Source organism: Bacillus sp. Root131 (assembly GCF_001429475.1).
Lineage (GTDB): Bacteria > Bacillota > Bacilli > Bacillales > Bacillaceae_G > Bacillus_A > Bacillus_A thuringiensis_S.
In genome coordinates this window covers 115,343-173,013 of the sequence record NZ_LMJQ01000043.1, presented here as the reverse complement: position 1 = coordinate 173,013, position 57,671 = coordinate 115,343, and the positions used below count along the sequence as shown (strand labels likewise).

Here is a 57,671-nt window from a genome sequence, read left to right as displayed (position 1 = left end):
GAGCATAAATGGGAAATGAATAAAGAGATGATGGGGAAACCGAAAGCAGGAAATCATGGTGGACATCATTAATAATAGAAAAAGACAACTATATAGTTGTCTTTTTCTATTATTACTCAGGTGCAAATATAGAAAAGGTGTAAAATTTTTAGAAGAACGGTTACAATGGAATATAGTAACCTAAAGCAATCATTTATCCCGCATTAACGGGCAGTAAGATCCCCACCTCAAAATTTAGTGAAAGCAAAGAATTTAGGTGGAGATCAACTGCCCGTAAAAGCCCGATTGGTTCAACTAATAATTAGTGGTGGATGAACAAAACCCCCACTAATTAAAGTTTCACTTTATGTACTTTTTAGAAATGTATACAAATGCGGTAAAAACGTGCTAAACTAATTGCTTCATAATGTTAATGATGGGGCCATCAGGCGTATCATTCCAATAGGTTGAGAAACATAGTATAAGCTTAAGATAATCCGATTAAAGAAGGAATCTAAAGGGCTTATGGATAAATGTACTCAAGAAGAGTTATTGTATGTGATGGAGGAATGGTTAAGAAAACATTATCTTTCATAGGAGCTGTAGTTGTGAGAAAACAAAAAATTTTATTATGTATTTTATTAGGACTTTTAATGACGGTAGTGGCTTGCGATAAGCAAGAAGAACCAGAATCGAAACCGGTTCATGTGAAAAATGAAAAGAAAAAAGAGAAGCATAAAGAACAGGAAGAATCTAAAGAAGAGAAAAGTATAAATTTAATGGACAAACAGTTGTTACTTTCAGCTACTCTTGGAGACACAGAGACAGCTATGAAGTTGATTCAGGATGGAGCGAATATAAACGTAGAAGGTGACAACGGAGAAACGCCTGTCCTTGCAGCGACGTACCAAAATCATGTAGAGACAGTTAAAGCATTAATTGGTGCAGGTGCTAATATTGAAATTAAAGATGAGAAAAAAAGTAATCCACTTCTTTATGCAAGTAGAGAAGGATATACGGATATTGTAAAAGTATTAATTAATGCAGGAGTTAATACGAAAGAAACGACTAAGTCAGGTGGAACAGCACTTATTTCTGCATCTGAGCGTGGCCATGTAGAGGTTGTTAAAGAATTATTAGAGCATACAGATATTGATGTGAATTATAAAAATGAACGTGGTGGAACAGCGCTATTAGAAGCAATTGTATTAGGAAATGGTAGTGAAAACCATAAGAAAGTAATTCAATTGCTTATTGATCACGGTGCAGATGTAAATATGGCTAACAAGGAACATCTGACGCCACTGCAATACGCTGAAAAAAGAGGTTTTAAAGATATTGTAAATATGTTGAGGGTAGCTGGAGCGAATGAAGTAGTACAGCCACAACAACCAGTAGAGTAACAAACGAAAAATAATCCCATTTAGATAGACAGAATGAAGAAATCAGTTAGTATGATGGATTCAGTAATGTGTATTTGAATGGGATTTTTGTTTTGAACATGAAAAATAGATTATGAATGGATGGTATATGGGGTAAAAAAGGAGGATATAAATGACTCTCTCAGAACTTGATTTAATAGTAATTCAGGTAGAGGTTTTATTTGTTCATAATCAAGTAGGAAAAATGAAATATGTAAATGAACAAGGAAATCCGAAAGCACCACGTTTTTTTCTTGGCAGAACTCGTGAAGGGGGTATAACGGGATATCATTGTAATGTGGATGATGAAACGGTAAGTAAGATTGAGAAGTTAATTCGAGAACCTTCAAAGCATATAGAGATAGCAAAGATTATTAATGTATTAAATGAAGAAAGAACAGTGGAAAATGTTTGGATGGGCCCTGCTTTCATGTTTACTAGTAATTTACATAAGCCGACTAGAACAATACAAATAACGGAGAAGAATAGAGAGCTTTTACGAGAAAATTTTCCTAATCTAATAGAACAGATGGAATGGAGGAAACCTTATTTTGCAATTGTAAAAAATGAAAAGGTGGTTTCTGTTTGTTGCAGTGCCAGAAGTACCCCCGTAGCTGCTGAGGGAAGTGTGGAAACTTTAACCGAGTTTCAAGGGAATGGATATGGTACTGATGTTGTTACAGCTTGGGCCATAGCAATACAAGAGGAAAAGCGCATTCCACTTTATAGTACTTCCTGGGATAATTATGCCTCACAAGCAGTTGCGAGAAAACTAAAACTGATTGACTATGGAATGAATTTGCATATCACTTGAATTTTAAAGATAGTTGTTGCGTTCTGTTGGAGTTCATTCATATATCTAGATTATTATAAAAAGTAATGTGGTGAATATTAACACTCGATTAACACCTAATTAACAAACTATCAAAACTGGCTTAATAAATGAGTAATATAGTAAAGGTAACAAAATAACTAGGGTAGAGAACATTTGAGAACACCCGCTTACATATAATGTGCCGCTTTCTTAGGTGTGCTCTATTCCCTAGAGTTCAAATAAGGAGAAAGGCGTTCTATGTAAGTAGGTGTTTTTAGTTTGGATAAAAATAGAACAGTTAGGTGGAATGGATGTTTAAAGAACCTTATATTGCGATGATAAAGGATTGGAAAGGATACAAAGCATACAAACAATTGCCGAAAACAGTTTTTCTTATGACGGGTTCAATGCTGGAATTACCAGAGCGTGTATACGAATTGCAGAAACATGGACATGATGTATTTCTTCATTGTGATTTTATACAAGGCTTAAATACGAATACAGAGGAAGCGCTTTTGTATATTCAAGATGTTATCGGGGCACAAGGTATTATTTCAACAAAGGGTTCGACAATTCGAAATGCTAATAAAATTGGATTGAAAACAATTCAACGTATTTTTATTGTAGATACTTTATCCCTTACTAAATCAATTGAAAATTGTAAAACGACTAAACCAAATGCAGTAGAGATTATGCCGGGGATTATGCCGTCTATAATTAAACAGCTAGCAGAGGAAATAGAGTTTCCTATTATTGCAGGCGGGCTGATTCAAACGCGAGAAGATGCGGAAATTGCAATTCGTGCAGGAGCAAGTGCGATTTCAACAAGTCATTATGAAGTATGGATACAAGAAGAAAAAAGGAGTGCAACCTTGTGATTGAATTGAAAAATGTTTCAAAGGTATATAAAAATGCAAAAGAGACGGCGGTTAAAGGCGTATCGGTTCATATTAAGAAGGGCGAATTTTTTGTTTTAGTTGGACCTTCGGGATGCGGGAAAAGCACATTATTACGAATGATTGCTGGCTTAGAAGAGATTTCTTCGGGAGATTTAATTATTAATGAACGTGTTGCAAATGATATAGAGCCGAAAGACCGTAATCTATCAATGGTATTTCAAAATTATGCATTATATCCACACTTATCTGTAGAAGAAAATATTTTATTTGGACTTAAGGTAAGAAAAGTACAAAAAGAAGAGCGACAAAAGCGATTAATGGAAGCTATTGAAATGGTAGGACTGAAAGAGTATGTGAAAATGAAACCAGGCCAATTATCAGGCGGACAAAGACAGCGTGTTGCACTTGCCAGGGCAATTGTGAGTCAAGCACCAATCTGTTTAATGGATGAACCACTTTCGAATTTAGATGCAAAATTACGTGCGCAAATGAGAATTGAAATTAGAGAAATTCAGCAGCGATTAGGAATTACGATGATTTACGTTACCCACGATCAAATAGAAGCGATGACTATGGGAGATCGTATCATGGTTTTAAATAAAGGAAGTATACAGCAAGTTGGAACACCACTTGACATATATAACGAACCAGCAAACGAATTTGTTGCAAGCTTTATAGGTTCTCCTTCTATGAATATAAATGATGGAGAAGTAGATAAAGAAAAAGGTGTATTACATATAGGGCAATTGCAAATTCCATTATCTATTGGACAGTTAAAGCAATTACCAGAAGGAATAATTCGTATAGGCATGCGTCCTGAGCATATTGCACTGTCTGAGGAAGGACAAGAAGTGACGCTGCAATCTGTAGAAGTATTAGGGAATGAATCTATATTAAATTTTGCGGTAAATGGAACAACTTGGAGTGCGAAAGTCATCGGACAGTTACTCCTGAACAAAGGTGACAAAGTAAAATTATTATTCTCGCAAGAAAAGTTATGCTTCTTTAACGAAAACACGAATGAACGCTTAAAAGTGGTAGCTGAAGAAGAGTTGAAAGTGGTGGCGAAATAATGATCGAAGTAAGTAAGTTACCAGTTCAAACAAAGGTGTCAAAAAAGAAAAAATTATGGGAGAGAACGAAAGATTTAAGAATAGGATTATTGTTTTTGGCGCCATCTATTTTGCTATTTTCGATTTTTCTGTTCTATCCATTGTTTAGGACGATTTATTATAGTTTTTATTTAACCAATATACATGGAGAAGCTAATCTCTTCGTTGGCTTAGAAAATTATCAATATTTATTCTCTGATCCAGCCTTCTACAAAAGTATAAAATCAACTTTATTATTTGTTTTATATACAGTTCCTACGAGTATTATATTTGCTTTGTTTCTTGCATTGATTGCAAATGGAAAGGTAAGAGGTATTGGGTTATTCCGAGTTCTGTTTTCTTCGACGATGGGAATATCAGTAGCTGCTAGTGCAGTGATTTGGCTATTTTTATTTCATCCAAGTGTAGGATTATTTAATAATATATTAGCCTCTATGAACCTTCCTGCAATCGCATGGTTAACGAGTCCGGACTGGGCACTATTCTCTGTATCAGTTACAACAGTTTGGGTGAATACAGGTTTTGCATTTTTAGTTATATTAGGTGGTTTACAAAATATTGATACGTCTTTATATGAGAGTGCATCTATAGATGGTGCTAGTTATTTATATAAGCTTCGCCGTGTTACATTACCGATGCTATCGCCAACTTTATTCTTTATTGTAACAGTAACATTAATTAGTGCGTTCCAAAGCTTTGGACAAATTGATATTTTAACGCACGGTGGACCAAATGATGCAACGAATTTAATTGTGTACTCGATTTACAAAGAGGCGTTTGTGAATCATCAATTTGGAACAGCAAGTGCACAAGCGATGGTATTATTTGTTTTCATTTTCGTTGCTACATTACTTCAATTTAAGTTTGCTGAGAGAAAGGTGCATTATAAATGATTGTTAAACAGTGGAAACAAAATTTCCTATTATACATGCTACTCATTATTAGTGCAGTGATGGTGTTTTTTCCTGTACTGTATGCATTTTTAATAAGCTTTATGACACCAGACGATATTCAAATGAGAAGGTTATTTCCGACCCAGTTTACTTTTGATAATTTCATTAATATTTTTCAAAAAGTACCGCTTTTTACATACTTATATAACAGTTTAATTGTATCGACAGTCGTTATGATTGGACAACTTATCGTATCAAGTTTAGCAGCTTATGCTTTTGTTTTTCTTCAGTTTAAAGGGAGAAACTTAATTTTCTTCCTGTTTATTTCAACGATGCTTATTCCGTGGGAAGCAACGATGGTGCCTAACTTTTTAACGATTCAAAACTTTGGCTGGATCAATAGTTTCGCCGGGATGACAGTGCCGTTTTTTGCAACAGCTTTCGGTATTTTCTTGTTACGCCAACATTTTATGACACTCCCGAATGAACTGAAAGAAGCTGCTTTTATTGAAGGGATTGGAAATATAAGATTTTTATTCAGCGTTGTAATACCGTATTGTAAAACGAGTTTTATTACGCTTGGAGTATATAGCTTTTTAACAACATGGAATATGTATTTATGGCCACTTTTAGTGACCACTGATGAAAAAGTAAGAACAGTGCAAATCGGTGTAAAGCAGCTTCAGTCTCAAGAAGTTGCAACTGATTGGGGAAGTGTAATGGCCGGTGTTACGGTTATCGTTATTCCAACATTGATTTTACTATTTTTAGGACAAAAACAATTACAACAAGGATTAACAAAAGGTGCAATTAAATAACTAAGAGAAGGTGAGCTTAAAATGAGTTTAGTAAAAAAAGGTGCTGCCCTATTAATGGCAGCAACAATGGCATTATCTAGTGCCGCTTGTTCAAATAGTAAAACAGAGGGAAAACCTGAAGCGCAGGCAAAAGTAGCACCAGTTGAAAAAAATGGTGATAAAACTGTAATTCGCTTCTGGCATGCGATGGGTGGAAAAACACAAGGTGTACTAGATAGTCTTGTTGCAGACTATAATAAGTCACAAAGTAAATACGAGATAAAGGCAGAGTTCCAAGGGACATATGAAGAGTCTTTAACGAAGTTTAGAACGATGTCTGCAACGAAAGAAGCGCCAGCTCTTGTTCAATCGAGTGAAATTACAACGAAATATATGATTGATAGCAAAAAAATCACACCAATTGATAGCTGGATAAAAAAAGATAAGTACGATACGTCAAAATTAGAAAAAGCAATTACAAATTATTATTCAGTTGATGGAAAAATGTATTCTATGCCATTTAATTCATCTACACCAGTATTAATTTATAATAAAGATGCTTTCGCAAAGGCGGGCTTAGATCCAGAGAAAGCTCCAAAAACATATGTGGAATTACAAGAAGCAGCGAAAAAGTTAACGATTAAAGAAGGCGGAAATGTAAAACAATATGGATTCTCCATGCTTAACTATGGTTGGTTCTTTGAAGAGTTGTTAGCGACACAAGGTGCTTTATATGTAGATAATGAAAACGGCCGTAAAGATGCTGCAAAGAAGGCGGTATTTAACGGTAAAGAAGGACAGAAAGTATTTGGAATGTTAGATGATTTAAATAAAGCTGGCGCACTTGGAAAGTATGGAGCAAGTTGGGATGATATTCGTGCTGCGTTCCAGTCTGGACAAGTTGCTATGTATTTAGATTCTTCAGCAGGTGTTCGCGATTTAATTGATGCATCTAAGTTTAATGTAGGTGTTTCATATATTCCATATCCAGAGGATTCGAAACAAAATGGTGTTATCATTGGAGGCGCATCATTATGGATGACGAATATGGTTTCAGAAGAAACGCAACAAGGTGCTTGGGACTTTATGAAATATTTAACGAAGCCAGACGTACAAGCGAAATGGCATACGGCAACAGGCTATTTCTCAATTAATCCAGATGCATATAATGAGCCGTTAGTAAAAGAGCAATATGAAAAATATCCACAGTTGAAAGTAACAGTAGATCAACTGCAAGCGACGAAGCAATCTCCAGCAACACAAGGTGCTTTAATTAGTGTATTCCCAGAATCACGAGATGCAGTTGTAAAAGCATTAGAAGCAATGTATGACGGAAAGAATAGTAAAGAAGCGTTAGATGAAGCTGCCAAAGCAACAGATAGAGCAATTAGCATTTCATCTCGTACGAGTCAAAAATAAGAGAAAGCCGTATCCTTAAAAGGGATACGGCTTTCTTTATAGGGAGATAAGGGATCAAAGAAATGATGAAGTTTTATCTCTTTTATATGAGTAAAGGGTCTAGAGTGAATGTTGTCCTTTTCATTATTTATTCAACTCTATTGCGACTTGTTTACCATTTACGAAAACCTCTACTACCGCTACTACAACTTCCATTACTTTTTTCATCTCTCCTTGTTTTTTGTTTCATTTCTTACTCTCAGTATAAGGAGATACAGTAATTACAACTATCGAATTGGATGACAAGAGACTTACATTGTTGTAAGGATAATAGTTTAGTTTGTAATAAAGTGAAACTTTAATCAATGGGGCTTTTCTTCATCCACCACTGATTATTAGCCCTCACCAATCGGGCATTAACGGGCAGCCCTACCCCCACCTAACTTCTTTGCTTCCGCTGAATTTTGAGGTGGGGGTCTTACTGCCTGTTAATGCGGGATAAATTTAATCCAAGGTTAAGATTCGGAATTTTCCGTTGTTTTGAACTATAATTAGAAAGAGGGGGGATAATATGAAAAGAATTCTTGTTATTAGTGATATTCATGGAGAAATAGAAAAGTTCGAACAGTTGTTGAAAGAAGCTCAATATAATGCGAAAAAGGATCAATTAATCTTACTGGGAGATTATGTAGATCGTGGTCCAAATGCGCGTGCTGTAATTGAAAAGGTAAAAGAATTGAAAGAAGAGGGAGCACTCATTTTAAAAGGAAATCATGAAGATATGATGATTAAGGCGTTAACGACAAATGAGGAACGTTCATGGAACCATTGGGTAAAAAGAAATGGTGGAGATAAGACATTATATAGTTATGGATTTGTAGAAGAAGATATTGCGGTTAATGAGAAAGACTTCCAAAAACCGATTTTACAATCTTCTGTATTAGAGGAACATATAAAGTTTATTCAAGAATTAGATCATTACATTGAAACAGAAGAGTATATATTTGTACATGCTGGGGTTGAGCCGATGAAACGAGTTTCTGAATCTGAACCATATACGTTAATGTGGATCCGTAATGAATTTCATAATGGATATAGCGGTGAAAAGGTTGTTGTATTTGGGCATACGGAAACAAAAACGCTTCATAGTAGTGAGGATTGCGGAGTGTATTTTGGTAGTAATCGTATTATTGGAATTGATGGCGGGGCTGTGTATGGTGGTCAGCTAAATTGTTTGGAGTTGCCAAGTAAAAAGGTATATGTAATAAAAAATTGAAAGAGATAAGAGGAATCTTATTTCTTTCAATTTTTTATTAAGGTAAATTTAAGACAAAGTTTTTATAATAAAACTTCAAAATTTTAGAAGGAAATAGCTGAAAATGAAATTACGTAATATAACTACATTCTTTTGTTATGAAGAGAAGAAATGTAATAATAAATAGAATTGAACTATTTGATGGAAGGTGAGAGCATGCGCTTACTTGTAGTAGAAGATAATACTTCGTTATTAGAATCTATCGTACAAATTTTGCGTGATGAATTTGAAGTGGATACAGCATTGAATGGAGAAGATGGATTGTTTTTAGCGCTTCAAAATATATATGATGCAATTTTGTTGGATGTGATGATGCCAGGGATGGACGGATTTGAAGTGATTCAAAAAATACGTGATGAAAAGATTGAAACACCAGTCCTGTTTTTGACAGCGAGAGATTCTTTAGAAGATCGGGTGAAGGGATTGGACTTTGGTGGAGATGACTATATCGTTAAGCCATTTCAGGCCCCTGAATTAAAAGCGAGAATTCGCGCTTTACTACGCAGAAGTGGTAGTTTAACAACGCAGCAAACGATTCGCTATAAAGGGATTGAATTGTTCGGAAAAGATAAAGACGTTCAAGTAGATGGACAAGGTATTAAGTTGACATTGAAACAATATGAGCTACTAGAGTATCTCATTCAAAATAGCGGGAAGATTTTAATGCGTGAACAAATTTTTGATCGTGTTTGGGGATTTGATTCAGATACGACAGTAGCGATTGTAGAAGTGTATGTGCATCATTTACGTAAAAAATTAGAGCCATTCGGTTATCAGAAAGATATTCAAACCGTTCGAGGTATTGGATATATATTAAAAGAACAATGAGAAAAGGAAGTATGTTTCAAAAGACACGCATTCGTTTGACTATAGTGAATTCATTAGTATTTATCCTATTAATAGGTATATTAGGCAGTATTATTTATTCATACACATATAAGCGTATTTATAATGAAGTGGATCAATCTATAAAAATGATGGCTCAGTATAGAGAAAAATTAGATGTTAAAATACCACCAAGAAAACGCATAGAGAATATCCAGATTGGAGATCCGCGAGTAACTAGAATAACTTGGAATGGGAAAATAGTGAAAATAGAGGGCGATAACCGTAAATTCCGTTCTATTTTTGAAGAGAATTTGGAAAAGTTTTCTCCAAAAAAATTAGGGGAGTTACAAGATATTGAAGTACAAGGACGATATTTTAGAGCATTTTCGCTTCAAAAAGATGGAGAAATAGTTCAAATCGTGCGAGATATAACAGCGGAAGAAAGAATGTTAAATACTTTATTTTTAATCCTCGTTATAGGTTGTAGCATAGGAAGCCTCTGTGCGATAGGTATCGGCTTTTTCCTAGCTGGCAGAGCACTTGTACCTATTCAAAATTCATGGGAGAAACAGCAGCAATTCGTTTCTGATGCATCACATGAACTAAGGACACCGCTTGCAGTTATTCAATCAAAAACGGATGTGTTATTCCAATCACCATCCGCTACGATAGAAGAAAAAGCGATGGATATTTCTACAATTTCAAAAGAATGTAGGCGGTTATCGAAACTCGTTAGTAATTTATTATTGCTAGCACGTTCTGATTCTAATCAAATTGAGATGGATAAGAAAACATTTGAACTTGATAAATTGTTAGAAGAAATAGTAGCTCCATATAAAGAGATTGCTTCTTATCAGGAAAAAGAAATGATACTAAAAGTAGAACGTGGTGTATCTTTTATGGGGGATAGAGAGCGGATTCATCAAATGATGGTCATACTGTTAGATAATGCGATGAAGTATACAAACGAAGGTGGGCATATTCAAATAGATTGTACGCAAATGAGTAGTTCAATTCGTATACAGGTGAAGGATGACGGGATAGGAGTGAAAGAAGAAGATATTCCGAAATTATTTGATCGTTTTTATCAAGGGGATAAAGCAAGAAGTACGTCAGAAGGAGCTGGATTAGGTCTTTCAATCGCAAATTGGATTGTAGAAAAGCATTATGGAAAAATATCAGTAGAGAGCAGATGGGGAAATGGCACTTGTTTTGAAGTGATTTTCCCTAAAAATCAAAAAATATAAGTAAGAAGACGATCTTGTTTTTACAAGGTCGTCTTTTTTTTAAGGGAAAGTTAAGAAACTATTTATATTATGTATGGCATAAAGAACGTTCGTTACATGAAGAAGAGACTAGGTGTATGTGAGTGGATTTTATCAATCATAATGTTATCTCAAGCAGCGATGAGATGTATGTATAGTATTAAAAAAATTATGGGAATGCTGAAAAAGAAAGTGTAAGAGGGAGGAATTAATTTTGAAAAAGAAAATGATGACGGTATTCACTATTGGAGTAATGAGTTTAAGCATATTAGGGGGTGCCTCTCCTTCTGAAACACAAAAAGGAAAGACAGATTACACGCAGCGCAGTAAAGAACAATTGAACAATGGTAAGATACATGCAGTGCATACAGAAGAAAAAGCAGAGGAACTAGGTATTGAAACGGAAGGAAAAGAACAAATTACATTAGAAAAAGAAATTCATGAAACAGAAGTAGGAAGGGAAGCAGAGCAGTTAGGTATTTCGATTGAAGGAAAAGATGTTGGGACGCTGTCAGAAGAAATCTATGAAACAAAAGTAAAGCAAGAAGCGTTAAAGCTAGGTATATCTATAGAGAATACATCAATTGTAGATTTAATTACTCAAATTAATACGATCAAAATTAAAGATGAAGCAGATAAATTAGGCATTTCTACAGATGGAAAAGAAATTGAAGACATCGCGGAAGAAATCTACGGAACGAAAGTAAGAGAAGAAGCAGGAAAGTTAGACATTTCTCAAAAAGGAAAAGAAATTGAAGAGTTAGCACAACAAGTGTACGAACAAAAAGTACAGGAAGAAGCAAAAAAATATCATATTGATTTGTACGGTAAAGATATATATCAAATATTAAAAGAAATTAATGAACAAAAGGTGCTACAAATGGCAGATGAGCTTAATATGGATAAAATGAATATGAATATTCAAGAGTTAGCGGAAAAGATAAAAAAAGATCAGCCTGAAAAAGGAAAAGAACTAAATTTTGTACCGATGATTAGAACGGATGCTGACGCATTTTATTCTTATTTAACGAATTAATAAGGGCGTGAAAGTGATAAGAAAATTGAAGTGGTATATATGTACAGCTTTACTAGGTGCAGCAATATGGAGTGTATATACAAATGGAATTCCAAAGTATGTAGAGAAGTTTACATTCTCAAATATACAAAGAGGAAAAGAAACGGAGTTTAGTAATAACGATGAAAAAGTCATCTTATCAAATGTTCCATTAATTCAGCAGTTACCAGAATTGGATAGAGGCTGTGAAGTGACAAGTTTAGCAATGATGTTACAATACGCTGGTGTTTCAGTGGATAAGATGACATTAGCAAATGAAATAAAAAAAGTTGATTTTATAGACGATGGTGTGCGCGGGAATCCGAATGAAGGATTTGTAGGTAATATTTATACATTCTCTGAATCAGGATATGGTGTATATCATGGGCCACTTTTTCAGTTAGCAGAAAAATATTTACCTAATAAAGCTGTAGACTTAACTGGGAAGAATATAGAAGAGATTTATAAGAGTGTAAAAGCAGGGAAACCGGTAGTCATGATTACGAATGCAACATTTGCACCATTAGATGAAGATGAATTTACTACATGGGAAACAAATAGTGGAGATGTTTCTATTACGTATAATGAACATTGTATTGTACTTATTGGGTATGATCAGGAATCTGTATATATTCGAGATCCACTTGAGGATAGCTTAGATGTAAAAGTACCGAGAGAAAGCTTTGAACAGGCATGGGTGCAAATGGGGAGTCAGGCAATTAGTTATGTAAAGAGCTCCAAATAAATTAGGATGAAGAGTTTTAGTAAGATGACTATAAGGCGAAGGATAGAGATTGAAGATTATAAGAGAAATTTTTTAGAGTAGAAGCTGTTGAAAAATAAGAGAACTTTAGTATATATAATGCTAAAGTTCTCTTATTTTTATGATTAAAATCCTTATTAAGGAGTGAATATGGAAAAATGCATAATTGACGAAAAATTTACATGTTATCATTATATATTGTTTTATGTATGTTAATTGTATAAAATGACACAAGTATCCACATTACATAAAGGAGGCTTATTATGCAAAAAATATTTAACTGGGTTAAATGTATGAGTATCAAGAAAAAATTAATCATTTCATTTTTTATTATTTTAACTATACCAGGAATTATTATCGGTGGTGTTTCATATCAAACTGCCAAAACAAATTTTGAACATCAAATGACAGATAAAGCAAAGGAGAATATTTCAGTTTTAAATACTGTTATTTCTCAAAATATAGAAGAGAAATTTGTTGATGCGACGTATTTTGCAGACATCTTAACAGAGGATACATATCCAAATGGACAAGAAGAGATAGTGAGAACGAAGTTAGCACAATATATAAAGCTTCATCCAGAAGTAGAAGGTATTTATATTGGAACGCAGACGGGAAAGTTTATAAGAGAACCATTTATCCAAATGGCTGATGGGTATAATCCAACAGATAGATCTTGGTATAAAGAAGCACATGAAAATAAAGGGAAAGTAATTGTTACTGCACCATATCAATCAGCATCTACAAAAAATATGGTAGTGACCATTGCGAAAGAAGTAAAAGATGGTAAAGGTGTTATAGGAATTAACTTAAATTTAGATAACATCTTAAAAATTTCCAAAATGATTAACATTGGTGAAAAAGGTTATGCAGTTATTTTAGATCAAAATAAGCAAATTGTTAGTCATCCATCTAGAAAACCAGGTGCGAAAGTTACTGATCCTTGGGTTAAACCAATTTATGAAGATAAACAAGGAAATGTGTCTTATACAGAACAAGATGATAAAAAGAATTTAATCTTTGCAACAAATGAAAAAACCGGCTGGAAAGTAGTTGGAGTTATGTTCGATGAAGAAATTACCCAAGCTGCCAGTCCAGTGTTTTATAAGACTTTAATTGCTATCGCTATTGCATTTGGTAGTGTATTAATTTATTTCATTACAAGGTCTATTACAGGGCCATTACGAAAAATAGCTGAATCAGCATATAAAATTAGTAAGGGAGATTTAACAGAGAAAATTACAATCCATTCTAAGGATGACATAGGGAAATTAGGGACTTCATTTAATGAAATGTCTACGTCTTTACAAGATGTTATTACCCAAATTAGCTTTTCAGCAGAACATGTCGCGGCATCGGCTGAGGAGTTAACAGCGAGCGTACAGCAAGCAAATGATGCGACAGATCAAATTACAATTGCAATGGAACAAGTATCAGGTGGGGCTGAATCACAAAGTCAAGGTGTTGAAGAAGGTGCGGCTACATTACAACAAGTAAATACAGCAATTCAAGATGTAACCGGAAGCGCAGAGTCAATTTCTATTTCCTCATTACATGCGAGAGAAAGAGCTGAAGAGGGAGAAGATTTAGTTGAACAAACTGCAAAACAAATGCAGTCTATTTCTAGGTCGGTATCCGAGTCAGATGCTATTATTAAACTTCTTGATGAGAAATCAAAGCAAGTAGGAGCTATTTCTGAAGCAATTCAAAACATAGCTACTCAAACGAACTTATTAGCTTTAAATGCGGCTATTGAAGCAGCAAGAGCAGGTGAACAGGGTCGAGGATTTGCTATTGTAGCAGATGAGGTTAGAAAATTAGCAGAGCAATCAGGAGAGTCATCTGGAGAGATTGCAAATTTAATTGCAGAAATTAAGGCGGATATTGAACATACTGTTAAGGCAATGGATAATGTGAATGGAGAAGTTCAACAAGGCCTTGATGTTGTAACAAAAACGAAAGTAAGTTTTACGGAAATTTTAAGTTCTACTACACATATTGTTTCTCAAGTTAATCAAATGGTAGAAACAACGAAGAGAATTGCTGGAGATGCAAATGAAGTGACAAATGCTATTGATGAAATTGCAGCGGCTGCAGAAGAAAATACAGCTAGTATGCAAAGTGTTGCAGCTTCAACAGAAGAACAGGTTAATTCAATGGAGGAAATTAGTTCAGCTTCGCAAAACTTAGCTGGGATGGCCGAAGAACTACAAGCGATGACTAGTAAATTTAAAGTATAATAACAGCAGATAAGTAAGGTGAAAATAATATCACCTTACTTATTTTTCTATTCAGCAATTAGGGGAGTCATTAACGGGATGAAAAAAAGAAAAAGACTATGGAATTTGTGGAAAACGATTACATTGTTAGTTTGTACAGTTGTAATTTTTTCTTTACTTGTGACAGATATATTAATTAGTCATAATGTAGAACGGGCGACGGAGGATAGCCAAGCAGAGAAAGCAAAAACAATTGCACACATTGTGGCGAATGATTCAATTGTAATCAATGGCTTGGTTGGGAAAGCGGATACTCCTGCAATCCAAACGTATACAAATAGGATATTAAAAAACACAGGTGTTCAATTTATTGTAGTTATGGACATGGATGGAATAAGAAAATCTCATCCAGATCCTCAAAAAATAGGTCGTCATTTCATTGGTGGGGACGAAGGGCCTGCATTGAAAGGAAAAGAACATGTATCGTTAGCAGAAGGAACTTTAGGTATTTCCATGCGAGTGTTTGTACCAATATTTTCTGAAACAGGTGAACAACTTGGAGCAGTGGCCGTTGGTATTTCAGCAGATAATGTAAAAGAGAGAGTTAAGGAAAGTAGACATATCATTTATATTGGTGTCGGAGTTGGAGTATTAGTCGGAATTATAGGAGCAATATTGCTAGCTAGACATATCAAGAAAAGTTTATTCGGTCTTGAGCCGCACAGGATAGCAAAAATTCTTGAAGAAAGAAATACGATGCTACAATCTGTAAAGGAGGGGATCATTGCTGTAGATAAAGAGGCTAGAGTAACGTTAATTAATAATGAAGCAAAACGTCTATTTAAAAAAAGTGGACTTGAAGAAAATTTTATCGGTAAAGATGTTGAGTTGTATATGCCAAATTCACGTATAAAAGAAGTATTGCAAACGGGAGAAGTACAATTAAACGAAGAACAAAATATTTATGGAATTACGATTGTGACGAATCGAGTTCCTTTATATGTAAAAGGAGAAATAGTGGGTGCAATTGCAACATTTCGTGATAAAACAGAGATTAGAAAACTAGCAGAGGAACTAACTGGTATTAGACTATATGCAGAAGCATTACGGGCACAATCTCATGAGTTTATGAATAAGATGCATGTCGTATTAGGGCTTACACATATGAAACAGTATGAAGAATTACAGAAGTATATAAGCGGTATGGTATCAGAGCATCAATATGAAATTGGTGGAGTTATGAAAAGAATAAAAAGTCCAGTATTTGCTGGTTTTTTACTAGGTAAGCTCAGCTATGCTAGAGAGAAAAATATAAAATTAATTATAAGTGAAGATTCTTATATGCCGGAAATAGATGATGAAAGTATTACTCATGAACTTATTACGATTGTCGGAAATTTAATTGATAATGCATTAGAAGCAGTGACGAATTGTGAAAAGAAGCAAGTTGAAATTGAGATACAACATGGGGATATATTAACTATTACAGTACAAGATACGGGAAAAGGTATACAAGAAAAAGAAATAGAGGAATTATTTACGAAAGGTTATTCCACAAAGGGAGATAACCGGGGTTATGGTTTGTATCTTGTAAAAGAAAGTATACAGCGAATAAATGGGGAAATTCATATGCATTCATTAGTAGGAAAGGGAACAACGATAACAATTGAAATACCTAAAGGTAGGGATGAGAGGCAAATATGATTAAAGTTTTAATTGTAGAAGATGACCCGATGGTAGCAATGTTAAATACGCACTATTTAGAGCAAGTAGGAGGGTTTGAACTTGTTCAAGCAGTTAACTCAGTAAAGTCGGCGATAGAAGTATTAGAGACATCACGAGTGGATTTAGTATTACTTGATATTTTTATGCCTGAAGAGACTGGGTTTGAGCTTTTAATGTATATCCGGAACCAAGAAAAAGAAATCGATATAATGATGATTTCAGCTGTACATGATATGGGGAGTATTAAAAAAGCATTACAATATGGAGTTGTAGATTATTTAATTAAACCATTTACATTTGAACGATTTAAAGAGGCATTAACTATATATCGAGAAAAATTTACTTTCATGAAAGAACAACAAAAAATTAGTCAATCGGAATTAGATTCGTTAATTTTACAAAAAGAAAAAAGAGAGCCTACTGTCACTAAAGAGCTTCCGAAAGGGTTAACGAAGCAAACGTTGCAATTAATTTGGCAGAAGATCGAGTCGCTGAATGGAAGAGTGTTTACAACAGATGAAATGGCACAATTAGTTGGAATTTCAAGAGTTTCTATTCGAAAATATGTAATGTTTTTGACTGACATTGGGGTGTTAGAAAACGAAATGATGTACCAACATGTGGGAAGACCTGTAAGTAAATTAAGATGTGTTGATCAAAAGAAAATAGAGTTTTACGTATAAGCGACTTAGTATAAGTCGCTTATACTTTTTTTAATTACAAAATCAATTACAAAACTTACAAAAACTATTTTTACTATTGAAAGCGTTTTAATATTGTTATTAAGAAAACGAGGGGGTGCCATATGGGAATTCAAAAGAATGTGGAAGCGGTATCATTTTCTGAAGGAAATGAAGTACAAAGAGAATCTTTCGCTTCTAAAATTATGAATGTAAAAATCGGTGTTATACCTTTACCGTTATATGTAGTATTGGCTGCTATTATTTATGGGGCATCTGTATATAATAAATTGCCAGCAGATATGATTGGTGGATTTGCAGTTATTATGATCATGGGGATTTTCTTAGGCGATATTGGGATGAGAATTCCAATTTTAAAAAATATCGGCGGTCCAGCAATACTTTCGTTATTTATTCCATCATTACTTGTATTTTTTAACTGGATGAATCCAGCTTCAATGGAAGCTGCGACAATGTTAATGAAAAAATCGAACTTTTTATATCTATATATTTCTTGTTTAGTAGTCGGAAGTATTTTAGGAATGAACCGTAAAGTGTTAGTACAAGGTTTCGTTCGTATGTTTATTCCTTTAGTAGTAGGGACGTTAGCTTCTGTAGCAGTAGGATTATTGGTCGGTTCACTATTTGGATTTGAAATGAAGCAGACATTCTTCTTTATCATCGTACCAATTGTGAGTGGTGGTATCGGGGAAGGAATTTTACCATTGTCGCTAGCTTATAGTGATATTTTAAATGAATCATCAGCAACGTTTGTATCACAGCTTATTCCAGCAGCTATTATTGGAAATATGTTCGCAATTGTAAGTGCAGGGTATATGAAGCGTTTAGGTGAGAAGAAACCGGAGCTTAGTGGTAACGGTGTATTAGTGAAAACGGACAATCAAGCAGAATTATTAAAAGAACAAAATACAGAGAAGCCAATTGACTTCTCATTAATGGGAGCAGGTTTATTAATTGCGTGTACGTTCTTCATCTTCGGAGGATTTGCTTCTAAGTTCATCGGTATTCCTGGGGCAATCATTATGATTTTCTCAGCAGCACTTGTGAAATACTTTAAATTAATGCCAGCGAAAATGGAGCAAGGAGCATTCCATTTATATAAATTTATTTCAAAAAATTTAACTTGGCCTTTAATGGTTGGATTAGGATTGCTATATATTCCGTTAAAAGACGTAGCAGCAGTTCTTTCAGTAGGATATGTTGTTGTGTGTGCATCGGTTGTTCTTACAATGGTAGCATCAGGTTTTCTTGTAGGGAAAGTGATGAAAATGTATCCAGTTGAATCAGCGATTGTAACTGGATGTCATAGTGGTTTAGGTGGAACTGGAGATGTCGCTATTTTATCGGCTTCAAATCGTATGGAATTAATGCCGTTCGCGCAAATTTCTACTCGTTTAGGCGGAGCGGCAATGGTTGTAACAGCGACAATATTATTAAAGATGTTTTCATGATTAAACAAGCTAGCTATATTCATATAGCTAGCTTGTCAAATTAAGGGGAGATTATAAGTATGTTAGCAAATCAAATTAATGAAAGATCATTGTTATTGCATAAAGAGTTAGTAGGGAAAATTGAAATTACAAGTAAAGTGGAGGTAAATTCAGCGGATGATTTAAGCCTGACGTATACACCAGGTGTAGCGGAGTCTTGTAAAGCAATTGCGGCAGATGAAGAAACGGTGTATGACTATACAGCACGTGGTAATATGGTGGCGGTTGTCTCAGATGGAACAGCGGTACTTGGTTTAGGAAACATTGGACCAAAAGCGGCTATGCCTGTTATGGAAGGAAAAAGTATTTTGTTTAAGAAGTTTGCGAATGTAGATGCTTTCCCATTATGTTTAGGCACAACGGATGTAGATGAAATCGTTACCCTTGTAAAAAATTTAGAGCCTACATTTGCAGGGATTAATTTAGAAGATATTGCAGCACCACGTTGTTTTGAAATTGAAAAGCGATTAAAAGAAGAAACGAATATTCCTATATTCCATGATGATCAACATGGAACAGCTATTGTCGTTTTAGCAGCTGTTATTAATGCATTAAAAGTTGTTAGCAAACAAATGGATAATGTAAAAATCGTTATTAACGGTGCGGGTTCGGCAGGAATTGCAATTGGAAAATTATTATTAAAGGCTGGTGCAAAGTACATTACATTAGTTAGCTTAGAAGGTATTGTTTGTGAAGGTGAAACATGGATGAACGAAGCGCAAATTGAAGTTTCAAAAAAGACAAATCGTGAACATGTGCGTGGAACGTTAAAAGAAGCGATTCACCAAGCTGATATTTTTATTGGCGTATCTGCTCCTAACGTATTAACGAAAGAACTTGTACAGACGATGAATGAGAAAGCAATTGTGTTTGCAATGGCGAATCCAATTCCAGAAATCTTCCCTGAGGATGCATTAGAGGCTGGGGCAGCTGTAGTAGGAACTGGGCGCTCGGATTATGCGAATCAAGTAAATAATGTATTGGCGTTTCCCGGAATATTCCGCGGTGCGTTAGATGTGCGCGCGACTGATATTACAGAAGAGATGAAATTAGCGGCAGCATATGGGATCGCTAACATCATTACGGACGAAGAACGTAATGCGAATTATGTAATCCCGAATCCATTAGATAAAAGAGTTGTTCCAAGTGTTGCAGAAGCAGTAGCGAAAGCAGCTATTGATTCAGGCGTGGCGCAAATTACGAAAATAACAAGTTATTAATAGCTAAAAGCAGTGCCTAAAAAGGCACTGCTTTTTTGAGATAAGAAATCAAAATAATGAAGAAGTGTAGAATTATTTATGTTTCTTCACTATTTATTTAATTCCATTGCAACTTGTTTACCATTTACTAAAACCTCAGTTACTGCTACGATCACTTCTATCATTTTTTTCATCTCTCCTCGTTTCATTTCTTACTTTAAGTATAAGAGAAGAGAGATAATTCAACTATCGAAGTACATGACGTAGAAATTACATTGTTGTAAGAAAGTGGTTTATTTTTGTCACTTTACTCAGCGGTGATTACAAACTGATCATAATATTTTTCATTCACATATATATTTAATAACCATAATCCAGATGAAGGTAGTGACATAGCGAGAGGGAGTTCGCTTGTAGTAGAATCGATTGTATTTGAAGTAGTCCAAGTTTGTTTGGAAGTTTCTTTTTGAAAGAGTACTGGTGTTGGAGTTACAGATCCTTGTTTTAGCGCAATAATAGACAATTTTCCAGTTGGTATTTCAGAATCTAGAAAGTACCACATTATTTCATTTTGTTCATTTGCGATAATAGGACTATCAGCCATTGCGATTTTTTTTTCGATGCCTTTTAAAGGTATTTTTCCGTCTATGAATGAGGGTGCTTCTTCCCAATTTACATCTTTTAAAACACTAAGGTGAAAGAAGGAAGGTGCGTTCACTTGAGTGGATGATGTTGTGACAGCTTCTGTTTTAGGTACTTTTGAATCAGGTTGTGCTTGTGTGCATCCAGTGATGAGGAAGGAGAGAAGTAGCATAGTTCCGATTTTTTTCATGGTGCCACACTCCTAGTTTTTATTGTTAGTGTAATTGTATTTGCTAGAAGGCGGGACAATTCCTTTAAATTATAAAAAGAGGTCGTAAGTTTTGTACGACCTCTTTTGACATTTTTTATCCCGTAAAAGCCCGATTGGTGTAGGTTAATAATCTGTGGGGGGGATGAACAAACCCACACTGATTAAAGTTTCACCTTATATTTGTTCGGTTGTATAGGTTGGTTCGGTTTCTTTTTGAGGCATCGTCAAAAAAATAACGGACAGAACGATACATACGCCGCCTAATAATTGATATGTTCCAAAAGATTCATTTAGCCAAGTGATTGAAACGATGGCAGCTACAAGGGGTTCAATGCTAGATAAAATGCTTGTTTCTGTTGCGGCTAAATATTTCAGACTACCGATATAAAGAAGGAAAGAAAGAGTGCCGCTTATAATGATAAGAATAAGCATAGAAAAAGTTTTTGGTGTAAAGGTTTGTGAAAGCTGACTCCATCCAAACGAACTATTACAAATAAGCAGGGCGATGCCGCCGATTAACATCCCCCAGCCAATTACTATGGTTGTTCCGCATGCTTTAATAAGCGAAGCTGGATGGAGGGTATAAAATGCAAATCCGATTGCTGTTAATAGTCCAAAAATAATAGCTTCTTTAGATAAAACAACATTTTCAATTGAGCCATTTGTAATAATGAAGTATGTCCCTGTTAGCGCAGTTATAATTGCGAATAGTTGCATAGAAGCAGGGAATTTTCTTTGTTCAAATGCAACATACATGGTAATAAGAACAGGACCTAGAAATTGAAATAGCGTTGCTGTGACCGCGTTACTAATATGAACCGTTTCGATAAAGGCGTATTGTGCACCGAGCATGCCGAGAATAGAGAAAATAATAAGTTGTATAGAATATCTAGGGTGTTTCCAAATTTGAAATATGTTTTGTTTCTTTGTAAGTAAGAAAGACAAAATAAATATTCCTGCAAGCAACAAGCGAATTGTTAAAAAATCAATTGAGGATACATTAGTATGCTGAAATAGCCATTGAATCATTGGACCAGATAATCCCCATAATGTAGCCCCTGTAATAATCATAATAAGTCCGATACGTCTACCATTGTTCATTATCATGTTTCTCCTCTCCGGTATTTGATTTTTTATGTGTGACATGATAAAAGGAATTATATATAACTTCTGGTACTGTAAAAAGTATCAGATTTTAGTTTTATTAAGGGGTCAGATATTATGTTAGAATTAACGCCTAATTTAAATGTGAATAGTAAAAAGGCATTATATGTGCAATTGTATGAGTATATAAAAAAAGAAATTAAAGATGGATCGATTGTACCTTTTACGAAATTACCAGCTAAGCGAAAGTTAGCGATACATTTACAAGTAAGTAAAAATACAGTAGAGGCAGCGTACGAACAATTACTTGCAGAAGGTTATATTGAGTCGATATCGAGAAAAGGTTATTTTGTATGCAAGATTGAGCAAATGTTATTTTGTATGCAAGATTGAGCAAATGTTATTTTGTATGCAAGATTGAGCAAATGTTATTTTGTATGCAAGATTGAGCAAATGGTTCATGTAGAGGATTGCGGAGAGAGAATAGAAGAAGTACCGTTTCAGGAGAAGAGTTATAAATTTGACTTTACACAAACAGGAATTGATACAAATGCTTTTCCATTCAATATGTATCGGAAAATTGTAAATGAAGTATGGCAGCCGCATAATAACGAACTTCTCTTTCTAGGACACCCTCAAGGGGAAGCGAGCTTAAGAGAAGAGATTACGAATTATTTGTATGAATCTAGAGGTGTGCGTTGTTCAGCTAGTCAAATTGTATTAGGAGCGGGAACACAAATATTAGTGAAACTATTGTTTCAATTGTTAAAGGGAAGCAATTATGCAGTTGAAAACCCAGGGTATCATAGGAAGATGGTTGTTTTTGAACAGGGAGAAGCAAGAGTCCAAATGTTATCTTTAGATAGAGATGGAATTTGTATTGCAGATTTAGAAAATAGCAATGCGAATGTTGTATTTGTTACACCTTCCCATCAGTTTCCATATGGAATGATTATGCCTATTACGAGAAGGATGCAGCTCTTACAATGGGCAAAGAAAGAAGAGGGCAGGTATATGATTGAAGATGATTATGATAGTGAATTTCGCTATTCTGGAAAGCCTATACCGGCGCTACAAGGGTTAGATACAGAGGGGAAAGTTATTTATATGGGGACGCTATCTAAAGCATTATTGCCATCGCTACGGATGAGCTATATGGTGTTGCCGAAGAAATTAATTAAAAAGTATCAACAGCAATATTTATTTTATACACAAAGTGTTTCAAGAATGGACCAAGAAGTGATTAGAAGATTTTTAAATGAAGGCTATTGGGAAAAACATATTCATAAAATGCGTGTCGTCTACCGAAAGAAGAGAGATCGACTTGTTTTTGAAATAGAGAAGTATTTCTCTAATCGTGTTGAAGTGATAGGAGAAGATTCGGGATTACACATTTTATTAAAAGTGCATAACGGAATGCGGGAAGAAGAATTAATTCAAGAAGCTGCGAAACATAGTATCAAAATATATCCTGTGTCTACGTACTATAAAGACGGTACGGCGCCTGAGAGTGTAGTTTTACTTGGGTTTGCGATATTATCAGAGGAAGAAATTGCGAAAGCGATTCAATTATTACACACGGCATGGTTTACCAGAAAGTAAAAAACATCCTCCAAACATGAGGATGTTTTTTATTATTTATTTTCATCTAAGAATAAGACCATATGCTCTTCGTCCCAATATTGTCCGTTATATTTTAATGAACGTTCTTGTACACCGAATGTTTTAAAACCTAATGATTCATAAAGTTTTTTCGCTCCATCGTTGCCAACAACAACATCAAGCATAACTTGTTCTACTTCTAAAGATTTAGCAAGCTCAAGACATTCTTTAATAAGTGCTTTTCCTGCTCCAAGTCCACGTGCTTTTGGAGATACATATACAGAACCGATTTTAGCTTTATGTTCTTGTTTTACATATGGTTTCGTTTCCAGTGTTGCAACCCCGATTAATTTTCCATCTTTAAATGCACCTAGCGTATAGTTTTCATCTTGTGCTAATTTTTGTGCTTTATATTCAATCGCACACTCTTTATTAATAATATCTTCATAAGAAGAGCTGAATGCTTCAGGGTTTTGCTTTAATCCTTCTACGCGAAGTTCTAAGTAAATTTCTGCTTCGTCTTTTGTTAATACATGGATATCCAATTATATCACCCTCCAAATCTTTGCAAATGTACCTTTATTTTATATTGAAATAAGAATAATTTCAAAAGCTTAGCTTATATGAGCTGTTTTTATGAACAAAATAACACCAGTAGTGTTTACTACTACTGGTGTTTTCACACGCATATTATTCAAAAGGTAGCTCGATTATAAAGTTTGTTCCCGCTCCTAATTGGCTTGTTACTAGAATAGAACCGTTATGCAATTCTACAATTTCCTTTGCAACAGCTAGCCCGATACCTTTTCCGCCTGTAGCTCGTGTTCTAGATTTATCGACACGATAAAAGCGGTCAAAAATATGCGGGATATCTTCTTCAGGAATACCTTCACCTTCATCTTGTACACTTATTGTAAAAGAATCTGTTTCCATGAGTACACGTATCGTAATAGATGTGTTTTCTGGCGAATGTTGATAAGCGTTGTGTAATAAATTTAACATAACTTGTTCCATACGTCTTTCGTCTATACAAACTTCTAAATCATCTTTGCAATATACATGAAGTTGCATTTGCTTATTCGTTAATGTTGTTTTTGTTTTTTCAACCATTCGTTCTAAAAATGGCTGAAGAAGCACTTTTTGTTTTTTTATAACAAATTGGTGTTGTTCTAATTGTACAAGCATAAATAAATCTTGGACGAGATCGGTTACACTATCCGTTTCATCCTCAATGATTTGTAAGTATTCTTCTCGCTCCTCTTTTGTTAAAGAGTCTCTCTTTGCTACCTTTGCATAACCCTTCATATAGGTCAATGGAGTTAATAGTTCATGAGCGACACTAGCGAGAAATTCATTGCGCTCTTTTTTCATATACGTAAGTTCACTCGATAAATCTTCAATTGTTTTTGCTAAACTTCCGAGTTCATCATTCCGTTTAATACCTAATTGAATTGGTTTATTTAATTTTGACATTTTTTCTGTCGCTCTCTTCATTTTTACAAGTGGTTCTGTAATAACGCGTGAAAAAACAAAGACAGAAATTGTTGTTAAAATAATTGTTAAAACGCTAATGATAAGAAATTGGTTCATGAGTTTAAGTAACATATTTTCTAGGAAAGATGTTTTTAATAGCATATATAGCTTTCCTTGAAACTTTGTTGTGTTAAGTGGGCTTACTGTTGTGATGAACTTTGATTTTTTCCAGTTTCTTTCAACGACCAATCCGCCGTCTGGGACAGTTTCTGTTTTACAAGTAAGTTGTTTTTGCATATCTTTTGTTACGGGTTCTGAGGTGGAAATAATTTTGCCGTTATGGTCAGTAATAATGATAGCTATATCGGAGTTAGAAATTGATTCCGATTCAACTAAGTGTGCAGCCTCATTCGTAATATCGAACTCAGGATACACAGGACGTTTAGGATTTTTATTATGTTCAGCGTGTTTCATTTCTTTATAATATTCATCCCGTCTCTCGCGGCTTTTAATTTTTTTACTATAGCGATTACCTTTCTCTAAAAGAGCATCTGTTTCCTCTACAATACGCATTTTTGAAAGGCTTTTATAAAAAGATACGAAAGCAATTGTTTCAATACATAAAGCTAATATTAAAAAGTATGTCCCAATTTTAAGGGAAAGTTTACTCATTTTTTCACCATACCTTATTCATAATAAAGAGTCAGTGGTATACGATTTCCCACTGACCGAAGTAATTATTCACTTTTCCATTTATATCCGACTTTATAGACCGTTTCTAGGTAATCTTCAATTGGAAATCCTTTTTTGCGTAGTTTATCACGGATATTACGAATGTGTGAATCAATTGTTCTATATTCGATATCTGTTTCATAGCCCCAAATTTTTTCGATTAAATCATCTCGGCTATAAGCACGGTTTGTATTTTGCAAAAATAGTCCGAGTAACGAAAATTCGATAGGAGTTAATGAGATTTTTTCATCATAAACTGTGACAGTATGTTTCGTTTTATCCCACTCAATACCATTGAAACTAACAAAGCCATCTTTCTTTGTACGGCGTAATATAGCCTCGATTCGTGCGACTAATACATGCTCATCAAATGGTTTTGTAATATAATCATCTGCGCCCATCGTGAGGCCTTTCACCATATCGTAGTTTTGGTTGCGAGCTGTTAACATAATGATAGGAACGTTGGAAATTTGACGAATTTGATAGCAAGTATCCCATCCATCCATACTTGGCATCATAACATCTAATAAAATAATATCGAATTCTTTTTGTTCGATTAATTTTAGTGCTTCAAGGCCAGAGGTAGCTTTCATACAAAAATAGCCGCGAGGGCTTAAGAACAGATCTAATAATCGTAACATACGTTCTTCATCGTCTACTAATAAAATTTTTACCATAATCTTGTGCACCCCAAACTGTTCATTCTACTTGTATAGTTTACATGAAAATAGTCAACTACCCCCACTGAAATGAATCGTTTCAGTGGGGGCTTGAGTTTGAACGCTAGGTCTTTTTGTCCATCGCTAGACAGTTTGACGCTCTAGCATTCATGCCACCTTATGGTAACACCCCAAGTATGTTTTTGGTTGGTACTGGCAACGAATGATTGTTTTCCCACTTGCACCACCCTTTCGAAAAAGAGCAATTCTCCCTTGTGGAAGAAGCCACCACTCAGATGAATCTGGCGTGTGCTACAAGCCCCGACAAGTCGAGTACATATGGATGGTTGACGCACCCACTAAGCTATGCGCGAAGCAACAGCCTTACGTTTTTGCACTTCTAATAGAATCGGCGTTTTCACTTTAAGATTCTCTTTCAATACTACCACTTTTGATTTGTGCAATGTATTCAGCGCACCATTAATATCAGCGTGGATACATGTTCCTGCTTTACTTTGGTACAGACCACGAGTCATTCGTTTGCCACTAAAGTGATAGTGTGTCCTATCATCCTTAGTCCAAACTGGAACCGGATCTTTATCAAGAAAACTAGCTTTTGAAGTATAGCTTTCTTCTTGTTTGAAAAACCGGATGCCTTCTTTTATACATTTATTCTCAATTGCCGCAATCAGTTTATGAAACGGGATTTGAACAAATTGTTGATTATTCTTTTTTCCCATATCTGATTTTTGTTTCCAACCAGCGTTATAACCTACTACAACCGTATCTACACTACATTCTTTCACTTTTTTAAACAACAAGCCTACAGTTTGTGAAATGTAACCATTTATTTGCCTTTCCCGTTTATGCCAAAGTGCAGCCATTTTGTTCGTTACAACTCGTTTTGAAATTCCGTTTTCAACATTTTTCTGTTGCAGACTACGTATCATTTTATTGAAGTATTGGTTAATGGCTTTTAGTTTTTTACCATCAATTAAAAATGTATCACCTGTATTGGTTACGCAACTTACTAATCTGTCTACACCTAAATCGCAACTCAAAGCGTTATTCGTAGTCGTGGATGTTTTCTTCATTTGAGAAACGTGCATCTCATATGTGTAATGCACCTCAAAGAACCGACCTTTTTGCTTCGGTACAAGCTCAATGTAGGAGATTTTTTTATGTCTTAAGTTTTTCGGCATACGTATTTTAATGGAACCGAATTTTTTTCTGAATGCAACACTCATCGGAATCAGCCAATACCCGTTATCATCCACTTTTGGCACTTGATAGATTTCAATGATTCGTTTGTCAGTTGAATGAGAATAATTCGGAAAATTAGGACGCCCTGTGAATGCTTCAGGATTTTTCTTCCACGTTTCCAATGCCTTAAAAAAGCTCTTCACTTCTGCATATAAGGCTCTACGAATAGCCTGCACAGAGTTTGATTGCACGCCCCAGTAGTTCATATCGGCTTGCATGGCGGTATCTACTTCTTTTACAGTAGCCATTTTATTATGGTTCAAATAACTTTGTTTCATCGTGTACAATCCAACATTTCGCAATGCTTTTGAACTATGTGACATGCGTTGCAGTAAGCGGAATTCTTTTGCAGTCAGACTAGCTCGTCCGATATTTTGTTTCTGCGTGAATCGTTGCATGTTTTCTCTTTTCTTTTGTTTGCGTAATACTTTCACTGCTTTCTTTTTAACCATTGTTTTCACCACCTTTCTCAGAGAGTTCATTAAAATTATTTCTTCCCTAAGATAATATTTGAAATGAAACGGAACAAAATGTGAATATAGTCTTCATCGTAATTCCTTTTGGCTCAAGTAACCGAATGATTATCATTATTCAATTTCGTTGTTTTACGATCTATACCCTCCTTATCTAAGAGTAGATTGTATCGTAAGACAAAAAGAAACAAAAAAGTTCAGCCTTATTGACTGACGGCAATTCATCTCCACCTGAATTGTTGGGTTTCACCCGTAACACAAATCAGATGGAGTCTTCTTGCCGAAAAGGATAAAAACTCTTTTTATGTGATTGAATGGAGGGCTGATTTTTTCGCTCAGAGTAATTGACATAAAAAATGCACTAGTTTTGCACAACTATTTTTTATAATAGAAAACGTAGCGACACAAAATACCCTATGTTGCGACATAACGTCATGTCATTTTATTTATAAAATGACAATTCCATTCTATTGTGTATGTGAGATAGAGAGGGTTTTCGTATTCACCTCGCATCGGATAAGAAAAATTTCCTATCTCACACTTTTTTTAAAAGGAGATCATACACATGAATCCAAAAGAAGAAATTTCAAAAAAAGAAAAGCAAGATCGTAATACGGTTGTCATGTGTGTTGCCGTATCTATGGTTATTATTATAAGTTGCGTAAATAAAATTTTAGGGATTTTATAAAATAAAAAAGCTGATTGCTTCTTAAGAAGCAATCAGCTTTTTTCATTATTAGGGGAGTATTCCTATATGATAAACCAAGGTAAAATTGCTAAACCAGAAGTTACAATTGCTGTAGTAAATATTAAAAGAACAGCTCGTTTGTTTTGTTTTATGTCACATTCTCCTCTACATATCAATTGAATGCTATACGTTCATTTTGTGATTGGTGCTTTACTAATTAAAGTTTCACTTTATATTTTTAGTATAATGAATGGTAAGGATTGGTACGATCGATAAAGGTGACATGAAGATTACATTGTTGTAATGCAAAAAAACATCTTTCTTATTAAGAAAGATGTTTTTGGAAAACTACCCCGTAAAAGCCCGATTGGTTCAGCTAATACTCAGTGGGGGATGGAAAAATCCCCCACTGAGTAAAGTTTCACTTTATATTGAAGTATTAATCATTTAAGAACAGAACCATATGTTCCTCGTCCCAATATTGACCGTTATGTTTTAATGAACGTTCTTGTACGCCGTAAGTTTGGAAACCTAATGATTCATATAATTTTTTGGCACCAGCGTTACCAACTACAACATCGAGCATAAGTTGTTCTACATGTAATTTATCGGCGTTTTCAATAATGGCTTTAATGAGAGCTCGTCCTGCTCCGAGACCACGTGCTTTTGGAGAAACAAAAACGGAGCCAATTTTTGCTTTATGTTCTTGTTTAATAAATGGTTTTGTTTCTAAAGTAGCGATACCAATTAAATCATTATCTTTGAAGACACCTAGAGTATACTTATCCGGATTGCTTAATCGTTTAGCCATAGCAGCTACAGGATCCTCATGTTTCAAAACATCTTCATAAGAAGAGCTAAAAGCTTCCGGATTTTTCGTTAAACCTTCCATACAAACTTTTAAATATATTTCTGCGTCCTCTGTTGTTAATAAGCGAATTTCCATAGTTGTAACCTCCCTGGTGGATTTCAAATAAATCCATTACTTTTATAAGATTGAGTATATGTTTTGTTAGTATTCTCTTTTAATTTGTAAAAGAATGAAAAGATATATGCTACAATGTTTTGTTTTAATTATGTAATGAAATTATATATTAACTTTGTTAACTATTCAAGTGTTTAATATGTTACATTTTTATAACTAAAATAAATCCTCGATTGAGGATTTATTTTTTAAACATTGGATTGATAGCCATCAATTCGTTTTGGATGTGTGTAAATATTACAAGATTCATTTCTAATAAACCCTACGACTGTAATGCCTAAATCATGGGCAAGTTGCAATGCCAGTTTTGTTGGAGCGGATTTAGATAGAACAATTTCACATCCGATTTTTGAAACTTTGAGTAAAATTTCGGATGAAATACGTCCGCTAAATGCGATGATTTTTCCTTTAATGGATATATCGTTACGCAAACAATGACCATATATTTTATCTAATGCATTATGTCTTCCAATATCCATTCTTGATAGGAGGATATTGTTTCGATCACATAGCGCGGTATTGTGAACACCGCCAGTTTGGCGAAATGTAGTAGAAGATTGTTGCAAGGTATTCATTAAATGAAAGCATTCTTCAGGAGTAATTTTTACATGTATATCATGTAAGTCTTTTGCTTTTGCTGCGTCGTTTACGAAAATAAAACCTTGTCTACCTTTTCCGCAGCAAGAAGTGATGTATCGTTTATTATATAAAGTTTGATAGAGCGGATTCACTTTTGATGATTTTACATGGACAATTCCGTTATCTTTTTGAACCCATAGTTCTTCAACATCTTTATAGGAAGAAATAATCCCCTCAGAAATTAAAAAACCAATTACCATATCTTCAATATAATTTGGTGTGCATACGACTGTTACATATTCTTCACCATTCAATTTAATAGTAATAGGAGATTCTGTGACAATCTCATCAAGTTGTTTTGAAAATGTACCAGATTGATAACGTACAATTGTATAAGTCTCTTGCGTAGGCCCCATATTTAATTCCCCTTTTATATGTATTTCTCTCCCACATTTATCATAAAACAATGGAAAAAATAAAAACACCTATTAACAAGAAGATCACAGATTATTTTGGTTATTATTGTATATGTACGATATAATAGAACTGTAGAATAGTGATATTTTCAAGCTTTCGTAGTTATACCTTATAACATCTAGAATCGACTTCATAAGAAAGTATTTGGGTAGAGCGTTTCAAAAATATGTACAGTAATGCGATTTTGAAAACGGATTCATAATTGTGTTGTACAGTTGGTTGTAAGGAGAGGGGAAACTATGGCAGAACAGACAGTCCGTGTAACCGTCGATGGTAAAGAATTTTCTGCATCAGGTGAAAAGACGATACTACAATTATTTAACGAGAGTAATTTGGAACATCCTCAAATTTGTCATGTACCAGAAGTAGATCCAATTCAAACTTGTGATACGTGTATTGTAGAAGTAAATGGAAAGTTATTGCGTGCTTGTTCAACGAAATTAGAGAACGGTATGCATATCGAAAGACAGTCCCAGCGTGCAAAAGAGGCACAGACTGAGGCAATGGATCGAATATTAGAGAATCATCTATTGTATTGTACCGTTTGTGATAACAATAATGGTAACTGTAAAGTCCATAATACAGTACATATGATGGGAATTGAGGAACAGAAATATCCGTATGAGCCAAAAGTAAGTGCGTGTGAAGTGGATATGTCACATCCATTTTATCGATATGATCCAAATCAATGTATTGCTTGTGGGCAGTGTGTAGAAGTATGTCAAAACTTACAAGTGAATGAAACTATATCAATTGATTGGAGCTTAGACCGTCCACGTGTTATATGGGACAATGGTGTAAGTATAAATGACTCATCTTGTGTAAGTTGTGGGCAGTGTGTAACAGTATGTCCATGTAATGCGTTAATGGAAAAAACAATGCTGGGTGAAGCTGGATTCATGACAGGATTGAAACCGGATGTGTTAGATCCGATGATTGATTTTGTAAAGGATGTAGAGCCGGGATATAGTAGTATTTTAGCAGTTTCAGAAGTAGAGGCTGCGATGCGTAAGACGAAAGTGAATAAAACAAAAACAGTTTGTACATTTTGTGGTGTAGGTTGTTCATTTGAAGTATGGACGAAAGACCGCCACATTTTGAAAGTGCAGCCTGTTTCAGATGCGCCGGTTAACGGTATTTCCACATGTGTAAAAGGCAAATTTGGATGGGATTTTGTAAACAGTGAAGATCGTATTACAAAGCCATTAATTCGCCAAGGAGATATGTTTGTTGAAGCTTCATGGGAAGAGGCTCTGGAAGTTGTTGCATCCAATATGCAGCATATTAAATCAGAATATGGAAGTGATGCATTTGGGTTTATTTCTTCTTCGAAAGTAACGAATGAAGAAAATTATCTTATGCAAAAACTAGCCCGTCAAATATATGGAACGAATAATGTAGACAACTGTTCCCGTTATTGTCAATCTCCAGCAACAGACGGTTTATTTAAAACTGTCGGTATGGGCGGGGACGCTGGAACAGTGAAAGATATTGCGGAAGCAGGCCTTGTCATTATCGTTGGAGCAAATCCAACAGAAGGACATCCTGTACTTGCAACGCGTGTAAAACGTGCTCATAAATTACATGACCAAAAATTAATTGTGGCAGACCTTCGTAAACATGAAATGGCAGAGCGTGCGGATTTATTCATTCATCCGCGCCAAGGAACTGATTACGTATGGCTCGCTGGTATTACGAAATATATTATTGATCAAGATTGGCACGATAAAAAGTTCATAGCTGAAAATGTGAAGAATTTTGATGAATATAGCAAAATGGTAGAAAAGTATACGCTTGATTATACAGAAGAAATTACGGGGATTTCGAAAGAAAATCTGAAAGAAATGGCTCGTATGGTATATGAAGCAGATGGTACTTGTGTACTTTGGGGAATGGGTGTAACTCAAAATACTGGAGGAAGTACAACTTCAGCAGCAATTTCAAATCTATTGCTTGTTACGGGTAACTATCGTCGTCCTGGTGCAGGAGCATATCCATTACGCGGACATAATAACGTACAAGGCGCTTGTGATATGGCAACATTACCAAACTGGCTTCCAGGTTACCAAGCAGTTTCAGATGATGCGCTCCGTGCGAAATTTGAAAAAGCATACGGTACTACAATTCCGAAAGCACCAGGCTTAAATAATATTGCAATGTTACTGGCGGCAGATGAAGGGAAACTGCGTGGTATGTATGTTATGGGTGAAGAAATGGCTTTAGTAGATTCGAATGCCAACCATGTACAACATATTTTAGCGAATTTAGATTTCCTTGTTGTTCAAGATATGTTCTTATCGAAAACAGCTCGTTTTGCTGATGTTATTTTACCGGCAGCACCAAGCTTAGAAAAAGAGGGAACATTTACGAATACAGAGCGCCGTATTCAAAGATTATATGAAGTATTGAAGCCGCTTGGTGATTCAAAGCCAGACTGGTGGATTTTACAAAAAGTAGCTCGTGCACTTGGCGGGGACTGGAATTATGAAAGTCCAAGTGAAATCATGGATGAAATCGCATCGCTTGCACCTTTATATTCTCAGGCAACATACGATCGTTTAGAAGGATGGAATAGTTTATGTTGGGGTAGCCATGATGGCAGTGATACACCGCTATTATATGTGGACGGATTTAACTTCCCGGATAAACTAGCTCGTCTATCATTAGATGAATGGGTACCACCAGTTGTAGCACCAGATGAGTATGATTTACTTTTAAATAATGGTCGTATGTTAGAACATTTCCATGAAGGGAATATGACGAATAAATCGGCTGGTATTTTATCTAAAGTATCTGAAGTGTTCGTTGAAATCTCGCCTGAACTTGCCCTAGAGCGCAATGTGAAAGATGGTGGTCTTGTAGAATTAGCATCACCATTTGGGAAAATTAAAGTACAGGCACTTGTTACAGATCGTGTAACGGGGAAAGAGCTATATTTACCGATGCATGCAACGGTAAATGAAGAGGCAATCAATATTTTAACTGGAACGGCGACAGATCTTTATACATGTACACCAGCGTACAAACAAACGATGGTAAAGATGCGTGTACTACGTGAAAAAGGGAATCGTCCGTTACCATCTTCAAACCCGAGAGATAAAAAGCGTAATCCGCAAAACGGTGTTGAAATCGAGCAAAAATGGCAAAGAAAACAATACGTATCACTTGTGGACTAGGGGGCGGAGATAGTGGCGAAAGAAATTACTGTAATTAAAAAGAAAGTTGTAACAGAGGAAGAACAGAAACAGCAAGTAGCAGATGAACTTCTAAATGAGCTATCTAATAATCGTGAAGCAGTAGAAGAAACGATGCAGCTTTTAGCACAGTTGCAGAAGGCTGGTATATTAGATGCGGCAATTAGTTTACTTGCTGCGAAGGAAGATGTTTCAAAAATCGCTGTGGAGCAATTAAATCGTGAACCCGTTAAAAATGCGTTAAATAATATGATGGGGGCAGGAGAAGCGTTATCTTCAGTTGACCCAGAAATAACGAAGCAAATTACGTCAAGTTTAGTTACAGGATTGCAATTTGCAACAGATGAATTAAATTGTGGTAAAAAAACAAAAGTGATGGATTTCTTTAAAGTATTAAAAGATCCAGATATCAATAGAGCTATTACATTCGGTTTTAGCTTCTTGAAAGCATTTGGACAAGGGCTAGAGAAAAAATAGAATAAATGAAAAAGTGATGGGAAGTAGCCATCACTTTTTTCATTATATGTATAAGAGTGTTCATGTTAAGCGGAATATATTATTATTAAAAAGATGGATTAGAACTGGAAATATGGAATCCATCTCAAATACCGTTTTAGAATTTGGAGGAGTATATGCAACACCGTAAAAAACTATCTATACCAGGAGTAATGAGACATTCCTTTCAAACAGTTAAATTTGCTTTTTGGAATGTATTAACTTTTCAACTTGCTTATAAATTATTAGCAGCGATTGTGTTTGTTCCACTATTTGGAATCATTTTTAATAAATTATTGTATTTTGGTGGTTATGCAAATGCGACAAATGATGAATTATTAGCGTTTTTAAAGACGCCTTATGGCATCTTAGCAATCGTAATTTTGTCATTGTTAGCACTGTTTCTTATCTTTACAGAATTTGCGGTGCTTATTATTATTTCGTATTTCGCTCATAAAAGACAGAAGGTGAAATTACGTCCGATTTTATATAAAACGGTAACGTATTTACCTACTCTTTTCACATATTGCTTACCAGGATTTATTTTATATGCTGTCGTATTGTTGCCTCTTTTAAATATGGGATATGAAACGGCATTAATCCCGCAAATTCAAATTCCTAACTTCATTACAGGAGAACTGTTTAAGACAACGATGGGACAAGTTGGTTATTACACGTTCTTTGCTGTAGTCGCGTATATAAATCTTCGATGGATTTTCGTTCTACCTATTGTTGTTTTAGAGCAAAAATCATTTCGCGTGGCAGCACGTAAAAGTGCAACTTTAGTAAAGGAAAGCTTTTTTAAAGTACTGCTCTTTTTAGTAGGATTTTTTATTTCAATTGGAATTGTATATGTCGTATTTTTGGGAATATATTTATTGTGCCTATGGGGTATTTATGAATTTACAAATCCGAAAGGAACATTTGCATTATTAGCAGAATCAACGATTTCTGTATTTTTAACGAGTACATTGTATTTATTTAGTTTTATCGTGACGCCATTTTATATTATGGCGATTACGCGATTATACTTACAAAAGGTACCGGTTGAAGATGTTTTATTAGAAGAAGGATTAGATTATTCGAAAACGAAAGCAGATAAATGTTTCTTCCAAAAACATCGTTGGAAATTTATTGGCGTATATATTGTGGGGATTATTACTGCTGGAATGGTTGTTGCCTTCATTGTAACGTTTATTTCAAATTCGTATAAAGAACCAATTATTATGGCGCACCGCGGGTATATATCAAAAGGCGTAGAAAATACGAAAGAAGCTGTGCAAGGTGCTATTGATGCAAAAGCAGACTACGCTGAAATAGATGTATTACAAACGAAAGACGGTGAACTAGCGGTTATACATGATTTGAAGCTGAAGCGTCTTGCCAATGCCAATGTGCATGTGTCAGATTTAACGATGGCTGAGTTAAGGCAGCTTACCCTTAGTCAAGATGGACTTTCAGGACAAATAAGTACACTTGATGAAATCATTAAGCTAGCAAATGGCAAAATCAAACTTAATATAGAAGTGAAGCTTCATGGGGGCGAAAAAGATTTTGTAAACAAAGTCTTAAAAACGATTAAAGATAATGAATTTGAGAAGCAATGTGTAATTCAAACGTTACACTATCCACTTATTAAAGAGTTTAAACGTGCAAATCCAGATATAAAAGTAGGGTATATATTGTATGCAAGTAGAGCTAACTTAAAGAATGTGAAGGCTGACTTTTACGTAGCAGAAGAATATATGTTAAATAAGAAATTAGTAAAAGAAGCAAGGAAGTTAAACAAACCAATTTACGTATGGACAGTAAATGATATGGAAAATTTAAAGGCATATTATAAGTTAAACGTAGATGGTATCATAACCGATTATCCTGAAGATGCACGTGAAACAATTAAGATGTTAAAAGAGCAAGAAGCGGAAGAAAGTGATCTGTTTGATAAAATTACTGAAACGACAGATGATTTATTTTCTAAGTTATTTATAAGTTACCCAGCTGCTAGCTAAATGCTAGCAGCTGTTTTTTTGTGAAAAGAATATATCTCTAAAGTATTGAGTAAAGTAATAACTGTATATGTATACGTTATCGCTTAGGTTTCTTACATTGTTACATTATTGTCAAATAATAAATGATTGCTGTTTATTTTGAAATAGTATAATAAAAATAGAGTGAAAGATAATGGAATGACACAAAACCCCTAATAGAATCAATGTTTTATATATTTACACTATTCTAAATATAAAAACTTTAGGAAAATGGTATGTTAGCGTTTTCATAACTTTTAAGTTATGCTAGAATAAGGACATAAGTTATTAATTATTACAAAAAGAAAAAAGAATCTCTTTTTTCTGTTAATTATAAGGGGGCATTTCATTATGCGTATTGGGGTACCAGCAGAAATTAAAAACAACGAAAACCGTGTGGCAATGACACCAGCAGGTGTTGTACATTTAATTCGTAACAATCACGAAGTATTCATTCAAAAGGGTGCAGGTTTAGGATCTGGTTTCACAGACGCTCAGTATGTTGAAGCGGGAGCAAAAATTGTTGATACAGCTGAAGAAGCTTGGAACATGGAAATGGTTATGAAAGTTAAGGAACCAATTGAAAGCGAATACAAACACTTCAGTGAAGGCTTAATCTTGTTCACATACTTACACTTAGCTCCAGAGCCAGAATTAACAAAAGCTTTAATCGAGAAAAAAGTTGTTTCTATCGCATATGAAACAGTACAATTAGAAAACCGTTCATTACCATTACTTGCACCTATGAGTGAAGTAGCTGGTCGTATGGCTGCACAAATTGGTGCACAATTCCTTGAGAAAAACAAAGGCGGTAAAGGTATCTTACTTGCAGGTGTTCCAGGGGTTAAACGTGGTAAAGTAACAATCATCGGTGGTGGACAAGCTGGTACAAATGCTGCTAAAATTGCAGTTGGACTAGGTGCGGATGTAACAATCATCGACTTAAGCGCAGAACGTCTTCGTCAATTAGATGACATTTTCGGAAACCAAGTAAAAACTTTAATGTCTAATCCTTACAATATTGCAGAAGCTGTTAAAGAGTCTGATCTTGTAATCGGTGCAGTATTAATCCCAGGTGCAAAAGCTCCAAAACTTGTAACAGAAGAAATGATTAAATCAATGGAACCAGGTTCTGTTGTTGTAGATATCGCGATTGACCAAGGTGGTATTTTCGAAACAACTGACCGTATTACAACTCATGATAACCCAACTTACGAAAAACACGGCGTTGTTCATTATGCAGTTGCAAACATGCCAGGTGCGGTTCCACGTACATCAACTCTTGCATTAACAAACGTAACAGTACCATATGCAGTACAAATTGCTAACAAAGGCTACAAAGAAGCTTGCCTAGGTAACTCTGCATTACTAAAAGGTATTAACACATTAGATGGCTATGTAACATTCGAAGCAGTTGCAGAAGCTCACGGTGTAGAGTACAAAGGTGCTAAAGAATTATTAGAAGCAAAGACAGTATCTTGCTAATAGAAGCATTATACAAAACAAAATCGAACAATATATAAAACAACATGATAAGAGCTAAGAGTGAAGATCTCTTAGCTCTTCTTGGCAAAAGGGGGCATACATCGTGGCCAACCTATTTAAAAAGAAATCCGTTACGCAATTGTTAGGGGAAAGTAAAAGTAAAACTTTGACGAAAACGCTAGGGGCATTTGACCTAACAATGCTAGGGATTGGTGCGATAATTGGTACAGGAGTTCTAGTATTAACTGGATTAGTAGCAGCAAGAGATGCTGGTCCAGCAGTTATTTTTTCATTTATGATTGCAGCAATTGTTTGTGGATTTGCAGCATTATGTTATGCAGAAGTTGCATCTACACTTCCTGTTTCAGGTAGTGTGTACACATATTCGTATGCAACAATTGGTGAGTTTGTTGCTCATTTAATGGGATGGACATTGTTATCCGTATATGTCGTAACGACTGCCGCAGTAGCTGGCGGATGGACGGGTTATTTCAATAATTTAGTGAGTGGGCTGGGACTAGAAATTCCGAAAGCGTTGCTAACGATTCCAGCGCAAGGTGGTATGGTAAACTTACCAGCAGTTATTGTTACGTTAGTGATAACTTGGTTATTATCACGAGGTACGAAAGAAAGTAAGCGTGTGAATAACATAATGGTATTAATTAAAATTGGTATTGTTGTTTTATTCATTGCAGTTGGTGTATTCTACGTGAAACCAGAAAACTGGATACCATTTGCACCTTACGGTTTAAGTGGAGTGTTCGCAGGGGGAGCAGCAGTATTCTTTGCTTTCTTAGGATTTGATGCATTAGCAACTTCTGCTGAAGAAGTAAAAAATCCGCAACGTGATCTACCAATTGGTATTATTGCTTCGTTAGTTATTTGTACAATTATTTATGTTGTAGTTTGTCTCGTTATGACAGGTATGGTTTCTTATAAGGAATTAGATGTACCTGAAGCTATGGCGTATGTGTTAGAAGTTGTAGGACAAGATAAAGTGGCTGGTGTAATTGCAATTGGAGCTGTAATTGGTATTATGGCTGTAATTTTCGCTTACATTTATGCGACAACACGTGTATTCTTCGCAATGAGCCGTGATGGTTTATTACCAAAATCTTTTGCGAAAATTAACAAGAAGACTGAAGCGCCAACATTTTCAGTTTGGTTAACAGGAATTGGTAGTGCTTTAATTGCTGGATTTATCGATTTAAAAGAATTGTCGAATTTAGCGAATATTGGAGCGTTATTAACATTCGCCATGGTTGGTGTAACTGTTATCATTCTTCGTAAAACGCATCCGAAATTACAACGTGGATTTATGGTACCACTTGTACCGATCTTACCGATTATTTCAATTGCATGTTGTCTATTCTTAATGGTAAATTTACCGTTAACAACATGGATATACTTTGGTATTTGGTTAGCAATTGGAGTAGTTGTATACTTTGTTTATTCGAAAAAACATAGTCATTTAAAAGACGATAGCAGTTCGCAGGATAATTTAGATCAAGCTAATTAAAGGGATATAACACAGTAAGCCTTGTGCGTCTAGGGAGCGCGCAAGGCTTTTTCTTTTGTTGAAATAAAGGGAACATATATTACTTTGTTGAATTTTTATGTCGGAATATGAAAAAAAGGGGTGTGCGACTTGTGCATCCTTTTTTGTATGAGAATATAGAGGATGCGGAAAATATGTATATGCCTTATTAAAATGTTCATAAAAAAATTCAGATTTCATTGACACATATGAGCAGGTGCTCATATAATAAGAGTATAAAATATATGAATGATTGTTCATATGTTCAATTAAAGAGGTGAGCTATAATGGCTGGAAATAAAGTAGAAACACCACAAGAGACATGTTCTCAAACGATAATTCATGAAGAAGTTGTTGAGCAAGTAAAACAAACAATTCCAACTGATGAAAGTTTAAGTAAAGTAGCAGAACTATTTAAAGTATTAGGTGACCGTACACGTACGAGAATATTACATGCGCTATTTGAAGCTGAGATGTGCGTTTGTGATTTAGCTTATTTATTAGGAATGACACAATCATCTATTTCGCATCAGCTTCGTGTGTTAAAGCAAGCGAAACTTGTAAAGAATCGTAAAGAAGGAAAGGTTGTTTATTATTCGTTAGCTGATCAGCACGTAATTCATATCTTCGAGCAAGCGTTTGAGCACGTAAACGAAGAAGAATAAAAAGAACGCGAGGAGGGAGAACGATGGCTGAAGCATTAGTGAAAAAGAAATTGATGTTAGAAGGTTTAGATTGTGCGAACTGTGCAATGAAAATTGAAAAAGGTGTTGGGAATATAGAAGGAGTAAATTCTTGCTCTGTAAACTTCGCAACAAAGACAATGATCTTAGAAACAGCACAAAATAAAGAAAACGAAGTTGTTACAGAAGCAAAACAACTCGTTACAAAATTAGAACCGCATATTAAAGTGCAAGAAGAACAAAAAAATAAAATTGCTAAAGAAGTATTTATATTAGAAGGTTTAGATTGCGCGAACTGTGCAATGAAAATTGAAAATAAAGTTAAGGAAATGCCCGCTGTCTCAGAAGCAACTGTTGATTTCGTATCGAAGAAACTACGAGTAGAAGTTGCGAATAAAAGAGAACTAGAAGCGACTGTAGCAAATATAACAAATGTCGTTCAAAAGTTAGAGCCAGATGTGAAAGTTGTTCGTGAAGAGAAGAACGGTCATGACCACGGACATAGTCACGATCATGGTGAAGCAAATGTGAAAAAGATGGTAGGGAGATTAGTGGTTGGCGGAATTTTGACGGCAATTGCTGCATTAGCGGGCTTACCACAAATGGTAACAATTCCGTTATTCGTCCTTGCTTATTTATTAATAGGTGGAGATATCGTTTGGAGAGCGGTAAAAAACATAACTCGTGGCCAAGTATTTGATGAAAACTTCTTAATGGCAATTGCAACTGTAGGAGCTTTTGCAATTCAGCAATATTCAGAAGCTGTAGCAGTAATGCTATTTTATCAAGTAGGAGAACTATTCCAAAGCATTGCGGTAAACCGCTCTCGAAAATCAATTACTTCATTAATGGATATTCGTCCTGATTATGCGAATGTAAAGGTTGGAAATGAAACGAAACAAGTATCACCAGAAGATGTACAAATTGGCGATTATATTATCGTTAAGCCAGGTGAGAAAGTACCATTAGACGGAAAAGTAATTGAAGGAACATCAATGGTAGATACTTCAGCATTAACTGGTGAATCTGTACCACGTGAAGTTGAAGTTGGAAATGATGTATTAAGTGGCTTTGTGAACCAAAACGGCGTGTTGACAATTGAAGTTACAAAAGAATTTGGTGAATCAACTGTATCGAAAATTTTAGATTTAGTTCAAAATGCAAGCAGTAAAAAAGCACCAACAGAAAACTTTATTACGAAGTTTGCGCGTTACTACACTCCAGTTGTAGTTATTACAGCGGCGATCATGGCGTTTATTCCACCGCTTATTTTAGAAGGGGCTACATTCTCTGAGTGGATTTATAGAGCTTTAGTGTTCTTAGTAATCTCTTGTCCATGTGCGTTAGTTGTATCCATTCCTCTTGGATTCTTTGGAGGTATCGGTGGTGCATCTAAAAGTGGTGTGTTAGTAAAAGGTAGTAACTATTTAGAAGCTTTAAATGATGTAAAATATATTGTTTTTGACAAAACAGGAACATTAACAAAAGGTGTTTTCAAAGTTACAAAAATGGAACCGAGCGAAGGTACTACAAGCGAAGAGTTATTAGAGTATGCGGCATTTGCTGAAGTGTATTCTAACCATCCAATTGCCCAATCTATTCGAAAGGCATATGGAAAATCAATTGATGAAAAAATAATCGATGATTATAACGAAATTTCTGGTCACGGTACAGTCGTAAAAGTACAAGGAAAAGAAATTTTTGCAGGTAATGCAAAATTAATGAGAAAAGAAAATATTGAATTTAAACAACCAGAAACAGTAGGTACATTAGTTCACGTTGCTATAGATGGAAAATATGCAGGTTATATTGTTATTTCTGATGAGGTAAAAGAGGATTCGAAACAAGCGATTCAAAAGTTAAAAGAACTAGGTATTAAAAAGACAGTAATGTTAACTGGTGATGCAAAAACAGTTGGTGAAGCTGTCGGTAAAGAATTAGGCTTAGATGAAGTTCATGCGGAATTACTACCGCAACAAAAAGTAGAAGAGATTGAAAAAATTGATGCAGCGAAGCATGGAAAAGAAAAAATTGCCTTCGTTGGTGACGGTATTAACGATACACCAGTATTAGCCCGTGCAGACGTTGGTATTGCGATGGGTGGTTTAGGATCAGATGCAGCAATTGAAGCGGCAGACATCGTTATTATGACTGATGAGCCTTCAAAAATTGCGACAGCTGTAAAAATTGCAAAACGCACAAGAAGTATAGTGTGGCAAAATATCATCTTTGCTTTAGGTGTAAAAGGGATCGTTCTATTACTTGGTGCCTTTGGTATTGCAACAATGTGGGAAGCTGTTTTCTCAGATGTTGGTGTGACACTACTTGCAGTGTTAAATGCAATGCGTGTATTACGAGTGAAAGATTTATAAAAAAGAGGACGCAACCTGCGTCCTCTTTTTTATTGGTTATTTTGTTGAAATTGATTTAATAAAATAATATCAAATATTATTTTACTTTTAAATAATATGATATTAAAATTTACAAATAAAAAACATTCGTCGTATTATTTTAATATATTTTTTACAAATATCCATATAGTATTGAAAAAACAGAGAAGGAGAAACTTCTCTGTTTACTTTTGTATGTTTTTTTCAACTTGTTCTCGAACAGTTTGAATGTAATTCATTTTATGATCCCAACATTCTTGGCTTAAATCGACAGGATACTCTTCGGGATTTAAAGTTCGCATGTATTCTTCCCAAAATAGAGCGAGACTCTGTTCATTATATTGCTGAATATCTAATATACTTGGTAGTTCATATGTTCTTTCACCGTTAACGAAAATGTCTTTATGGAGTTCACGGGCTTCAAAGTTTGTTACGAATTTACTTATATATGTGTGAACTGGATGGAACATTTTTAAGCGCTCTTCTTTTCCAGGTTCTTCAGAATCTAACGCAATATAATCGCCTTCTGCATGATCGTTAACCCGATTGATAATACGATAAATTCGTTTCAGTCCTGGAGTGGTAATTTTTTCAGGATTAGATGAAATTTTAATCGTATCATTTAATTTTCCGTCAGTATCTTCAATCGCAACTAGTTTGTAAACAGCCCCTAATGCAGGTTGCTCAAAGGACGTAATTAATTTTGTCCCAACACCCCATACGTCAATTTTTGCCCCTTGAGATTTAAGGTGCATAATTGTGTATTCATCTAAATCGCTAGAAGCGATAATTTTTGTATTTGTAAACCCTGATTCATCTAGTAGTTTTCGTGCCTTTTTCGATAAATAAGCCATATCACCACTATCAAGACGTATACCATAGAAATCAATACGATCCCCAAATTCTTTTGCAACACGAATTGCATTTGGAACACCAGATTTCAATGTGTCATATGTATCAACGAGAAAGACGCACTTCTTATGAGTTTCAGCGTATTTCTTAAACGCGACGTATTCATCGCGATATGCTTGAACGAAAGAGTGAGCGTGTGTGCCAGCTACAGGGATCCCAAAGCGTTTCCCAGCACGAACATTGCTTGTAGAGGAGAAACCACCAATAAAGGCAGCACGCGTCCCCCAAAGGGCAGCGTCGAACTCGTGGGCACGTCTTGTGCCGAACTCTAAAAGCTCATCATTATTTGCAGCATGTTTCATACGGGCTGCTTTTGTTGCAATTAATGTTTGGTAATTCACAATATTTAAGAGAGCGGTTTCAATAATTTGTGCTTCACCCAGTGGTGCATCAACGCGTAATAAAGGCTCGTTATTAAATACAACTTCACCTTCTTGCATACTACGAATCGTCCCAGTGAATTTCATATTTTGTAAATAATGAAGGAATTCTTCTTCAAATTGTAATTCTGCTAAATAAGCGATATCGCTTTCAGTAAAGCTGAAATTTTCTATGTACTCTACAATTTTCTCAAGGCCAGCAAAAACAGCGTAGCCGTTCTCAAATGGAAGCTTTCGAAAGTATAAATCAAACACGGAACGGCGATTATGAATACCATCTTTCCAATATGTATAAGCCATGTTGATTTGATATAGGTCTGTATGTAAGGCATAACTATCGTCTTTATAATGAGTCATCGCGAGAACACCTCCATAATTTGGTTATAGTATACCAATTTTTCACCATTCGTAGCAAAGAAGAGATATTGAAGTGAAGTCAAGAGAGAAAAAAATGAAATTATGCATATTTTTTAGAAAATTTATATTTATCAATTTATATTTCTCCAAATTTTATGTATTATTAGAGTAATGGGGTAATGAGAATGGAGGAGGACAATGCAACAAACATTAGAAAAAATAGGCAAACAAGTCTTTTACAAACGGCTTCAGCAAAAAATGACACAAGAAGAATTATGTCAGGGCATTTGTTCTGTCTCATACTTAAGTAAGATTGAAAATGGAAAGATCGAAGCATCAGAAGAAATTCTACAATTGCTCTGCACAAGACTGGAAATTGCCGTGACGGATTTGAGAGATGTAGAAGAAGATGTGAAGGGGAAGCTGGATGAATGGTTGAATGCACTAGTTCATTTGGACAAGCAACAAGTAGAACGTATATATGAAGAGTTGCAAGGTGAAATGAAGCATGTGTTGGATTTTGAAATTATAAATTATTATAAACTGCTGTATACACGTTATTTAATTATGAAAAGGGATTTTCCTGCACTCGAAGAAGAATTAGATAAGTTGAAGAAGGTATATAAAAAATATTCTCCATTTCAGAAGTTATTATATATGTATAGTAGAGGGTTATTGTGCTGTTTACAGTATAGATGGAAGGATGGGCTAGATTACTTATTAAAAACAGAAGTAATGGCCAAGGAACAAGGGTATCATGAAACAGGCTTGTATTATAATATAGCGCTTGCATATACTCATTTAGATATTCATCATCTTGCGATTCATTTTGTAAATATGGCATTAGAAGGATTTCGTAGTGAATATAAGTTTAGAAACATAATTAATTGCCAAATCCTTATTGCGGTAAGTTATACAGAAAAAGGTCAGTATGAAGAAGCTTTAAAAATGTATGAAAGTATATTGAGAGAGGCCACATCTTTTGCTGATAAGGATGTACTATTAGCTATTACTTTAAGTAATATGGGAAGTATCTATTATAAAAAAGGAAAATATCAGCAAGCGAAAAAATATTATTTAGATAGTCTACAACTTCAAAAACAAATAGATTTAAACTATTTAGATACAATATATGAAATGGCATTAGTATGCATTAAATTAGAAGAGTTGGATGAGGCAAGGGCATTAATTGATAAGGGAATTGATGCAGCAAAACAAGAAGAGAGATTTAATGCAAAATTATACTTGCTTTTAATGCTTAGATATAAATATTTTGAAGAAGCAAAAGATTATAAATTATTTTTGGAAAATGAGGCTATCCCGTTGTATAAATCTGCAGGAAATAAAATAGAATTAAAGAAAGTATACGTTGAACTAGCAGAACATTTTTCAAATTTATCCAGATTTGAAGAAAGTAATCGATATTATAGGTTAGTTATTGATTTGATGAATGATAATAAGGAGGAATAAAAATGAAAAAGATGGTATTTGGAGTATTAGCATTTATAGTGACTCTTACAGTTGCTGGAGGAATACATCAGTATAGCAGTAAACCTGATATTGTTGGTCAACAAGCTAAAACTGTTGAACAAGTTAATTCATAATAATCCCCCTTTCCAACCGGAAAGGGGTTTTTCAATATTTGTTCCTCAAAATTCTACAAAACTTGAGAAAATAATTATTTGAATTTTTAGTATATTAATAGTGGAAACATAATGCTAATATGAAACTACTCTTTTTCAAAAAAATTTTTATTAGGGGGAAGGTTCATGAAAAAGAAAAGTTTAGCGTTAGTGTTAGCGACAGGAATGGCAGTTACAACGTTTGGAGGGACAGGCTCTGCATTTGCGGATTCTAAAAATGTACTCTCTACGAAGAAGTACAATGAGACAGTACAGTCACCTGAGTTTATTTCTGGTGATTTAACTGGAGCGACTGGTAAGAAAGCAGAATCTGTTGTGTTTGATTACTTAAACGCAGCAAAAGGTGATTACAAGCTAGGGGAAAAGAGTGCGCAAGATTCTTTCAAAGTGAAACAAGTGAAGAAAGATGCTGTAACTGATTCAACAGTAGTACGTATGCAACAAGTTTACGAAGGAGTACCTGTATGGGGTTCTACTCAAGTAGCTCACGTAAGTAAAGACGGTTCTTTAAAAGTATTGTCTGGAACAGTTGCACCTGATTTAGACAAGAAGGAAAAGTTGAAAAATAAAAATAAGATTGAAGGCGCAAAAGCGATTGAAATCGCGCAGCAAGACTTAGGGGTAACACCGAAATATGAGGTAGAACCAAAAGCGGACTTATATGTATATCAAAATGGTGAAGAAACAACATATGCATACGTTGTAAATCTAAACTTCTTAGATCCTAGTCCAGGAAACTACTACTATTTCATTGAAGCAGACAGCGGTAAAGTATTAAATAAATATAATAAATTGGATCATGTAGCAAATGAAGATAAGTCACCAGTTAAGCAAGAGGCTCCTAAACAGGATGCGAAAGCAGTAGTAAAACCTGTAACAGGAACAAATAAAGTAGGAACTGGTAAAGGTGTATTAGGAGATACGAAATCACTTAATACAACATTATCTGGTTCATCTTACTACTTACAAGATAATACGCGCGGAGCAACGATTTTCACATACGATGCGAAAAACCGCTCAACATTACCAGGAACATTATGGGCAGATGCAGATAATGTTTTCAATGCAGCGTATGATGCAGCGGCAGTAGATGCTCATTACTATGCAGGTAGAACATATGATTATTATAAAGCTACATTTAACAGAAACTCTATTAATGATGCAGGAGCACCATTAAAATCAACAGTTCATTACGGAAGTAAGTATAATAATGCATTCTGGAACGGTTCACAAATGGTATACGGGGATGGTGATGGTGTAACATTCACTTCATTATCTGGTGGAATTGACGTAATTGGTCACGAATTAACGCATGCTGTTACGGAAAATAGCTCGGACTTAATTTATCAAAATGAATCAGGGGCGTTAAATGAAGCGATTTCTGATATCTTTGGTACTTTAGTAGAATTCTATGATAACCGTAACCCAGATTGGGAGATTGGTGAAGATATTTACACGCCTGGTAAAGCAGGAGACGCGCTTCGCTCTATGAGTGATCCAGCGAAATATGGTGACCCAGACCACTATTCTAAGCGTTACACAGGTTCAAGTGATAACGGTGGCGTTCATACAAACAGTGGTATTATTAACAAACAAGCTTATTTATTAGCAAATGGTGGTACGCATTCTGGTGTAACTGTAACTGGTATTGGTAAAGATAAATTAGGTGCGATTTACTACCGTGCAAATACACAGTATTTCACGCAATCTACTACATTTAGTCAAGCTCGTGCTGGTGCAGTACAAGCTGCTGCGGATTTATATGGTGCTAGCTCTGCAGAAGTAAATGCAGTGAAGCAATCATTTAGTGCTGTTGGTGTAAATTAAGGATTTAAGGGACAGATATTAATAAAATACTTCAAAAATAAAGAAGGAGCATAGGCTCCTTCTTTATTTTTTTCTCCATTTTTTCCACAAATAAAACAATCCAATAGCGCCTGCGATTGTTACAATCCACTTCGCTTCATTTGTTCCGTTCATAACATGATATGCCGAATATACTTCAATCCATAAGGCCGGTATTTTACCTATTGTACTGGCAATACTGAAGGAGAGTAATGACATTTTCCCTAGAGCTGCAAATAAAGTCACGATACTTGATGGGATGAAAGGTATCAATCGAAACGATAGAACGAGTAGAAAGGCCTCTATACCTTCTACATAAAGAAGACGCTCTACCTTTGGGTACTTATTTACTTTATCGTGAGTGAACTTTTGAAGGCCTATGCGATAAATATAAAACGAGATAATAGCCCCTAAGGCCTCACCTGCGATCGAAATGATTGTGCCATTTGTTACACCGAAGAGCTGTATATTAATGGCGGTTAAAAAGATGCTAGGAATAACACCTAAAAGACTAATGATGATGTTAATTAAGATACTAAGTGGAATTGCGATTGAATAGTATTCTGTTAAGAAATTTTGAATCGTTTCAGCCATTGTTTAAAATCCTTTATCTTTTTTTTGCATTACACCATATTTCGTTTGTATAGGCAAGGGTAAATTTACATAATGTAGAAAAACGTTGATAAGAAGGGGTCTTTATACCTTATATGGGTATTAGGTATATAAAAATGGGGGTATTTTAAAAGAATTTAAAAAAAACTATAAAAACCTTTGTATAAAAGAGTTTTATAGTTATGTTATCAGTGTTTTCATCTGGGAAATAATCATAAAATATAGGGGGTATATATTATAAAAAGTCGAAAAATAGAGGGTTGATGAAATTGCGCGGGTAAATATGGAAAAATAGATGAAAAAAATGAAAACTGATAGATTTTTTCGTTGTGAAATTGACTTTTAGTGAAGTTGCGATAATAATCATGAAAGAGGTGATATGATGAAACGAATAAGTAGTCTTTTCTTGAGTGGTTTATTGGCACTAATGCTGATCTTAAGTGGATGTGCAGGAAAAGAACAAAAAACAGAGAAACAAACAGGGAATCAATCGACATCAGTAGAAAAAATTAGTGATAATATTTTAGATGAAATGGAAGGGCCACCTAAAAATGGTCATACGATTGAAAGACATGTAGGCAAATCAGAAGAAGATTTGAAGAATCGCTTGAAGACAGATAAAGTATCAGCAGCAAGTACATACTATGACAAGGAAACAGCAACGAAAGCTGTAAAAGATAGTTTGAAGCAGCATGATAAGGAAATTCAAGACTGGTTAAAAAATTCTAAAGAGGCTCGTCTCGTATTAAATACAACACATTCATTCCCGGTTGGAAAAACGGTAATAAAGAAAAATATGAGTGTAAAAGACAAGTTGGTAAAAACTGTTACTGTTTTAGCAAGAGATAAGTCAGGAGAATTAGGGTTTAAGATTATTACTTCTTATCCATCTGATAAATAAGAAGGGGGAGTACATTATGTATACGACATTACAATACTTTCTTAAATCGTACTGTACGTTAAGTATTCATGAGGATGAAATAGTAAGCGTGATGGAAGAGTTTATTGAACAAGAAGACGAAGAAATTGTTTTGAAATTACGTGATGAATTAATAAATATGAAGAAAAAGAACGCGTGGGAAGAGGCGTGTGTATTAGCTGCGAAGCAAGGCAATCGTATGTGGTCTTTAGAAGAAACGAAAGACCATCTTGAAACTTTTTTACTATTACTGCAAAAGAAAAAGGCGTGATATAATCACGCCTTTTTCTTTATGCTATTCGGTGGATATTAGCTATTCTTTTGGAGCGCTTTTATATACGCTTTTTGAAATTTGTCCATTTGATATTACTTCCCCGTTTTGTGTTACTTTTTTATACGTAACCGCTGTGATTTTATCACTAGTCCTACTAATTACTTGAGAAGAAACTTCAACATTTTTACCAGTATTTGTACCGAAAATGCGTGTAGTAATACTACCTCCATTTGAAAATGCTTGAATATAAATATGATTGCCCGTATTATTTTTAAATTTTAAATCTGGACCATAATCTGCTACTGCTGCATCTTGCCCAAGTGGTAAATAATTTACCGGCATAGAATGATTGCTTCGAGAAACAATGCCTAAATCTGCCCTTAAAGCTGCGCTGTATAATGTACTACTGACTTGGCAAACTCCTCCGCCTGCACTTTGTATTACTTTACCTTGTGAATATACTGCTGCAGATTTGTAACCATGTGCAGCATCAGTTACGCCAACGCGGCCGTTAAAACTAAACGTTTCATCAGGTGCGACAATAACCCCACTTAAAGTATTGGCTGACTTATTTACGTTAAATGATTGATTTCCGTTACGGCCGGCCATTGGAGTAGAATATTCAGCGATGACTTCTTTAATCCCCATTTTCTGTATGTCTTCTGTAGAGCGTTCTGGTTTTATGAATGTGACTGGCAATGTGACATCTGATTTACCGGTAGTAATAGCTTCGTTTGTTAAACCGTTTAGTTTCCCTTTATCAATTTTTTCTCCGTTTTGGCTTTGACTAACATTTACTGTTGAGCCTTCAATACTGAATTCTGCATTAATAGGATTTTTTAATGTTTCATTATATTTATCTTTTATAAAGGTTTCATAAGCTGTTGCATTTAATTGTGGTGTTAATTTATAGTCACGTTTTAATTCACCGTTTTCAGCTTGCTTACGCATTTTGTAACGATTCATTACGTTTCCTTCTTGTTCTTTAAAGATTTTGTCAATAATATCTTTCTCTTTATAATTTATCCCTAAATCTTTCCATGTGTAAGTTTGTTTATCGTTTTGGAATATGTAGGTAAGGGATTTTTGATCTAATTCAGTTACCTTTTGATTAATAATTGCTTGAATATCTTTCTTATTTTTTCCATCGAGAGAAATACCTTCAAATGTAGTATTCGGTAATGCACTAGTATCTAATTGATTATTTAATTTGGAGACATATTGATATCCCCCAACACCGCCTACACAAAGTAATATGCCCCCAGCAATTGCAGAACCGATCAGTATTTTACTTAGCTTCATTTATTTCCCCCCAGAAATTTATGTATAAATATATGTATTACATTTTTTGTATAAAAATGATGAAAATAACATTATGTACGTACTAGTATACTATTATTTTCACTGTGTGTGTAATGTTTTCGTAAAAAATGTTACACTGCTGTAATAATTGTCACTTCTTGTCACAATGTGTATGAAAAATATGTTGAAAAATATAATAAAAAGGCTGTCTAGAGAAATCTAGCAGCCTTTTTATTATAATTTTTTATGCTCATTTTTATTCGTAACACCGAGATGTTCTTGTAGTTTTGTCGAAATATTATTGACGCTTTTTTCATTTGGAACGTAATAATAAATACCGCCTATATATTTATCTGTACCTTCTACTTGCATTTTTTCCATCTTTAAATTTGAATCCATTGAATTTTTTGTAATTGTCATCATATCATCAAAAGTTAAATTGGTTTTTAAGTCTTTATCGACAGCGTCTAGTAGGCCTCCGATTTTATTAATGGAATTAAGAGATAGTGCCTTTTCAGCAATGGCCTCTAATACAAGCTGTTGGCGTTGACCACGCATATAATCACTATCGATATGACGAGTTCTAGCCAGTGCCAGTGCCTCTTCTCCATTTAAATGTTGACGTCCTTTTTTTAGATGAATTGCATCTGCTTCATCTTTACTATTTTGCTCTGTGAACTCAACTGGAACGTCTACAGTAATACCACCAAGGGAATCAACAATTTTAATAAATGATTTAAAGTTGAATTTTACATAGTAGTCAACTGGAACATCTAAAAAGTTCTCTACCGTATCAATTGTGCTGTCTACACCACCGAATACGTGCGCATGTGTGATTTTATCGTATTTATCACGTGATTTAATGTAGACGCGTGAGTCACGTGGAATGCTTACAAGTTTAACGGATTTATCGTTTTTATTAATTGTTGCAAGTAATAACGCATCTGTTCGAGTTGCTTTTCCATAACCTTTTTCCCTAATATCACTTTCATCAACACCCATAATTAGTACAGAAATGTTGTCGGTCATAGGTTTAACAGCTTTTTCACGTTTACTGGACTTATCTCCTCGACCTAGTTCAGCATAAGCATTATTTAAGACGGACTTTGCTTTACTGTATATATGGAAGGAGTAGCCTCCTGCTCCAAGTGCTACAATTAGTAATGGAATAAGAAGGCACCAAAGTAGGCGTTTTTTCTTTGAGCGTCCTTTTCTGGCTCGCGTATTGTTGTTCGGGTCGGATTTCATCATTTTTTCTCCTTTAAAACTATCGAAGTATATACATTTAGAAGTGTATTCAAACACATAAAAAATATTTTACGCTAAATAAAAGCGATTGTACATGTATAAAAAATAGATGTCTTGATTATTTATCCCGCATTAACGGGCAGTAAAACTCCCACCTCAAAGTCCAGCGAACGCAAGGAAGTTAGGTGGGAGTTAACTGCCCGTAAAAGCCCGATTGGTGAAGGCTAATACTCAGAGGGGGATAGCCCCTCTGAGTAAAGTTTCACTTTATAAGACATCTATTCGTTATTGTATACAAAAGATAGGGATAAGAAAATGATAAAATTTTACCTAATTACAACATAATGCTTACGATAATTGCGGATAAAATGCTAACGAGAGTAGCTCCATATAGTAATTTAAGGCCAAACCTCGCAACAACGTTTCCTTGTTCTTCGTTTAGTCCTTTTACCGCACCTGAAATAATACCAATGGAAGAAAAATTGGCAAAAGACACAAGGAAAACAGAAATAATCCCAACTGTACGGGGAGAAAGGCTATTAGAAATTTTACTAAGGTCCATCATTGCGACAAATTCATTCGTTACAAGCTTCGTTGCCATAATGCTGCCAGCTGCGACAATTTCAGAACTTGGTACACCGATAAGGAATGCGATAGGTGCAAATACATAGCCGATTAATTGTTGGAACGTAATACCGAATATAATGAGGAACAGGTCATTAATACAACTAATTAATGCGACAAATCCGATGAGCATAGCGCCGACAACAATGGCTACACGAAAACCATCAAGAATGTATTCTCCAAGCATTTCAAAAAAGCTTTGTTTTTCACCTTTGATTTCTAAAATATCTTCGTCATCTTTAACGTCGTAAGGGTTAATGATGAGTACGATAATAAAACCGCTAAATAAATTGAGAACGAGTGCAGTTACTACATATTTAGGTTCAATCATTGTCATATAGGCACCTACGATAGACATAGATACGGTTGACATAGCAGAGGCACAAAGTGTATAAAGACGGTGTTTTGGAATTTGAGCTAATTGCTTTTTCACTGTAATAAAAACTTCTGATTGACCGACAATGGCAGAGGCAATAGCATTGTAAGATTCTAATTTCCCAAGACCATTTATTTTACTAAGAAAGTACCCGATCCAATGAATAAAAAATGGTAGTATTTTGAAATGTTGTAATATACCAATTAAAACAGAAATAAAGACGATTGGTAATAATACAGTAAGGAAAAATGGCATTTCACCTTTATTTGCAATACCACCAAATACGAAATTTATTCCATCAGCAGCATACTCGAGTAGCTTTGTAAACAGACTGGAAATGACACGAATAAGTATGAGACCGATTTCTGTATTTAATAATAGGTAGGTTAAAATTAACTGTATAATAAGCATGATGAAAATTGGTTTAAACTTAATATGTTTCTTATTGTTGCTAGCAATATAAGCGAGTAAGAAAACAACAATTAGTCCGACGAAAAAAGTAATGAATTTCATGATAAGCCCCCTAAAAGAGATATTCTGCTATATATGTTTTTCATTTCAAGGGAGAATATGCATCTTTGGTAAAGAAAGGAATAGAGAGAGTATGAATATATGTAGAGTGCATCACGTTGCAATTATTTGTTCGAATTATGAGAGGTCAAAGAATTTTTATACTAGAATATTAGGGTTTAAAGAGATAAATGAAGTATATAGAAAGGAACGAGATTCTTATAAATTAGATTTATGTGTAGGAGAAGAGTATCAAATCGAATTATTTTCATTTCCAAATCCGCCTGAGCGCAAAAGTTTTCCAGAAGCAGCCGGTCTTAGACATTTAGCATTTGCTGTTACAAATATAGAAGAAGCTGTGAAGCATTTAAACCAATGTGGTGTTAAGACAGAACCAATCCGTATTGATGAAATAACGGGGAAGAAATTCGTCTTTTTCCAAGACCCTGATGGTTTACCTTTAGAATTGTATGAGGTTTGAAAATTGGTGGATTTTATATAGAGTTGCTTTCCAATAATTGAAGAAACTAAAGTGAAACTTCTTTTTAAAAGGAGGTGTAACTTTAGCTAAGAGAGCTAAAGAGCATATGTGGATATTTTAAAATTATTGATGGTAGTCATTCTTATTGGGTTAACAGCATTTTTTGTGGCTGTTGAATTTGCAATTATTAAGGTACGTAGCAGTCGTATTGATCAACTCGTTAGTGAAAAAAGACGAGGTGCACTGGCAGCTAAAAAGGTAACTTCAAATTTAGACGAGTATTTATCGGCCTGTCAGCTAGGTATTACAATTACTGCTTTAGGGCTCGGGTGGTTAGGGGAACCAACTATTAAACATTTACTCGAGCCGTTGTTTTTAAAATTACAATTCTCACCTGCAATTTCCAGTACAGTTTCATTTATTATTGCCTTTGCAGTAATTACATTTTTACATGTTGTCATTGGGGAACTTGCTCCAAAGACATTTGCTATACAAAAAGCAGAACAAGTTAGCTTATTGTTATCGAAACCACTTATTTATTTTTACCGAGTTATGTACCCGTTTATTTGGGCTTTAAATGGTTCAGCGAGGGTTGTAACTGGTTTATTCGGATTACATCCAGCTTCTGAACATGAAGTAGCTCATTCAGAAGAAGAATTAAGGTTAATCTTATCTGAGAGCTATGAGAGCGGAGAGATTAACCAAAGGGAATTTAAATATGTAAATAATATTTTTGAATTTGATAATAGAGTAGCAAAAGAAATTATGGTACCTCGTACGGAAGTTGTAGGCTTATATGAGGACGAACCATTTGAAACACATATTAAAGTCATCGCACAAGAAAAGTACACGAGATATCCTGTATTTGGTGAAGATAAAGATGAAATTATTGGGATGGTAAATGTAAAAGATTTATTTATTCGTTATATGGATGGTAATCGGGACGAGGAGTGCTCAATTATGCCATATACAAGGCCAGTTATTGAAGTGCTAGAAAATATTCCAATTCATGATTTACTGTTACAAATGCAAAGAAAACACATTCCATTAGCTGTATTATATGATGAATATGGTGGTACAGCAGGGATTGTTACACTAGAAGATATTTTAGAAGAAATTGTTGGAGAAATTCGAGATGAATACGATGAAGATGAGAATCCACCTATAGAGCATGTAAGTGAAGGATATAAAATCGTAGAGGGAAAAGTGCTTATTAGTGAAGTAAATGATTTGCTTGGCATACATTTAATTGCTGATGATGTAGATACAATTGGTGGCTGGATTATGGTACAAAAACAAATCGTTGCTGAAGGAGATGTTATTGAGAAACACGGTTTTTATTTTAAAGTCCTTGAAAAGGATATGCATCAAATTAAACGAGTGGAAATAAGGAAAGTAGAAGAATGATTTTCTATAAACTTTAATAAAAAGGATATACAGAAAAATAAATGTTTGCGCTTTCAAAAAAGGTGCTATATAGTGAAGGTGGATACTGAAAAATTCTTCTGAATGATACTCGTGTTTTTAGAGGGCGGATTTTTTGGATAAGGATTTAGAATGAAAAAGTATAGGTGATAAAAATGATAGCAACGAAGGATATACGTATAGAAAAAGATTTTTTAGGTAAAAAAGAAGTACCAAGTGCAGCTTATTATGGTGTACAAACATTACGTGCCGTAGAAAACTTCCCAATTACAGGATACCGCATTCATCCATCACTCATTACAGCAATGGCAATTGTGAAAAAAGCAGCGGCACTTGCGAATATAGATACTGGTTACTTAGCTAAAGACATTGGACATGAAATTGCAGAAGCAGCGCAAGAAATTGTTGATGGAAAGTTTCATGATCAATTTATCGTGGATCCTATTCAAGGCGGAGCCGGAACTTCTATTAATATGAATACAAATGAAGTAATTGCGAATAGAGCGTTAGAGCGTATGGGATATGAAAAAGGGGAATATGCGAAAATTAGCCCAAACACTCATGTGAACATGGCCCAATCAACGAACGATGCGTTTCCAACAGGGATTCATATTGCAACTCTTATGATGTTAGAAGAGCTTCTTATTACAATGGAAGAACTTCATTCTGCTTTTCGTAAAAAAGCAAAAGAGTTTGATCACGTTATTAAAATGGGACGCACACATTTACAAGATGCAGTTCCAATTCGCCTTGGACAAGAATTTGAAGCGTATAGCCGAGTGCTTGAGCGTGATATAAAAAGAATTAAACAGTCTCGTCAACATTTATATGAAGTGAATATGGGGGCGACAGCTGTTGGTACAGGATTAAATGCAAATCCTACGTATATTGAACAAGTGGTAAAACATTTAAGAACGTTTAGTGGATTCCCACTTGTTGGTGCAGAGCATTTAGTTGATGCAACGCAAAATACAGATGCATACACAGAAGTATCTGCAGCGCTTAAAGTATGTATGATGAACATGTCTAAAATTGCAAACGATCTTCGTATTATGGCGTCTGGTCCACGTGTTGGGTTAGCTGAAATTCAATTGCCAGCACGTCAGCCAGGTTCATCCATTATGCCAGGAAAAGTAAATCCAGTTATGGCAGAAGTAATTAACCAAGTCGCATTCCAAGTAATCGGAAACGATCATACAATTTGCTTAGCATCAGAAGCAGGACAATTAGAGTTAAACGTAATGGAGCCTGTGCTTGTATTTAATTTAATTCAATCTATAAGCATTATGAATAATGGATTCCGTGTATTCCGTGAATATTGTATTGAAGGAATTACAGCAAATGAAGAATTGCTGAAGCAATATGTTGAGAAAAGTGTTGGAATTATTACAGCAGTTAATCCTCATATTGGTTATGAAGCAGCATCTCGTATTGCACGTGAAGCAATTGAAACAGGAAAATCTGTTAGGGAGTTATGTTTAGAACATGGTGTACTGACAGAAGAGGAATTGGATATTATTTTAGATCCATTCGAAATGACTCATCCTGAAATTGCTGGAGCTTCTTTATTAAAAAATAAAAAAATATAATGTGAAAAACACCGATCCATTTGGATCGGTGTTTTATTTTTAAAAGATATTAAACACAGCGTTTAATTGAAGTAAGCTAATAACAGCTAAGAAGATTAAACTGTATTTCATTGCTGTTTTAAATAGAGCAGATTCTTTACCAACTAGTCCAACTGCGGCACAAGCAACTGCTACAGATTGTGGTGAAACCATTTTTGCCATTGTACCACCTACCACGTTTAAGGCAACGAGTGTAGAAGGAACGATGTTTAATTGGTCTGCTGTTACTGCTTGAAGTGGTGCGAATAAAGAACCACTTGAAACTACTGAACCTGTAATGAATACGCCAATCCATCCTAAGATTGGAGAAAGAATTGGGAATGCATTACCAGTAGATGAGAATGCAAGTCCAAGTGTAGATGACATACCAGAGTAGTTCTCTACGTAAGCTAAAGCGATAACGCTACAAATTGTATATACTGGAGCTTTTAATTCTTTCATTGTTTCAATCATTAATTCTTTAACCATTTTACCTTTTACGCGGTAAACGATAAGTGAAACGATAATTGCTAGTACAATCGCAGTAGTTGTAGAAGAAAATACATCAAATTTGAAAACAGCTGC

The 57,671-nt window shown here is 34.9% G+C and carries 48 protein-coding genes and 1 pseudogene (2 of these 49 running past the window's edge); 35 read left to right on the top strand and 14 right to left on the bottom strand.

Going from position 1 to position 57,671, the window contains the following annotated elements; all coding sequences use genetic code 11:
- From ASE54_RS31420 to ASE54_RS31335, 18 genes are all read left to right on the top strand, one after another.
- Positions 1-72, top strand: partial view of a nitrous oxide reductase accessory protein NosL gene (locus ASE54_RS31420; RefSeq protein ID WP_000865665.1) — the end only. It extends 432 nt beyond the left edge of the window; only the last 72 of its 504 coding nucleotides appear in the window; its start codon lies off the left edge, out of view; the stop codon is at positions 70-72.
- 440 nt (positions 73-512) lie between these two features.
- Complete coding sequence (locus tag ASE54_RS31415) at positions 513-1,382, top strand: ankyrin repeat domain-containing protein (RefSeq protein ID WP_000287334.1); 870 nt, start codon at positions 513-515, stop codon at positions 1,380-1,382.
- A gap of 151 nt (positions 1,383-1,533) precedes the next feature.
- Positions 1,534-2,214 carry a GNAT family N-acetyltransferase gene (locus ASE54_RS31410; protein WP_000175565.1) on the top strand — a complete coding sequence of 227 codons (681 nt, stop codon included), beginning with the start codon at positions 1,534-1,536 and terminating at the stop codon, positions 2,212-2,214.
- A 311-nt stretch (positions 2,215-2,525) separates the two neighbouring features.
- The gene (locus ASE54_RS31405; RefSeq protein ID WP_000472005.1) at positions 2,526-3,092 is read left to right on the top strand and encodes a glycerol-3-phosphate responsive antiterminator; all 567 of its coding nucleotides are present in this window, start codon (positions 2,526-2,528) and stop codon (positions 3,090-3,092) included.
- A complete protein-coding gene (gene ugpC, locus ASE54_RS31400; RefSeq protein WP_000571393.1) occupies positions 3,089-4,186 on the top strand; it encodes a sn-glycerol-3-phosphate ABC transporter ATP-binding protein UgpC in 1,098 nt (365 codons plus the stop codon). Before ASE54_RS31405 ends, ugpC begins: the two co-directional genes overlap by 4 nt.
- Positions 4,186-5,118, top strand: coding sequence for a sugar ABC transporter permease (locus ASE54_RS31395; protein ID WP_000573799.1), 933 nt, complete (start codon positions 4,186-4,188; stop codon positions 5,116-5,118). Before ugpC ends, ASE54_RS31395 begins: the two co-directional genes overlap by 1 nt.
- Positions 5,115-5,936 carry a carbohydrate ABC transporter permease gene (locus tag ASE54_RS31390; protein ID WP_000635946.1) on the top strand — a complete coding sequence of 274 codons (822 nt, stop codon included), beginning with the start codon at positions 5,115-5,117 and terminating at the stop codon, positions 5,934-5,936. The genes ASE54_RS31395 and ASE54_RS31390 overlap by 4 nt, the downstream gene beginning before the upstream one ends.
- 21 nt (positions 5,937-5,957) lie before the next feature.
- Positions 5,958-7,334, top strand: coding sequence for an ABC transporter substrate-binding protein (locus tag ASE54_RS31385; RefSeq protein ID WP_000060581.1), 1,377 nt, complete (start codon positions 5,958-5,960; stop codon positions 7,332-7,334).
- A 550-nt stretch (positions 7,335-7,884) separates the two neighbouring features.
- On the top strand, positions 7,885-8,589 hold the full coding sequence (locus ASE54_RS31380) for a metallophosphoesterase family protein (protein ID WP_000821985.1): 705 nt from the start codon (positions 7,885-7,887) through the stop codon (positions 8,587-8,589).
- Between the two features lie 195 nt (positions 8,590-8,784).
- A complete protein-coding gene (locus ASE54_RS31375; RefSeq protein ID WP_001238636.1) occupies positions 8,785-9,456 on the top strand; it encodes a response regulator transcription factor in 672 nt (223 codons plus the stop codon).
- On the top strand, positions 9,453-10,703 hold the full coding sequence (locus tag ASE54_RS31370) for a HAMP domain-containing sensor histidine kinase (protein WP_003255890.1): 1,251 nt from the start codon (positions 9,453-9,455) through the stop codon (positions 10,701-10,703). Before ASE54_RS31375 ends, ASE54_RS31370 begins: the two co-directional genes overlap by 4 nt.
- A 232-nt stretch (positions 10,704-10,935) precedes the next feature.
- The gene (locus tag ASE54_RS31365; protein ID WP_000728582.1) at positions 10,936-11,757 is read left to right on the top strand and encodes a hypothetical protein; all 822 of its coding nucleotides are present in this window, start codon (positions 10,936-10,938) and stop codon (positions 11,755-11,757) included.
- A gap of 7 nt (positions 11,758-11,764) precedes the next feature.
- Positions 11,765-12,520 (top strand): C39 family peptidase, encoded by a 756-nt coding sequence (locus ASE54_RS31360; protein ID WP_003255893.1) that lies wholly within the window; start codon positions 11,765-11,767, stop codon positions 12,518-12,520.
- A gap of 281 nt (positions 12,521-12,801) precedes the next feature.
- Positions 12,802-14,778, top strand: a complete 1,977-nt coding sequence (locus ASE54_RS31355) for a methyl-accepting chemotaxis protein (RefSeq protein ID WP_001169181.1) — start codon at positions 12,802-12,804, stop codon at positions 14,776-14,778.
- A 78-nt stretch (positions 14,779-14,856) separates the two neighbouring features.
- The gene (locus ASE54_RS31350) at positions 14,857-16,461 is read left to right on the top strand and encodes a sensor histidine kinase (RefSeq protein WP_000746398.1); all 1,605 of its coding nucleotides are present in this window, start codon (positions 14,857-14,859) and stop codon (positions 16,459-16,461) included.
- Entirely contained in the window at positions 16,458-17,165 is a 708-nt protein-coding gene (locus ASE54_RS31345; protein WP_000598691.1) for a response regulator, read from the top strand. Before ASE54_RS31350 ends, ASE54_RS31345 begins: the two co-directional genes overlap by 4 nt.
- A 122-nt stretch (positions 17,166-17,287) precedes the next feature.
- A complete protein-coding gene (locus ASE54_RS31340) occupies positions 17,288-18,634 on the top strand; it encodes a 2-hydroxycarboxylate transporter family protein (protein WP_000512725.1) in 1,347 nt (448 codons plus the stop codon).
- Positions 18,635-18,693: 59 nt separating this feature from the next.
- Positions 18,694-19,893 carry a malic enzyme-like NAD(P)-binding protein gene (locus ASE54_RS31335; protein WP_000880775.1) on the top strand — a complete coding sequence of 400 codons (1,200 nt, stop codon included), beginning with the start codon at positions 18,694-18,696 and terminating at the stop codon, positions 19,891-19,893.
- 286 nt (positions 19,894-20,179) lie between these two features.
- On the opposite strand, the gene ASE54_RS31330 is transcribed toward ASE54_RS31335, so the two are convergent.
- On the bottom strand, positions 20,180-20,704 hold the full coding sequence (locus ASE54_RS31330) for a DUF4871 domain-containing protein (RefSeq protein WP_000719685.1): 525 nt from the start codon (positions 20,702-20,704) through the stop codon (positions 20,180-20,182).
- A 195-nt stretch (positions 20,705-20,899) separates the two neighbouring features.
- The gene (locus ASE54_RS31325; RefSeq protein ID WP_001059061.1) at positions 20,900-21,826 is read right to left on the bottom strand and encodes a DMT family transporter; all 927 of its coding nucleotides are present in this window, start codon (positions 21,824-21,826) and stop codon (positions 20,900-20,902) included.
- 120 nt (positions 21,827-21,946) lie between these two features.
- On the opposite strand from ASE54_RS31325, the pseudogene ASE54_RS31315 reads away from it, so the two are divergent.
- Positions 21,947-23,431: pseudogene (locus tag ASE54_RS31315) on the top strand (PLP-dependent aminotransferase family protein).
- A 32-nt stretch (positions 23,432-23,463) separates the two neighbouring features.
- Here ASE54_RS31315 and ASE54_RS31310 read toward each other — a convergent pair.
- The 4 genes from ASE54_RS31310 to ASE54_RS31295 form a co-directional block, all read right to left on the bottom strand.
- The gene (locus ASE54_RS31310; RefSeq protein ID WP_000351212.1) at positions 23,464-23,976 is read right to left on the bottom strand and encodes a GNAT family N-acetyltransferase; all 513 of its coding nucleotides are present in this window, start codon (positions 23,974-23,976) and stop codon (positions 23,464-23,466) included.
- 145 nt (positions 23,977-24,121) lie between these two features.
- Positions 24,122-25,576, bottom strand: a complete 1,455-nt coding sequence (locus tag ASE54_RS31305) for a HAMP domain-containing sensor histidine kinase (RefSeq protein WP_000041024.1) — start codon at positions 25,574-25,576, stop codon at positions 24,122-24,124.
- Between the two features lie 65 nt (positions 25,577-25,641).
- Positions 25,642-26,313: a response regulator transcription factor gene (locus ASE54_RS31300; protein WP_000238957.1), complete on the bottom strand. Its 672-nt coding sequence runs from the start codon at positions 26,311-26,313 to the stop codon at positions 25,642-25,644.
- 341 nt (positions 26,314-26,654) lie between these two features.
- On the bottom strand, positions 26,655-28,010 hold the full coding sequence (locus tag ASE54_RS31295) for an RNA-guided endonuclease TnpB family protein (RefSeq protein WP_000239359.1): 1,356 nt from the start codon (positions 28,008-28,010) through the stop codon (positions 26,655-26,657).
- Positions 28,011-28,596: 586 nt separating this feature from the next.
- On the opposite strand from ASE54_RS31295, the gene ASE54_RS37470 reads away from it, so the two are divergent.
- Positions 28,597-28,719, top strand: coding sequence for a hypothetical protein (locus ASE54_RS37470; protein ID WP_001068392.1), 123 nt, complete (start codon positions 28,597-28,599; stop codon positions 28,717-28,719).
- Positions 28,720-29,158: 439 nt separating this feature from the next.
- On the opposite strand, the gene ASE54_RS31290 is transcribed toward ASE54_RS37470, so the two are convergent.
- Together ASE54_RS31290 and fdhD are read right to left on the bottom strand one after the other, a co-directional pair.
- Positions 29,159-29,665, bottom strand: coding sequence for a GNAT family N-acetyltransferase (locus ASE54_RS31290; RefSeq protein WP_000405874.1), 507 nt, complete (start codon positions 29,663-29,665; stop codon positions 29,159-29,161).
- Positions 29,666-29,892: 227 nt separating this feature from the next.
- Positions 29,893-30,699, bottom strand: a complete 807-nt coding sequence (gene fdhD, locus ASE54_RS31285) for a formate dehydrogenase accessory sulfurtransferase FdhD (protein WP_000529230.1) — start codon at positions 30,697-30,699, stop codon at positions 29,893-29,895.
- 300 nt (positions 30,700-30,999) lie between these two features.
- Between fdhD and fdhF the strand changes: the two genes are divergently transcribed.
- The 7 genes from fdhF (at position 31,000) to ASE54_RS31250 (ending at position 42,553) form a co-directional block, all read left to right on the top strand.
- The gene (gene fdhF / locus ASE54_RS31280; protein ID WP_000840671.1) at positions 31,000-33,936 is read left to right on the top strand and encodes a formate dehydrogenase subunit alpha; all 2,937 of its coding nucleotides are present in this window, start codon (positions 31,000-31,002) and stop codon (positions 33,934-33,936) included.
- Between the two features lie 12 nt (positions 33,937-33,948).
- Positions 33,949-34,431, top strand: coding sequence for a DUF1641 domain-containing protein (locus ASE54_RS31275; protein ID WP_001040538.1), 483 nt, complete (start codon positions 33,949-33,951; stop codon positions 34,429-34,431).
- A gap of 155 nt (positions 34,432-34,586) precedes the next feature.
- A complete protein-coding gene (locus ASE54_RS31270) occupies positions 34,587-36,458 on the top strand; it encodes a glycerophosphodiester phosphodiesterase (RefSeq protein WP_001164709.1) in 1,872 nt (623 codons plus the stop codon).
- A 369-nt stretch (positions 36,459-36,827) separates the two neighbouring features.
- Complete coding sequence (ald, locus tag ASE54_RS31265) at positions 36,828-37,961, top strand: alanine dehydrogenase (protein WP_001219743.1); 1,134 nt, start codon at positions 36,828-36,830, stop codon at positions 37,959-37,961.
- A gap of 103 nt (positions 37,962-38,064) precedes the next feature.
- Positions 38,065-39,480 carry an amino acid permease gene (locus ASE54_RS31260; RefSeq protein ID WP_001284899.1) on the top strand — a complete coding sequence of 472 codons (1,416 nt, stop codon included), beginning with the start codon at positions 38,065-38,067 and terminating at the stop codon, positions 39,478-39,480.
- Between the two features lie 305 nt (positions 39,481-39,785).
- On the top strand, positions 39,786-40,163 hold the full coding sequence (locus ASE54_RS31255; RefSeq protein WP_000918378.1) for a metalloregulator ArsR/SmtB family transcription factor: 378 nt from the start codon (positions 39,786-39,788) through the stop codon (positions 40,161-40,163).
- Between the two features lie 23 nt (positions 40,164-40,186).
- Entirely contained in the window at positions 40,187-42,553 is a 2,367-nt protein-coding gene (locus tag ASE54_RS31250; RefSeq protein WP_000796565.1) for a heavy metal translocating P-type ATPase, read from the top strand.
- Between the two features lie 203 nt (positions 42,554-42,756).
- Here ASE54_RS31250 and ASE54_RS31245 read toward each other — a convergent pair whose 3' ends face one another.
- A complete protein-coding gene (locus tag ASE54_RS31245) occupies positions 42,757-44,220 on the bottom strand; it encodes a nicotinate phosphoribosyltransferase (protein ID WP_000150180.1) in 1,464 nt (487 codons plus the stop codon).
- A gap of 198 nt (positions 44,221-44,418) precedes the next feature.
- Between ASE54_RS31245 and ASE54_RS31240 the strand changes: the two genes are divergently transcribed.
- The 3 genes from ASE54_RS31240 (at position 44,419) to ASE54_RS31235 (ending at position 47,690) form a co-directional block, all read left to right on the top strand.
- On the top strand, positions 44,419-45,690 hold the full coding sequence (locus tag ASE54_RS31240; protein WP_001187958.1) for a tetratricopeptide repeat protein: 1,272 nt from the start codon (positions 44,419-44,421) through the stop codon (positions 45,688-45,690).
- Positions 45,691-45,692: 2 nt separating this feature from the next.
- Positions 45,693-45,824, top strand: coding sequence for a quorum-signaling peptide NprX (gene nprX, locus ASE54_RS35470; RefSeq protein WP_000738912.1), 132 nt, complete (start codon positions 45,693-45,695; stop codon positions 45,822-45,824).
- 165 nt (positions 45,825-45,989) lie between these two features.
- Positions 45,990-47,690: a M4 family metallopeptidase gene (locus ASE54_RS31235; protein WP_000730377.1), complete on the top strand. Its 1,701-nt coding sequence runs from the start codon at positions 45,990-45,992 to the stop codon at positions 47,688-47,690.
- A gap of 63 nt (positions 47,691-47,753) precedes the next feature.
- On the opposite strand, the gene ASE54_RS31230 is transcribed toward ASE54_RS31235, so the two are convergent.
- Positions 47,754-48,302, bottom strand: a complete 549-nt coding sequence (locus tag ASE54_RS31230; RefSeq protein ID WP_000852230.1) for a VTT domain-containing protein — start codon at positions 48,300-48,302, stop codon at positions 47,754-47,756.
- 400 nt (positions 48,303-48,702) lie between these two features.
- Here ASE54_RS31230 and ASE54_RS31225 point away from each other — a divergent pair, with 400 nt between their 5' ends.
- A complete protein-coding gene (locus ASE54_RS31225) occupies positions 48,703-49,221 on the top strand; it encodes an RNase A-like domain-containing lipoprotein (protein WP_000822706.1) in 519 nt (172 codons plus the stop codon).
- Between the two features lie 16 nt (positions 49,222-49,237).
- A complete protein-coding gene (locus ASE54_RS31220) occupies positions 49,238-49,510 on the top strand; it encodes a hypothetical protein (protein WP_000288803.1) in 273 nt (90 codons plus the stop codon).
- A 42-nt stretch (positions 49,511-49,552) separates the two neighbouring features.
- Here ASE54_RS31220 and ASE54_RS31215 read toward each other — a convergent pair whose 3' ends face one another.
- The 3 genes from ASE54_RS31215 to ASE54_RS31205 form a co-directional block, all read right to left on the bottom strand.
- A complete protein-coding gene (locus ASE54_RS31215) occupies positions 49,553-50,815 on the bottom strand; it encodes a VanW family protein (protein ID WP_000777343.1) in 1,263 nt (420 codons plus the stop codon).
- 234 nt (positions 50,816-51,049) lie between these two features.
- The gene (locus tag ASE54_RS31210) at positions 51,050-52,066 is read right to left on the bottom strand and encodes an LCP family protein (protein ID WP_014895178.1); all 1,017 of its coding nucleotides are present in this window, start codon (positions 52,064-52,066) and stop codon (positions 51,050-51,052) included.
- Positions 52,067-52,397: 331 nt separating this feature from the next.
- A complete protein-coding gene (locus tag ASE54_RS31205; RefSeq protein ID WP_000668872.1) occupies positions 52,398-53,576 on the bottom strand; it encodes a nucleoside transporter C-terminal domain-containing protein in 1,179 nt (392 codons plus the stop codon).
- Between the two features lie 91 nt (positions 53,577-53,667).
- Between ASE54_RS31205 and ASE54_RS31200 the strand changes: the two genes are divergently transcribed.
- The 3 genes from ASE54_RS31200 to aspA all read left to right on the top strand — a co-directional run bounded on the left by ASE54_RS31200 (position 53,668) and on the right by aspA (position 57,068).
- Positions 53,668-54,054, top strand: a complete 387-nt coding sequence (locus ASE54_RS31200; protein ID WP_001017673.1) for a VOC family protein — start codon at positions 53,668-53,670, stop codon at positions 54,052-54,054.
- 108 nt (positions 54,055-54,162) lie between these two features.
- Positions 54,163-55,461, top strand: coding sequence for a hemolysin family protein (locus ASE54_RS31195; protein WP_000353320.1), 1,299 nt, complete (start codon positions 54,163-54,165; stop codon positions 55,459-55,461).
- Positions 55,462-55,634: 173 nt separating this feature from the next.
- Entirely contained in the window at positions 55,635-57,068 is a 1,434-nt protein-coding gene (gene aspA, locus ASE54_RS31190) for an aspartate ammonia-lyase (protein WP_000562171.1), read from the top strand.
- A 39-nt stretch (positions 57,069-57,107) separates the two neighbouring features.
- Here the strand turns inward: aspA and ASE54_RS31185 are convergent, their stop codons facing one another.
- Positions 57,108-57,671, bottom strand: the 3' end of a protein-coding gene (locus ASE54_RS31185; RefSeq protein ID WP_000109120.1) for a lactate permease LctP family transporter. Its footprint extends 1,056 nt past the window's final position; the window shows 564 of its 1,620 coding nt (coding positions 1,057-1,620); its start codon lies off the right edge, out of view; it ends in the stop codon at positions 57,108-57,110.

Bases quoted from the DNA above. Each gene is read 5' to 3' on its own strand.
- ASE54_RS31415 (WP_000287334.1), top strand. From the start codon at position 513: ATGTACTCAAGAAGAGTTATTGTATGTGATGGAGGAATGGTTAAGAAA.
- ASE54_RS31410 (WP_000175565.1), top strand. From the start codon at position 1,534: ATGACTCTCTCAGAACTTGATTTAATAGTAATTCAGGTAGAGGTTTTA.
- ASE54_RS31405 (WP_000472005.1), top strand. From the start codon at position 2,526: ATGTTTAAAGAACCTTATATTGCGATGATAAAGGATTGGAAAGGATAC.
- ASE54_RS31395 (WP_000573799.1), top strand. From the start codon at position 4,186: ATGATCGAAGTAAGTAAGTTACCAGTTCAAACAAAGGTGTCAAAAAAG.
- ASE54_RS31390 (WP_000635946.1), top strand. From the start codon at position 5,115: ATGATTGTTAAACAGTGGAAACAAAATTTCCTATTATACATGCTACTC.
- ASE54_RS31385 (WP_000060581.1), top strand. From the start codon at position 5,958: ATGAGTTTAGTAAAAAAAGGTGCTGCCCTATTAATGGCAGCAACAATG.
- ASE54_RS31380 (WP_000821985.1), top strand. From the start codon at position 7,885: ATGAAAAGAATTCTTGTTATTAGTGATATTCATGGAGAAATAGAAAAG.
- ASE54_RS31375 (WP_001238636.1), top strand. From the start codon at position 8,785: ATGCGCTTACTTGTAGTAGAAGATAATACTTCGTTATTAGAATCTATC.
- ASE54_RS31370 (WP_003255890.1), top strand. From the start codon at position 9,453: ATGAGAAAAGGAAGTATGTTTCAAAAGACACGCATTCGTTTGACTATA.
- ASE54_RS31355 (WP_001169181.1), top strand. From the start codon at position 12,802: ATGCAAAAAATATTTAACTGGGTTAAATGTATGAGTATCAAGAAAAAA.
- ASE54_RS31350 (WP_000746398.1), top strand. From the start codon at position 14,857: ATGAAAAAAAGAAAAAGACTATGGAATTTGTGGAAAACGATTACATTG.
- ASE54_RS31345 (WP_000598691.1), top strand. From the start codon at position 16,458: ATGATTAAAGTTTTAATTGTAGAAGATGACCCGATGGTAGCAATGTTA.
- ASE54_RS31340 (WP_000512725.1), top strand. From the start codon at position 17,288: ATGGGAATTCAAAAGAATGTGGAAGCGGTATCATTTTCTGAAGGAAAT.
- ASE54_RS31335 (WP_000880775.1), top strand. From the start codon at position 18,694: ATGTTAGCAAATCAAATTAATGAAAGATCATTGTTATTGCATAAAGAG.
- ASE54_RS31330 (WP_000719685.1), bottom strand. From the start codon at position 20,704: ATGAAAAAAATCGGAACTATGCTACTTCTCTCCTTCCTCATCACTGGA.
- ASE54_RS31325 (WP_001059061.1), bottom strand. From the start codon at position 21,826: ATGAACAATGGTAGACGTATCGGACTTATTATGATTATTACAGGGGCT.
- ASE54_RS31305 (WP_000041024.1), bottom strand. From the start codon at position 25,576: ATGAGTAAACTTTCCCTTAAAATTGGGACATACTTTTTAATATTAGCT.
- ASE54_RS31300 (WP_000238957.1), bottom strand. From the start codon at position 26,313: ATGGTAAAAATTTTATTAGTAGACGATGAAGAACGTATGTTACGATTA.
- ASE54_RS31295 (WP_000239359.1), bottom strand. From the start codon at position 28,010: ATGGTTAAAAAGAAAGCAGTGAAAGTATTACGCAAACAAAAGAAAAGA.
- ASE54_RS37470 (WP_001068392.1), top strand. From the start codon at position 28,597: ATGAATCCAAAAGAAGAAATTTCAAAAAAAGAAAAGCAAGATCGTAAT.
- ASE54_RS31290 (WP_000405874.1), bottom strand. From the start codon at position 29,665: ATGGAAATTCGCTTATTAACAACAGAGGACGCAGAAATATATTTAAAA.
- fdhD (WP_000529230.1), bottom strand. From the start codon at position 30,699: ATGGGGCCTACGCAAGAGACTTATACAATTGTACGTTATCAATCTGGT.
- fdhF (WP_000840671.1), top strand. From the start codon at position 31,000: ATGGCAGAACAGACAGTCCGTGTAACCGTCGATGGTAAAGAATTTTCT.
- ASE54_RS31270 (WP_001164709.1), top strand. From the start codon at position 34,587: ATGCAACACCGTAAAAAACTATCTATACCAGGAGTAATGAGACATTCC.
- ald (WP_001219743.1), top strand. From the start codon at position 36,828: ATGCGTATTGGGGTACCAGCAGAAATTAAAAACAACGAAAACCGTGTG.
- ASE54_RS31255 (WP_000918378.1), top strand. From the start codon at position 39,786: ATGGCTGGAAATAAAGTAGAAACACCACAAGAGACATGTTCTCAAACG.
- ASE54_RS31250 (WP_000796565.1), top strand. From the start codon at position 40,187: ATGGCTGAAGCATTAGTGAAAAAGAAATTGATGTTAGAAGGTTTAGAT.
- ASE54_RS31245 (WP_000150180.1), bottom strand. From the start codon at position 44,220: ATGACTCATTATAAAGACGATAGTTATGCCTTACATACAGACCTATAT.
- ASE54_RS31240 (WP_001187958.1), top strand. From the start codon at position 44,419: ATGCAACAAACATTAGAAAAAATAGGCAAACAAGTCTTTTACAAACGG.
- nprX (WP_000738912.1), top strand. From the start codon at position 45,693: ATGAAAAAGATGGTATTTGGAGTATTAGCATTTATAGTGACTCTTACA.
- ASE54_RS31235 (WP_000730377.1), top strand. From the start codon at position 45,990: ATGAAAAAGAAAAGTTTAGCGTTAGTGTTAGCGACAGGAATGGCAGTT.
- ASE54_RS31230 (WP_000852230.1), bottom strand. From the start codon at position 48,302: ATGGCTGAAACGATTCAAAATTTCTTAACAGAATACTATTCAATCGCA.
- ASE54_RS31225 (WP_000822706.1), top strand. From the start codon at position 48,703: ATGAAACGAATAAGTAGTCTTTTCTTGAGTGGTTTATTGGCACTAATG.
- ASE54_RS31220 (WP_000288803.1), top strand. From the start codon at position 49,238: ATGTATACGACATTACAATACTTTCTTAAATCGTACTGTACGTTAAGT.
- ASE54_RS31215 (WP_000777343.1), bottom strand. From the start codon at position 50,815: ATGAAGCTAAGTAAAATACTGATCGGTTCTGCAATTGCTGGGGGCATA.
- ASE54_RS31210 (WP_014895178.1), bottom strand. From the start codon at position 52,066: ATGATGAAATCCGACCCGAACAACAATACGCGAGCCAGAAAAGGACGC.
- ASE54_RS31205 (WP_000668872.1), bottom strand. From the start codon at position 53,576: ATGAAATTCATTACTTTTTTCGTCGGACTAATTGTTGTTTTCTTACTC.
- ASE54_RS31200 (WP_001017673.1), top strand. From the start codon at position 53,668: ATGAATATATGTAGAGTGCATCACGTTGCAATTATTTGTTCGAATTAT.
- aspA (WP_000562171.1), top strand. From the start codon at position 55,635: ATGATAGCAACGAAGGATATACGTATAGAAAAAGATTTTTTAGGTAAA.